General features: G+C 74.5%; 46 protein-coding genes and 1 tRNA gene (1 of these 47 running past the window's edge). 20 read left to right on the top strand and 27 right to left on the bottom strand.

The window, feature by feature from the left end; all coding sequences use genetic code 11:
• Positions 1–173: 173 nt before the first annotated feature.
• Together IE329_RS19640 and IE329_RS19645 are read right to left on the bottom strand one after the other, a co-directional pair.
• Positions 174–626 (bottom strand): GNAT family N-acetyltransferase, encoded by a 453-nt coding sequence (locus tag IE329_RS19640; RefSeq protein WP_190212242.1) that lies wholly within the window; start codon positions 624–626, stop codon positions 174–176.
• A 198-nt stretch (positions 627–824) separates the two neighbouring features.
• Positions 825–1,616, bottom strand: coding sequence for a VOC family protein (locus tag IE329_RS19645; protein WP_190212243.1), 792 nt, complete (start codon positions 1,614–1,616; stop codon positions 825–827).
• Positions 1,617–1,842: 226 nt separating this feature from the next.
• Here IE329_RS19645 and recD2 point away from each other — a divergent pair, with 226 nt between their 5' ends.
• From recD2 to IE329_RS19660, 3 genes are all read left to right on the top strand, one after another.
• The gene (gene recD2, locus IE329_RS19650; RefSeq protein WP_190212244.1) at positions 1,843–4,071 is read left to right on the top strand and encodes an SF1B family DNA helicase RecD2; all 2,229 of its coding nucleotides are present in this window, start codon (positions 1,843–1,845) and stop codon (positions 4,069–4,071) included.
• A gap of 214 nt (positions 4,072–4,285) precedes the next feature.
• Positions 4,286–5,596 carry a citrate synthase gene (locus IE329_RS19655; protein ID WP_370882252.1) on the top strand — a complete coding sequence of 437 codons (1,311 nt, stop codon included), beginning with the start codon at positions 4,286–4,288 and terminating at the stop codon, positions 5,594–5,596.
• Positions 5,597–6,117: 521 nt separating this feature from the next.
• A complete protein-coding gene (locus tag IE329_RS19660; protein WP_190212245.1) occupies positions 6,118–6,837 on the top strand; it encodes an SDR family NAD(P)-dependent oxidoreductase in 720 nt (239 codons plus the stop codon).
• A gap of 81 nt (positions 6,838–6,918) precedes the next feature.
• Here the strand turns inward: IE329_RS19660 and IE329_RS19665 are convergent, their stop codons facing one another.
• Positions 6,919–9,225, bottom strand: coding sequence for a heavy metal translocating P-type ATPase (locus IE329_RS19665; RefSeq protein WP_190212246.1), 2,307 nt, complete (start codon positions 9,223–9,225; stop codon positions 6,919–6,921).
• A gap of 65 nt (positions 9,226–9,290) precedes the next feature.
• Positions 9,291–9,509 carry a heavy-metal-associated domain-containing protein gene (locus tag IE329_RS19670; protein WP_190212247.1) on the bottom strand — a complete coding sequence of 73 codons (219 nt, stop codon included), beginning with the start codon at positions 9,507–9,509 and terminating at the stop codon, positions 9,291–9,293.
• A gap of 315 nt (positions 9,510–9,824) precedes the next feature.
• Here IE329_RS19670 and IE329_RS19675 point away from each other — a divergent pair, with 315 nt between their 5' ends.
• Positions 9,825–11,027 (top strand): PP2C family protein-serine/threonine phosphatase, encoded by a 1,203-nt coding sequence (locus IE329_RS19675; RefSeq protein ID WP_229927601.1) that lies wholly within the window; start codon positions 9,825–9,827, stop codon positions 11,025–11,027.
• Positions 11,028–11,107: 80 nt separating this feature from the next.
• On the opposite strand, the gene dhaL is transcribed toward IE329_RS19675, so the two are convergent.
• Complete coding sequence (gene dhaL, locus IE329_RS19680; RefSeq protein WP_190212249.1) at positions 11,108–11,794, bottom strand: dihydroxyacetone kinase subunit DhaL; 687 nt, start codon at positions 11,792–11,794, stop codon at positions 11,108–11,110.
• Between the two features lie 9 nt (positions 11,795–11,803).
• Positions 11,804–12,799 carry a dihydroxyacetone kinase subunit DhaK gene (gene dhaK / locus IE329_RS19685; RefSeq protein WP_190212250.1) on the bottom strand — a complete coding sequence of 332 codons (996 nt, stop codon included), beginning with the start codon at positions 12,797–12,799 and terminating at the stop codon, positions 11,804–11,806.
• 189 nt (positions 12,800–12,988) lie between these two features.
• Here dhaK and dhaM point away from each other — a divergent pair, with 189 nt between their 5' ends.
• Positions 12,989–13,381: a dihydroxyacetone kinase phosphoryl donor subunit DhaM gene (dhaM, locus tag IE329_RS19690; protein WP_190212251.1), complete on the top strand. Its 393-nt coding sequence runs from the start codon at positions 12,989–12,991 to the stop codon at positions 13,379–13,381.
• Positions 13,382–13,439: 58 nt separating this feature from the next.
• Here the strand turns inward: dhaM and IE329_RS19695 are convergent, their stop codons facing one another.
• Both IE329_RS19695 and IE329_RS19700 read right to left on the bottom strand, forming a co-directional pair.
• Positions 13,440–15,182, bottom strand: coding sequence for a bifunctional 3'-5' exonuclease/DNA polymerase (locus tag IE329_RS19695; protein ID WP_229927602.1), 1,743 nt, complete (start codon positions 15,180–15,182; stop codon positions 13,440–13,442).
• Positions 15,183–15,418: 236 nt separating this feature from the next.
• Entirely contained in the window at positions 15,419–15,787 is a 369-nt protein-coding gene (locus IE329_RS19700) for a hypothetical protein (protein ID WP_190212252.1), read from the bottom strand.
• A 330-nt stretch (positions 15,788–16,117) separates the two neighbouring features.
• Here IE329_RS19700 and IE329_RS19705 point away from each other — a divergent pair, with 330 nt between their 5' ends.
• A complete protein-coding gene (locus tag IE329_RS19705) occupies positions 16,118–18,142 on the top strand; it encodes a M3 family metallopeptidase (protein ID WP_190212253.1) in 2,025 nt (674 codons plus the stop codon).
• A 46-nt stretch (positions 18,143–18,188) separates the two neighbouring features.
• Here the strand turns inward: IE329_RS19705 and IE329_RS19710 are convergent, their stop codons facing one another.
• Complete coding sequence (locus IE329_RS19710) at positions 18,189–19,649, bottom strand: cellulase family glycosylhydrolase (protein ID WP_190212254.1); 1,461 nt, start codon at positions 19,647–19,649, stop codon at positions 18,189–18,191.
• A gap of 75 nt (positions 19,650–19,724) precedes the next feature.
• Positions 19,725–20,372 (bottom strand): TetR family transcriptional regulator, encoded by a 648-nt coding sequence (locus tag IE329_RS19715; RefSeq protein WP_190212255.1) that lies wholly within the window; start codon positions 20,370–20,372, stop codon positions 19,725–19,727.
• 294 nt (positions 20,373–20,666) lie between these two features.
• On the opposite strand from IE329_RS19715, the gene IE329_RS19720 reads away from it, so the two are divergent.
• Complete coding sequence (locus IE329_RS19720; RefSeq protein WP_190212256.1) at positions 20,667–21,926, top strand: acyl-CoA dehydrogenase family protein; 1,260 nt, start codon at positions 20,667–20,669, stop codon at positions 21,924–21,926.
• An 80-nt stretch (positions 21,927–22,006) separates the two neighbouring features.
• On the opposite strand, the gene IE329_RS19725 is transcribed toward IE329_RS19720, so the two are convergent.
• The 3 genes from IE329_RS19725 to IE329_RS19735 form a co-directional block, all read right to left on the bottom strand.
• Positions 22,007–22,582, bottom strand: a complete 576-nt coding sequence (locus tag IE329_RS19725) for a phosphatase PAP2 family protein (RefSeq protein WP_229927603.1) — start codon at positions 22,580–22,582, stop codon at positions 22,007–22,009.
• A gap of 138 nt (positions 22,583–22,720) precedes the next feature.
• Positions 22,721–23,530, bottom strand: a complete 810-nt coding sequence (locus tag IE329_RS19730) for an enoyl-CoA hydratase/isomerase family protein (protein WP_190212257.1) — start codon at positions 23,528–23,530, stop codon at positions 22,721–22,723.
• A 164-nt stretch (positions 23,531–23,694) separates the two neighbouring features.
• Positions 23,695–24,363, bottom strand: coding sequence for a TetR family transcriptional regulator (locus IE329_RS19735; RefSeq protein WP_190212258.1), 669 nt, complete (start codon positions 24,361–24,363; stop codon positions 23,695–23,697).
• 331 nt (positions 24,364–24,694) lie between these two features.
• Here IE329_RS19735 and IE329_RS19740 point away from each other — a divergent pair, with 331 nt between their 5' ends.
• Positions 24,695–26,110 carry an MFS transporter gene (locus tag IE329_RS19740; RefSeq protein WP_229927609.1) on the top strand — a complete coding sequence of 472 codons (1,416 nt, stop codon included), beginning with the start codon at positions 24,695–24,697 and terminating at the stop codon, positions 26,108–26,110.
• A gap of 235 nt (positions 26,111–26,345) precedes the next feature.
• Here IE329_RS19740 and IE329_RS19745 read toward each other — a convergent pair.
• Positions 26,346–26,418 (bottom strand) — tRNA-Arg (locus tag IE329_RS19745).
• Positions 26,419–27,159: 741 nt separating this feature from the next.
• On the opposite strand from IE329_RS19745, the gene IE329_RS19750 reads away from it, so the two are divergent.
• The 5 genes from IE329_RS19750 (at position 27,160) to IE329_RS19770 (ending at position 33,448) form a co-directional block, all read left to right on the top strand.
• A complete protein-coding gene (locus tag IE329_RS19750) occupies positions 27,160–27,801 on the top strand; it encodes a single-stranded DNA-binding protein (protein ID WP_190212260.1) in 642 nt (213 codons plus the stop codon).
• A gap of 346 nt (positions 27,802–28,147) precedes the next feature.
• Positions 28,148–29,572 carry a Cys-Gln thioester bond-forming surface protein gene (locus tag IE329_RS19755; RefSeq protein WP_190212261.1) on the top strand — a complete coding sequence of 475 codons (1,425 nt, stop codon included), beginning with the start codon at positions 28,148–28,150 and terminating at the stop codon, positions 29,570–29,572.
• Positions 29,573–30,015: 443 nt separating this feature from the next.
• Positions 30,016–31,680, top strand: coding sequence for an energy-dependent translational throttle protein EttA (ettA, locus tag IE329_RS19760; RefSeq protein ID WP_190212262.1), 1,665 nt, complete (start codon positions 30,016–30,018; stop codon positions 31,678–31,680).
• 123 nt (positions 31,681–31,803) lie between these two features.
• On the top strand, positions 31,804–32,253 hold the full coding sequence (locus tag IE329_RS19765) for an acyl-CoA thioesterase (RefSeq protein ID WP_073928979.1): 450 nt from the start codon (positions 31,804–31,806) through the stop codon (positions 32,251–32,253).
• Between the two features lie 385 nt (positions 32,254–32,638).
• Entirely contained in the window at positions 32,639–33,448 is an 810-nt protein-coding gene (locus IE329_RS19770) for a hypothetical protein (protein ID WP_190212263.1), read from the top strand.
• Positions 33,449–33,507: 59 nt separating this feature from the next.
• Here the strand turns inward: IE329_RS19770 and IE329_RS19775 are convergent, their stop codons facing one another.
• The 10 genes from IE329_RS19775 to IE329_RS19820 form a co-directional block, all read right to left on the bottom strand.
• Complete coding sequence (locus IE329_RS19775; RefSeq protein WP_190212264.1) at positions 33,508–33,909, bottom strand: globin; 402 nt, start codon at positions 33,907–33,909, stop codon at positions 33,508–33,510.
• A 145-nt stretch (positions 33,910–34,054) separates the two neighbouring features.
• Positions 34,055–35,254 (bottom strand): ABC transporter permease, encoded by a 1,200-nt coding sequence (locus tag IE329_RS19780; RefSeq protein ID WP_229927604.1) that lies wholly within the window; start codon positions 35,252–35,254, stop codon positions 34,055–34,057.
• Positions 35,251–36,168, bottom strand: a complete 918-nt coding sequence (locus IE329_RS19785) for an ABC transporter ATP-binding protein (protein WP_190212265.1) — start codon at positions 36,166–36,168, stop codon at positions 35,251–35,253. The genes IE329_RS19780 and IE329_RS19785 overlap by 4 nt, the downstream gene beginning before the upstream one ends.
• 163 nt (positions 36,169–36,331) lie before the next feature.
• Positions 36,332–37,600: an FHA domain-containing protein gene (locus tag IE329_RS19790; protein WP_190212266.1), complete on the bottom strand. Its 1,269-nt coding sequence runs from the start codon at positions 37,598–37,600 to the stop codon at positions 36,332–36,334.
• Between the two features lie 58 nt (positions 37,601–37,658).
• Positions 37,659–39,011 (bottom strand): VWA domain-containing protein, encoded by a 1,353-nt coding sequence (locus IE329_RS19795; protein ID WP_190212267.1) that lies wholly within the window; start codon positions 39,009–39,011, stop codon positions 37,659–37,661.
• Between the two features lie 114 nt (positions 39,012–39,125).
• Entirely contained in the window at positions 39,126–40,457 is a 1,332-nt protein-coding gene (locus tag IE329_RS19800; RefSeq protein ID WP_190212268.1) for a PP2C family serine/threonine-protein phosphatase, read from the bottom strand.
• A 3-nt stretch (positions 40,458–40,460) separates the two neighbouring features.
• Positions 40,461–43,085 carry a serine/threonine-protein kinase gene (locus IE329_RS19805; protein WP_190212269.1) on the bottom strand — a complete coding sequence of 875 codons (2,625 nt, stop codon included), beginning with the start codon at positions 43,083–43,085 and terminating at the stop codon, positions 40,461–40,463.
• A 5-nt stretch (positions 43,086–43,090) separates the two neighbouring features.
• Positions 43,091–44,476, bottom strand: coding sequence for a hypothetical protein (locus IE329_RS19810; RefSeq protein ID WP_190212338.1), 1,386 nt, complete (start codon positions 44,474–44,476; stop codon positions 43,091–43,093).
• 197 nt (positions 44,477–44,673) lie between these two features.
• A complete protein-coding gene (locus IE329_RS19815; protein WP_190212270.1) occupies positions 44,674–45,693 on the bottom strand; it encodes a glutamate ABC transporter substrate-binding protein in 1,020 nt (339 codons plus the stop codon).
• A 17-nt stretch (positions 45,694–45,710) separates the two neighbouring features.
• On the bottom strand, positions 45,711–47,171 hold the full coding sequence (locus IE329_RS19820; protein WP_190212271.1) for a hypothetical protein: 1,461 nt from the start codon (positions 47,169–47,171) through the stop codon (positions 45,711–45,713).
• 288 nt (positions 47,172–47,459) lie between these two features.
• On the opposite strand from IE329_RS19820, the gene IE329_RS19825 reads away from it, so the two are divergent.
• Positions 47,460–48,035: a nucleosidase gene (locus IE329_RS19825; protein WP_190212272.1), complete on the top strand. Its 576-nt coding sequence runs from the start codon at positions 47,460–47,462 to the stop codon at positions 48,033–48,035.
• A 135-nt stretch (positions 48,036–48,170) separates the two neighbouring features.
• On the opposite strand, the gene IE329_RS19830 is transcribed toward IE329_RS19825, so the two are convergent.
• From IE329_RS19830 to IE329_RS19840, 3 genes are all read right to left on the bottom strand, one after another.
• On the bottom strand, positions 48,171–48,593 hold the full coding sequence (locus tag IE329_RS19830) for a hypothetical protein (RefSeq protein WP_190212273.1): 423 nt from the start codon (positions 48,591–48,593) through the stop codon (positions 48,171–48,173).
• 179 nt (positions 48,594–48,772) lie between these two features.
• Positions 48,773–50,389 carry a tyrosine 2,3-aminomutase gene (gene cmdF / locus IE329_RS19835; protein WP_190212274.1) on the bottom strand — a complete coding sequence of 539 codons (1,617 nt, stop codon included), beginning with the start codon at positions 50,387–50,389 and terminating at the stop codon, positions 48,773–48,775.
• Between the two features lie 185 nt (positions 50,390–50,574).
• Positions 50,575–51,846, bottom strand: a complete 1,272-nt coding sequence (locus IE329_RS19840) for a GNAT family N-acetyltransferase (RefSeq protein ID WP_190212275.1) — start codon at positions 51,844–51,846, stop codon at positions 50,575–50,577.
• A gap of 300 nt (positions 51,847–52,146) precedes the next feature.
• Between IE329_RS19840 and IE329_RS19845 the strand changes: the two genes are divergently transcribed.
• The 6 genes from IE329_RS19845 to IE329_RS19870 form a co-directional block, all read left to right on the top strand.
• Entirely contained in the window at positions 52,147–53,403 is a 1,257-nt protein-coding gene (locus IE329_RS19845) for a phenylacetate--CoA ligase family protein (protein ID WP_190212276.1), read from the top strand.
• Between the two features lie 2 nt (positions 53,404–53,405).
• A complete protein-coding gene (locus IE329_RS19850) occupies positions 53,406–55,319 on the top strand; it encodes a prenyltransferase/squalene oxidase repeat-containing protein (protein ID WP_190212277.1) in 1,914 nt (637 codons plus the stop codon).
• 79 nt (positions 55,320–55,398) lie between these two features.
• Complete coding sequence (locus IE329_RS19855; RefSeq protein WP_190212278.1) at positions 55,399–55,839, top strand: hypothetical protein; 441 nt, start codon at positions 55,399–55,401, stop codon at positions 55,837–55,839.
• Positions 55,832–56,167, top strand: coding sequence for a phosphopantetheine-binding protein (locus tag IE329_RS19860; protein WP_190212279.1), 336 nt, complete (start codon positions 55,832–55,834; stop codon positions 56,165–56,167). Before IE329_RS19855 ends, IE329_RS19860 begins: the two co-directional genes overlap by 8 nt.
• Positions 56,167–57,300, top strand: coding sequence for an AMP-binding protein (locus IE329_RS19865; RefSeq protein ID WP_190212280.1), 1,134 nt, complete (start codon positions 56,167–56,169; stop codon positions 57,298–57,300). The genes IE329_RS19860 and IE329_RS19865 overlap by 1 nt, the downstream gene beginning before the upstream one ends.
• On the top strand, positions 57,297–57,671 hold the start of the coding sequence (locus IE329_RS19870) for an AMP-binding protein (RefSeq protein WP_190212281.1). 912 nt of this gene lie beyond the right edge of the window; the window shows 375 of its 1,287 coding nt (coding positions 1–375); it begins with the start codon at positions 57,297–57,299; its stop codon lies off the right edge, out of view. The genes IE329_RS19865 and IE329_RS19870 overlap by 4 nt, the downstream gene beginning before the upstream one ends.

Here is a 57,671-nt window from a genome sequence, read left to right on the forward strand (position 1 = left end):
GAGAAGCCCTGCCGGGTAACCGGCGGGGCTTTTCTGCGTTTCCGGACCGGTACGGGAAAGGCCCGGATCCGGAGGGACGTCCTGACTCCGACTCCGACTCTGGATCCGGGCCCGGGCCCGGGCCCGGGCCGACGCCGGCCCGGAGTCGGAGCGAAGGCCGGACGGACGCGGGATCAGAGCTGGAGCTTGAATCCCAGGTGCGAGGCGGTGAATCCGAGGCGCTCGTAGAAGCGGTGCGCGTCCGTGCGGCTGGCGTCCGAGGTCAGCTGCACCAGGTCCGCCCGCAGTTCGCGGGAGGTGCCGACGGCCCACTCGATCAGCTGGGTGCCCAGCCCGCTGCCCCGCTCGTCCGCGTGCACCCGGACGGCCTCGATGACGGCCCGGGTCGAGCCCTTCCGGGAGAGTCCGGGAATCAGCGTCAGCTGCAGGGTGCCGACCGTCCGGCCGTCCCGCACGGCGACCACCAGGTGCTGCTGCGGGTCCTCCTCGATCCGGCGGAACGCGGTGCGGTAGGGAGTCAGGTCGTCGGGCGACTCCCGGACGCTGCCCAGCGGGTCGTCCGCCAGCATGGCCACGATGGCGGGCAGGTCGTCGGCGGTGGCACGGCGGATCTGGAGATCGTTCATGGGCTCAGGGTAGGCGGAAGCCCGCACCGTCCCCCCGCCGATGGGCCGACAAGGGCCGGCAGGGGGCGGTAGCGGACGGCGCGGCCCGCCGCCGGTCCAGAACACCGCCGGCCGTCTCCGCGCGCCGTCCCGCCGCGCAGGGCGCGTTCCGTCGCGGCCTTGCGTGTCCCGCCGGTGCCGGCCGCTCGTGACGGGGCCTCACTGGCCGGGCTGTGCACTCCGGATGACGGCGAGCACCGCACCGTGCGGATCGACGATCTGGGCGAGCCGGCCCACGCCGTGGAAGTCCGTGGGCGGGATCCGGACGGTCGCGCCGAGCCGCTCGGCGGTGGCGGCGCGGGCGTCCGGGTCGAGCACCTCGAAGTAGGGCAGCCAGTGCGAGGTGGTGCCGGCCGCGGTCTGTTCCGGGCCCAGCTGCATGATGCCGCCCTGCCCGTCGTCGGTGCCGCCGCCGGCCGGGGTGAGCACGGTGTAGGTCACGTCGCCGAACGGCACGTCCTGCTCCTGCCAGTCGAAGACGGTCCGGTAGAAGGCCTTCCCGGCTTCGGCGTCGGTGCTGTAGCACTCCGTCCAGCACAGCGTCCCCGGGTCGGTGACGGCGTCCAGCCCGATGGTGTCCTGCGGCTGCCAGACGGCGAAGTCGGCGCCGGTCGGGTCGGTGTAGCCGGCCATCCGGCCGTTGGTGAAGACGTCGAAGGGCGCGAAGCGGACCTTGCCGCCGGCCCGCTCCACCAGGGCGGTGGTGCGGTCGGCGTCGGTGGTCCTGAAGTAGACCGTCCAGGCGGAGGTGGCGCCCTCCTCGGTGAGCGGGCCGAGGGCGGCGACCGTCCGGCCGTCCTGCTGGAAGAAGCCGTAGCCGCCGGCGGCCGGGCCGGCGGAGGCGAAGGTCCAGCCGAGCAGGGCGCCGTAGAAGGCGGCGGAGGCGCTGGTGTCGGGGCTGCCGAGGTCGAGCCAGTTGGGGGAGCCGGGCACGTAGTCGGTGGTGAGCATGGTCGGGACTGCTCCTTGCGCGGGCCCGCCGGGGACGGGGACGGATGGGTTCCCCCCTGCGCTCCCCAGCCTTCCACCGGTGCCGGGCGCCCGCAGTGCGGGCACCGCCGGGCGCCCCCGTCCGGTGGTGCCGGGGCCGGTGCCGGACGACGGGGAATGTCCGGGTTGTCGGAGCCGGACGGTACGGTGCGTGGCGGATGGTCACCCGAATCGGCAAGGGGGTCCCGTGGCCACGCAGCAGCAGCCCGTGGTGCCGCGCCAGCTCGCCCAGGTGGAGGGGGTGCTGGAGCGGATCACGTACGCCAACGAGGAGACCGGCTACACGGTCGCCCGGGTGGACACCGGCCGGGGCGGCAACGACCTGCTGACGGTGGTGGGCGCGCTGCTGGGGGCGCAGCCGGGGGAGTCCCTGCGGCTGCACGGGCGGTGGGCCTCGCACCCGCAGTACGGGAAGCAGTTCGTGGTGGAGAACTACACCACGGTGCTGCCGGCCACCGTCCAGGGCATCCAGCGCTATCTCGGGTCGGGGCTGATCAAGGGGATCGGGCCGCGGTTCGCGGAGCGGATCGTGGAGGCCTTCGGGGTGGACACCCTGGAGGTGATCGAGAACGCTCCGGCGCGGTTGATCGAGGTGCCGGGGCTGGGGCCGAAGCGGACCAAGAAGATCGCCGAGGCCTGGGAGGAGCAGAAGGCCATCAAGGAGGTGATGGTCTTCCTGCAGGGGGTGGGGGTCTCGACCTCGCTGGCGGTGCGGATCTTCAAGAAGTACGGGGACGCCTCGATCGGGGTGGTGAAGAACGAGCCGTACCGGCTGGCCTCGGACGTGTGGGGCATCGGCTTCCTGACGGCGGACCGGATCGCGCAGGCGGTGGGCATCCCGCACGACAGCCCGGAGCGGGTGAAGGCGGGGTTGCAGTACGCGCTCTCGCAGAGCAGTGACCAGGGGCACTGCTACCTGCCGGAGGAGCGGTTGATCGCCGACGGGGTGAAGCTGCTGCAGGTCGACGTGGGGCTGGTGATCGACTGTCTGGCCGAGCTGGTCGCGGAGGAGGGGGTGGTCCGGGAGGCGGTGCCGGGGGAGGGCGGGCAGCCGGTGACGGCGGTCTACCTGGTGCCGTTCCACCGGGCCGAGATCTCGCTGTCGAACCAGTTGCTGCGGCTGCTGCGGGCGGATTCCGACCGGATGCCGGGGTTCGCCGGCGTGGACTGGGCGGCGGCGCTGGGCTGGCTGGCGAAGCGGACGGGGGCGGAGCTGGCGCCGGAGCAGGAGCAGTCGGTCCGGCTCGCGCTGACCGAGAAGGTCGCGGTGCTGACCGGGGGGCCGGGCTGCGGGAAGTCCTTCACGGTGAAGTCGATCGTGACGCTGGCGCTGGCGAAGCGGGCGAAGGTGGTGCTGGCGGCGCCGACCGGCCGGGCGGCCAAGCGGTTGTCCGAGCTGACGGGGGTGGAGGCGTCGACCGTGCACCGGTTGCTGGAGCTGCGGCCGGGCGGTGACGCGGCGTACGACCGGGACCGGCCGCTGGAGGCCGACCTGGTGGTGGTGGACGAGGCCTCGATGCTGGATCTGATCCTGGCGAACAAGCTGGTCAAGGCGGTGGCGCCGGGTGCCCACCTGCTGTTCGTGGGGGATGTGGACCAGTTGCCCTCGGTGGGCGCGGGCGAGGTGCTGCGGGACATGCTGGCCGCCGGGAGCCCGGTGCCGTCGGTGCGGCTGACCAGGATCTTCCGGCAGGCGCAGGAGTCCGGGGTGGTGACCAACGCGCACCGGATCAACGAGGGCCTGCCGCCGCGCACGGAGGGGTTGGCGGACTTCTTCCTCTTCGTGGAGGACGACGCCGAGCGGGCGGCCGGGCTGACGGTGGACGTGGTGGCGCGCCGGATCCCGCAGAAGTTCGGGCTGGACCCGCGCCGGGACGTCCAGGTGCTGGCGCCGATGCACCGGGGGCCGGCCGGCGCGGGCAACCTGAACACGCTCCTCCAGGCAGCGGTCACGCCGGGGCGCGAGGGGCTGCCCGAGCGCCGTCTGGGTGGCCGCACGTTCCGGGTGGGCGACAAGGTCACCCAGATCCGGAACAACTACGAGAAGGGGCAGAACGGCGTCTTCAACGGCACGGTCGGGGTGGTGACCGCGATCGCGGTGGACGACCAGCGGCTGACCGTGCTGACGGACGAGGACGAGGAGATCGGGTACGACTTCGACGAGCTGGACGAGCTGGCGCACGCGTACGCGGTGACGATCCATCGTTCGCAGGGCAGCGAGTACCCGGCCGTGGTGATTCCGGTCACCACCTCGGCCTGGACGATGCTCCAGCGAAATCTGCTCTACACGGCGGTGACCAGGGCAAAACAACTCGTTGTACTGGTGGGGTCACGCAAGGCGATCGGACAGGCCGTCCGGACGGTCAGCGCAGGTCGCAGGCACTCCGCACTGGACCACCGGCTGGCCACTGGATGATTCTCCAACAGGATCCTTGCCTCTAGAGTTCTCTTGACGTGAAGAGATTTAGGGCAGAGCCTGGTGTGGTGCCGATCTTGTCCGGTTCATACCGGCTGCGGCGACGGGTTTTGTAGGGGACGGCCCTTTCGGGCCACCCCGGGTGCGCAACTGTCCGCCAGATGGGGGATGGTAGAGACAGTCAGGGCACCTTGGATGAGGATTCATTTCGTCGGTGAGGAAGAGCGTGAGCGAGAACAGTCCAGACGCTGTAGTACTGCGGTACCAGGGCGGCGAGTACGAGTACCCCGTCGTCGCGAGCACTGCGGGCAACGCCGGCTTCGACATCTCGAAGCTGCTCCCGCAGACCGGCCTGGTGACCCTGGACAACGGCTTCGGCAACACCGCCGCCTACAAGTCCGCGATCACCTTCGTGGACGGCGACAACGGCATCCTGCGCTACCGCGGCTACCCGATCGAGCAGCTGGCCGAGAAGGGCAGCTTCATCGAGACCGCGTACCTCCTGATCAACGGCGAGCTGCCGAACGCCGACCAGTTGGCGATCTTCAGCAACGAGATCACCCAGCACACCCTGCTGCACGAGGACGTCAAGCGCTTCTACCAGGGCTTCCCCCGGGACGCGCACCCGATGGCGATGCTCTCCTCGGTGGTCGGCGCCCTGTCGACGTTCTACCAGGACAGCCACAACCCGTTCGACGCCGGCCAGCGCCACCTGTCGACCGTCCGCCTGCTGGCGAAGCTGCCGACCATCGCGGCCTACGCCTACAAGAAGTCGGTCGGCCAGCCGTTCGTCTACCCGCGCAACGACCTCGGCTACGTCGAAAACTTCCTGCGGATGACCTTCGCCGTCCCGGCCGAGGACTACGAGCTCAACCCGGTCGTGGTCAACGCGCTGGACAAGCTGCTGATCCTGCACGCGGACCACGAGCAGAACTGCTCGACCTCCACCGTGCGCCTGGTGGGCTCCAGCCACGCGAACCAGTTCGCCTCGATCTCGGCCGGCATCTCGGCGCTCTGGGGCCCGCTGCACGGCGGCGCCAACCAGGCCGTCCTGGAGATGCTGGAGCAGATCCAGAAGGACGGCGGCGACGTCGACTCCTTCATCCGCAAGGTGAAGAACCGCGAGGACGGCGTGAAGCTCATGGGCTTCGGTCACCGCGTGTACAAGGCCTTCGACCCGCGCGCCGCGCAGGTCAAGATCCTGGCCCACGAGGTGCTCGCCCAGCTCGGGAAGTCCGACGAGCTGCTGGAGATCGCCCTCAAGCTGGAGGAGCACGCGCTCAACGACGACTTCTTCGTCTCGCGCAAGCTCTACCCGAACGTGGACTTCTACACCGGCCTGATCTACCGCGCCATGGGCTTCCCGACCAGCATGTTCACCGTGCTGTTCGCGCTCGGCCGGCTGCCCGGCTGGATCGCCCACTGGCACGAGATGATCAACGACCCGACGAGCCGCATCGGCCGTCCGCGTCAGATCTACACCGGCACCGCGATCCGCGACTACGTCGGTCTCGACGCTCGCTGACCCGCCCGCGGGCAGTCGCAAGGGCCCGGTCGCACCACTCGGAGGAGTGGTGCGACCGGGCCCTCGCGTTGTCCGGTCCTGGGTACGGCGCACGACGTCCGGGGGCGGCCGCGGTCAGGGGCGGCCGCTCAAAGCGCCCCTGGCCCACCGCACCCCGGCGTCGTGCGCGATGACCGCCGAGCAGTCGACGGCCGTCCCGGGGCCCGCCGGAGCCCCGCCGGCGACAGCCCCGGCCGTGCGGGGGCATGGCGGAAGTCCGCCCTGTCGCCGCGCGCCGAAAAACTGCCGCACTACAAAGCTAAGACGTATCAGGGCGCTCAAAGTTACGCCCGGGGGGTGTGAGCTGTCTCTCGCCACGCTCCGTGTGTGCCCGACCGCGGGCTCATACCACATCATCCAGTACGGCCGACGTCACCCTCCCCGCAGTCACGGCGACCCAGCGTGATAGGAATCGTGGCATTCCGGTACGGACCGCCCGCACATCGGCAGCGGAGTGGCCGGGCCGGGGAGGGAGTGCGCAGATGGCCAGGAACGTCGTCGTCACCGGGGGTGGCACGGGCATCGGGTACGAGGTCGCGCGGAGATTCGCCGAGGCGGGCGAACAGGTCATGATCGTCGGACGCCGGCGCGACGTGCTGGAGAAGGCCGCGACCGACCTCGGCCCCCGGGTGACCCCGCTGGTCTGCGACCTCGCCGACCCCGACGCCGTCGAGCACGCGCTCGCCGGACTGCCGGCCCGGATCGACGTCCTGGTCAACAACGCGGGCAGCCGCGAGACCGTGATCGGCGCCGGGCCGCACGCCCTGCTGGCCCGCTGGCGGGGCGACTTCGAGCGCAACGTGCTGACGGTGGTGCTGCTGACCGAGTCCGTCCGGGACCGGCTCACCCAGGGCGCCGGCCGGGTCGTCACGGTCAGCTCGATCGCGGCGCTGCGCGGGGCCGGCTCGTACGGCGCGGCCAAGGCCTCGCTGCACGCCTGGAACAACTTCCTCGCCGCCCAGCTGGGGCCGTCCGGGATCACCGCCAACATCGTCGCGCCCGGGACGGTGGCCGGCACCGAGTTCTTCGGGCCGCGGCTGGACGAGGCCGAGGTGTCGCGCCGGGCCTCCCGCACCCTGCTCGGCCGGATCGGCGAGACCGGCGAGGTGGCGGCCGCCGTCTACTTCCTGGCCTCGCCCGAGGCCGGCTTCATCACCGGCGAGATCCTGCACTGCAACGGCGGGGAACTGCTCGGGCGCTGAGCGCGCCACGGGCCCGTACCGGTCGCCGGTACGGGCCCGCGGGGGGGGGGGGGGCGTCGTGACCGCCGCCCGGGCGCCGGCTCAGGCGGCCTTGAAGCGCCGCAGCCGCAGGCTGTTGCTGACCACGAAGACCGAGGAGAAGGCCATCGCGGCGCCCGCCACCACCGGGTTCAGCAGGCCGGCGGCGGCCAGCGGGATCGCCGCCACGTTGTAGGCGAAGGCCCAGAACAGGTTGCCCTTGATGGTGGCCAGCGTCCGGCGGGAGAGCCGGATCGCGTCCCCGGCGGAGCGCAGGTCGCCCCGGACCAGGGTCAGGTCGGCCGCCTCGATCGCGGCGTCGGTCCCGGTGCCCATCGCCAGGCCCAGGTCCGCCTGGGCCAGCGCGGCCGCGTCGTTGACGCCGTCCCCGATCATCGCCACCGAACGGCCCTCGGCCTGCAGCGCGCGGACGGTGGCGACCTTGTCCTCCGGGAGCACCTCGGCGACCACGTCCGCCGGGTCGATGCCGACCTCGGCCGCGACCGCCTGCGCCACCGCCCGGTTGTCCCCGGTCAGCAGCACCGGGCGCAGGCCCAGCGCGCGCAGCTCGGCGATCGCCTTGGCGCTGGTGGGCTTCACCGTGTCGGCGATCTCCAGCACCGCCCTGGCCTCGCCGTCCCAGCCGACCGCGACCGTCGTCCGGCCGGCCGCCTCGGCCGCCGCCTTGGCCTCGGCCAGGACGGGCGGCAGGTGCTGGGCGGCGTCCGCCAGCAGCGCCTCGCGGCCGGCCAGCACCGCACGGCCCTCGACCACGCCCCTGACTCCCAGGCCGGGCACGTTCTCGAAGTCCCCGACCGGCGGCAGGTCACCCACCCGTTCGGCGGCGGCCGCGGCGACGGCTGCCGCCACCGGGTGCTCGGAGGCGTGCTCCAGCGCGCCGGCCAGCCGCAGGGCCTCCTCCACGGTGACCCCGGGGACGGTGTGGACGGCGACGAGGGCCATCCGGCCGGTGGTCACGGTGCCGGTCTTGTCGAGCACCACGGTGTCCACCCGGCGGGTGGTCTCCAGCACCTCGGGGCCCTTGATCAGGATGCCCAGCTGGGCGCCGCGGCCGGTGCCGACCATCAGCGCGGTGGGCGTGGCCAGCCCGAGGGCGCAGGGGCAGGCGATGATCAGGACGGCCACGGCCGCGGTGAAGGCCTCGGTGGGGCTGTTGCTGACCAGCAGCCAGCCGACCAGGGTTCCGAGCGCGATCAGGATGACGACGGGCACGAAGACCGCCGAGATCCGGTCGGCCAGGCGCTGGGCGGCGGCCTTGCCGTTCTGCGCCTCCTCGACGAGCTTGGCCATCCGGGCCAGCTGGGTGTCGGCGCCGACCCGGGTGGCCTCGACCACCAGACGGCCGCCGGCGTTGACGGTGGCGCCGGTCACCGGGTCGCCGACCGCGACCTCGACCGGGACGGACTCCCCGGTGAGCATCGAGGCGTCCACGGCGGAGGCGCCCTCGGTCACCACGCCGTCGGTGGCGATCTTCTCGCCGGGCCGGACCACGAACCGGGTGCCCACGGTCAGCCGGGCCACCGGCAGCCGCACCTCGCGGCCGCCCTCCAGCACGGCGACCTCCTTGGCGCCCAGGTCGAGCAGCGCGTGCAGGGCGGCGCCGGCACGGCGCTTGGAGCGGGCCTCCAGCCAGCGGCCGAGCAGGATCAGCACGGTGACGGCGGCGGCGGTCTCCAGGTAGAGCGAGGAGGAGGCGTCGCCGCGGGCCACCGTGAGGGAGAACTCGTGCTTCATGCCGGTCATCCCGGCGTGCCCGAGGAAGAGCGCCCAGAGCGACCAGCCGAAGGCGGCCAGGGTGCCGAGCGAGACCAGGGTGTCCATGGTGGCGGCGCCGTGCCGCAGGTTGGTCCAGGCGGCGCGGTGGAACGGCAGCCCGCCGTACACGACGACGGGGCCGGTCAGGGCGAGGGCCAGCCACTGCCAGTTGTCGAACTGCAGGGCCGGGACCATCGAGAGCAGCACCACGGGGACGGTGAGCACGGTGCTGATCAGCAGCCGGTCGCGGGCGGAGGCCCGGTCCGGGTCCGGGGCGGCGGCGCCGGCACCGTCCGGGTCCGCTTCGGCGGCCGGCGGCGGGGCGGGCAGCTCTGCCGTGTAGCCGGTCCGTTCCACGGTGGCGATCAGGTCGGCCACGCTGACCCCGGTGCCGAAGTCGATCCGGGCCCGTTCGGTGGCGAAGTTCACGACGGCTTCGACGCCGTCCATCCGGTTGAGCTTCTTCTCGATCCGGGCCGCGCAGGAGGCGCAGGTCATCCCGCCGATCGAGAGTTCGACGCGCTCGCCCGCGGCCGCCGGGGCGGTGGGGCCGGAGGACCCGGTGCGCGGGGTCCCGGGGGTGGTGGTGCTCATGTCGTCTCCTCCATCTCGGAGAGCGTACGGCGGGGGCGGGCGCCCCGCCCCCGCCGTACCGGGCCTCAGGCCGAGCGGCCGACGAGCTCGTAGCCCGCCTCGTCGACGGCGGCGCGCACCTGGCTGTCCTCCAGCGGGGCCGCCGAGTGGACCGTCACGGTGCCGGCCTTGGCGTCGGCGGCCACCTGCGTCACGCCGGGGAGGGCGGAGACCTCGGAGCTGACCGACTTCTCGCAGTGGCCGCAGCTCATGCCGGTGACGGTGTACGTGATGGTGCTGGACATCGGGACCTCCGAGGGGTGGCTGCCACGGGCTCCTGCCCGTGCTGCTGTCTGCTCACAACACCATACCCCCACCGGGTATTCCGGAAGAGGGGGACTCCTGTGTCGTGGGTCGCATCGGACGAGCGACTCGATTGCCGAGCGTATGCGTCCGGATGCGCTCCGTCCGAATTGCCGCCACGTCCCGGCCCGCCCGGCGTGTCCCGCCCGTGCCGCCCGCCCGGCGGCCCCTGCCGCCCATGGGTCCGGCCGCCGTCGCGTGCGCTCGCCGGGGCGGGCGCGGGGCGCAGGCCTGGATCGTCCGATATGTTCGGATATGTGTTCCGGAATCGTCGAGCTCGGTCGACCGTGGACCTGACGGCCGCCGCGCTCCCGCCGGCCCGACGGCGCAGCGCGCTGCTGGCCGTCGACCTCCTGGACATCCCCTGGTACAAACGCGCGGCGCCGGCCCTGGTGGCGATGGCGCTGGTCGCGCTGGCCGACTTCCTCTCCGGCAAGGACCGCTACCTGGCGCCGCTGATGACGGTCGTGCCCTCGATCGCGGCCCTCACCCTCAGACCGAGGGAGCTGCTGCTGGTCTGTTCCCTCGGACTGCTGATCGTGTTCGGCCTGAGCCACTACGACCAGGTCGACAACGTCAACGACGAGCGCTTCCTGCTCGGCGCGATGGTCAGCTACCTCGTGCTGACCCTGTTCAGCGCCTGGGTGGCCAGGATCAGGATGCGCCGGGCCGCCGCGTACGCCGCCGTGAGCTCGGTCGCCGAGGCGGCCCAGCGCGCCCTGCTGCGACTGCCCGGGCCGACCGTCGGCCCGCTGCGGCTGGCCGTGCGGTACGCCTCCGCCGCCGATGACGCCCGGATCGGTGGCGACCTGTACTCGGTACTGGAGACCCCGCACGGGACCAGGGTGCTGGTCGGCGACGTCCGGGGCAAGGGCCTCGGCGCGGTGCAGACCGCCGCCGTGGTGCTGGGAGCCTTCCGGGAGGCCGCGTACGACGAGAGCCGGCTGCGCGGCGTCGCGGCCCGGATCGAGGCGAGCGTGGAGCGGCACGTGCCGGACGGCGAGTTCACCACCGCGCTGTTCGCCGAGTTCCGAAGACCCGGGGCGGTCGAGCTGCTGCACTTCGGCCACGTCCCGCCCGTCCAGGTGCTGGCGGACGGGACCGTCCGGGTGCTGGAGCACCCCGACCCGTGGGTGCCGCTGGGCCTGGGCCGGCTCGTCCCCGGCGAACCGGACAGCTGGGACCTGCCGTTCGGGCGGGACGACGTGCTGGTGCTCTGCACCGACGGCGTGGTCGAGGCCCGGCGCGACGGCTCGGGGGACTTCTACCCGCTCGCGGAGCGGGCCGGGCCGCTGGTGCACGGTGCGGCGCGCTCGCCGGCCGAGCTGGAGGCGGCGGTCGGGCGGCTGTACGCGGACCTGCTCGCGCACACCGGTGGCGTGCTCGGCGACGACGCGCTGCTGCTGCTGATCAGCCGTGTCGACCCGGCCCCGGGGGCGCTCGCCGGCGAGCCCGCCTGAGCGCGGCCGGCCCCGGGCGGGCCGCTGCCTCGGCGGCCGCCGGCCGGCCGGCGTACGGCGGGCCGGCGGCGGCGCGGGAGTCACCCGGTGACGTCGGCGAGCGTCCGGAACAGCAGCGCGGTGGAGGTGGCGCCCGGGTCCTGGTGGCCGATGCTGCGCGGGCCGAGGTAGGAGGCCCGGCCCTTGCGGGCCTGCAACGGGGTGGTCGCGCGCATCCCCCGTTCGGCCGCCTCGGCCGCGGCCGAGGCGGCGCCCGCCAGGCCCGCGCCGCCGGCGACCGCCCGTTCGAAGGCGGCCAGCGCCGGGGTGTACGCGTCGACCAGGGTCTTGTCGCCCGGTGCGGCGCCGCCGAGCCGGCGTACCGCCGCCAGCCCGGCCGCCAGCGCCCCGGCGAACTCGGCGGGCGTGGCCGGGGAGGGCGGCAGGGCCGCGCCCATCGCCCGGAAGGCACTGCCGTACAGCGGGCCGGAGGCGCCGCCCACCTTGGAGATCAGGGTGCTGCCGGTCCGCCCGAGGACGGCGCCGGCGTCGGCGGGCTGCAGGGCGTCCAGGACGGCGAGCACGGCGGTGAAGCCGCGGTGCAGGTTGCTGCCGTGGTCGCCGTCGCCGATCGCGGAGTCCAGGTCGGTCAGCTCCCGCTGGTGGACGTCGACGGCGGCCGCCAGGGCGCGGATCCAGGCCTCGGCGAGCGGGGCGTCCAGGGCGCGGGCCTCCGGGGTGCTCGGGCCGGTGCCGGCGCCGGCGTGGTCCGGGGTGTCGTGGTCCATCGGTGCCCCTCAGGAACGGTGCAGGGCCGGGGTCGCCACGGGGGCGTCCCAGAGCTCCAGCAGTCCGGCGTCCGCCTTGGTCAGGGTGAGCGAGAAGCCCGCCATGTCCAGGCTGGTGACGAAGTTGCCGACCAGGCTGCGGGCGATGGTCACCCCGTGCTCGGCCAGCCGGGCGGCGACCTCCCCGAAGACGATGTACAGCTCCAGCAGCGGCGTCCCGCCGAGGCCGTTGACCAGCGCGATGACCTCGTCGCCGGCCGCCAGGTCGTGATCGGCGAGCACCGTGTCCACCACCTCCGCGGCCAGCTCACGGGCCGGGCGGAGCTTCTCCCGGCGCCGGCCCGGCTCGCCGTGGATGCCGACGCCCACCTCGATCTCGTCCTCGGGCAGGTCGAAGCCCGGCTTGCCCGCCGCCGGGACGGTCGCGGCGGTGAGCGCCACCGCGAAGGACCGGGAGGCCGCGTTGACCCGCTCGCCGACGGCGGCGACCTCCGCCAGCGGTGCGCCGCGCTCGGCCAGCGCACCGGCGATCTTCTCCACCAGGACGGTGGCACCGGTGCCCCGGCGGCCGGCCGTCCAGGTCGAGTCCCGCACCGCCACGTCGTCGTCCACCAGCACCGTGCGGACCTCGATGCCCTCCTCGGCCGCCAGTTCGGCGGCGAGGCGGAAGTTCATCACGTCGCCGGTGTAGTTCTTCACCACCAGCAGCACGCCCGCACCGCTGTCCACGGCCCGCGCGGCGGTCAGCACCTGGTCCGGCACGGGGGAGGTGAACACCTCGCCGGGGCAGGCCGCGTCGAGCATCCCCGGTCCGACGAAACCGCCGTGCAGCGGCTCGTGCCCGGACCCGCCGCCGGAGACCAGCGCGACCTTGGGCGCGGCCGGGCGGACCGCCCGGGTGATCACCCGGTTCGGAACGTCCACCGCCAGCTCCGGGTGCGCCGCGGCCACCCCGGCCAGCGCGTCCGCCAGGACGCTCTCCGGGCTGTTGATCAGCTTCTTCACGACGCGCTCCCTCGGCCACGGATGCTCCTGCGGCCGACGCTACGCGAGCGCGGCGCGGATGGCCGGGATTGCGGCAGGCGCCGTCGAACTGGCGGCCCGGGTGCGGTCGGTGAGGCGGGAGCGGCCCCGCCGGACCGACCCCGCGTGGCGGCCCCGGCGGGATCCGGCCCGCGGGCCTAGGCTCGGGACATGACCGGACCCGTAGGTGTCGTCCTCGTCTCGCACAGCCCCGCCATGGCCGCCGGCCTGCGCGAACTGCTGGGTGAACTCGGCTCGGGCAGCGTCCCGGTGCAACTCGCGGCGGGCACCGAGGACGGCTCGCTCGGCACCAGCTACGACCTGGTGCTGAGGGCCGTCGCGGCGGCCGACCACGGCTCCGGCGTCGTCGTGCTGCCGGACCTGGGCAGCTCGGTGCTGACCGCCGCCACCGCGCTGGCGGACCACCCCCGGCCGGACGTGGTGCTGGTGGACGCGCCGTTCGTGGAGGGCGCGGTGGCCGCCGTGGTGACCGCCTCCGCCGGGGCGGCGCTGGCCGAGGTGGTCACGGCTGCCCAGGACGCCCGCGGCTTCCGGAAGTTCTGACCCCCGGGGTGCGGGTCGGCCCGTGCAGCCGCGCGCCGGCCCCGCCGGCCGGCGCCCGTCACTTCGCGTCGGCGTAGCAGTCGACCACGGCGGTGGTGAGCGGGAACCGTACCGGGGTGTCGCCGAAGACCAGGGCCCGGGCCTCCTCCGCCGCCTCGGTCACGGCGGCGGCCACCTGGTCGGCGAGATCAGCCGGGGTGTGCACCACCACCTCGTCGTGCTGGAAGAACACCAGGTGGGGACGGTCGCCGGGGGTCGCCGCCAACCCGGCCAGCCGGCGGCGCAGCGCCGCCAGCAGGGCCAGCGCCCAGTCGGCGGCGCTCGCCTGGATGACGAAGTTGCGGGTGAACCGGCCCCGGGCCCGGGCCGAGCGGGCCCCGGCGTCGGCCGCGCCGTCGGCCTCCTCCGCGGCGTCCTGCCAGTCGGCGGAGGGCGGCGGGCAGACCCGGCCCAGCCGGGAGCTGACCACGCCCCCGTCCTCGCCCGTCCGGGCGGCCGCCTCCACGTAGCCCATCGCGGTGGGGAAGCGGCGGCGCAGGGTGGCGAGCAGCGGGCCGATGTCGCCGCTGGTCTGCCCGTACATCGCGCCGAGCAGGCCGAGTTTGGCCTTGTCCCGGTCGCCCTGGAAGGCGGTGGCGGCGAGGGCGGCGTACAGGTCGCCCTCGGCGGCGGAGCGGGCCATGCCGGTGTCCTGGGACAGTGCGGCCAGCACCCGGGGCTCCAGCTGGGCGGCGTCCGCGACGACCAGCAGCCAGCCCGGGTCGGCGACCACCGCGCCGCGCAGGATCCGCGGGATCTGCAGCGCGCCGCCGCCCCGGCTGGCCCAGCGGCCCGACACCACGCCGCCGACCACGTACTCGGGGCGGAACCGGCCGCCCCGGGCCCAGGCGTCCTGCCAGGCCCAGCCGTGCGCGGCGTGGATCCGGGACAGCTCCTTGTACCGGATCAGCAGGGCGGCCGCCGGATGGTCGATCCCGCGCAGCTCCCAGGACCGGGTGGAGCCGAGGTGCACGCCCTGGTCGGCGAAGGCGCGCAGCACCTGGGTGTGCGAGTCGGGGTTGAAGGGGCGGCCGCCGAGGGCCTGCTGCAGTTCGGTGGCGAGGTCGGCGAGCCGCTTGGGCTGGGTGCCGGGGATCTGCGGTCGGGGGCCGAGCAGGTCGGTCAGCAGCCGGTCGTGGACGTCGGAGCGCCAGGGCAGGCCGTCGTGCGCCATCTCGGCGGCGGCCAGCGCGCCGGCCGACTCGGCGGCGACCAGCAGGCGGAAGCGGGCCCGGGCGCCGGCGCCGGTGGTACCGGTCGGCCGGCCCGCGGCGGGAGCCGGGTCGGTGACGGCCTGGATCCGGCGCTGCTGGTCGGCGTGGACGGCGACGACGGCCGCCAGCGGGTCGGTGGCGGGCGGCAGCTGGAGGCGGTCGGGGGCGAACAGGCTGTCCTGGTCGTCGGGGCCGGCGGAGTCGGGCAGGTCGGCCGGGACGGGCAGCCGGTGGAGCCGGGCCCAGGCGGCGCCGAGCGAACGGGGCTGCCCGTAGCGCCCTTCGTGGGACAGCAGCAGCGCCTCGACCAGGCGCAGGTCGTGGCAGCGGGCCAGCCGGTCGGGCAGGTCGGGCAGCAGCGGGGCGTAGGCACTGTCGGCGGTGGCCCAGACCCAGCGCGGGTGCGAGGCCGCCTCGTACCCGGCGACGGCGGCGGCGAGGTCGGCGGCGTGCACGGGGGCGCCGAGGGGGGTGCCGGCGTCGTCCAGCGGCTGGAGGCGGCCGCCGGGGCCGTGCGGGTCGGGGGCCAGGGCGATCCGGGGTGGCACGCGGTCTTCTCTCGGGTGTTCGGGTGGTGTGTTCGACGGTAGCGGTGAGGTCCGACAGCGTGGGGGAGGCGGCACCCGCGGGAGGGGCGTGGCCGGGTCGGGCGCCGGTGGCCGCGAAGGGCTCCGGGGCCTGGACGGACGGACCTGCCCGGCGCCGCCGGCCGCCCCGCGGCGTACGCACCACGCAGGGCCCGCACCGGGGTGCGGGCCCTGCGTGGTGGTGGGGCGGCCGCCGGTCAGCGGTGCTTGCCGGCGAGGAGTTCGTCCAGCGGGACGAGCGTGTCGTCGTCGGCGCCGGTCCGCCGCCACAGCTGGACGCCGTCGGACGGACGCGTCAGGCGGGAGTCCTCCCAGCCGGTGACGATCAGCTCGGCGAGGTGCTGGGCGTTGACGCGGTTGCGGCCCAGGGCGCCGCCGGTGGGGTCGGCGAGGGGCTCGCCCTGGCCGTCGTCGGCGTGCAGGTACCAGCGCTGGTAGGGGCTGTAGCGGCCCTGCTCGTCCGGCGGGCTGAGGTGCTTCGACAGGTGCCAGGTGCGGCCCTCGTGGACGGTGGTGGCGTTCCCGGCGGTGTGGCCGGTCCAGGTCAGGCGGGACTTCCAGGGCACTGCGGGTCTCCTTCGGGGGTGCCGGCCGCGCCGTGGGCCGGGCGGCGCGCGGCGGGCGGCGAGGGGCGGCGGGACGGGGCGGGCGTTCGCCGAACATCCGGGTGGTGGGCCGCCGCTCACGCCCGCGCACCCCCGCTGTCCTGCCCTTCTGCTGCCACGCATCGTAGTCGGCGGCGCATCCGGGGGCCGGTGGCCGACCACCCGCCGGGGAGCGGCCGGGGCGGATCCCCGGCCTCGCCGGACGGGGACCGGCCTCCGCCGGCCGGCTCCGACGAGCCGTCCGCCGGCCGACCGTAGGCAGCGCGAATGCCACCGCGTAGGGTCGGCGAAATGAGCGACAATCCCTTCTTCGAGCCCAGCACCCTGGTCTACGAACTGCCGCCCTTCACCGCGATCCGGGAAGAGCACTACCTGCCCGCCTTCGAACGCGGCATGGCCGACCAGCTCGCCGAGATCGCGGCGATCACGGCCGACCCGCAGGCACCGACCTTCGACAACACCCTGGTCGCGCTTGAGCGTTCCGGCGCCCTGCTGCGCCGGGTGAGCGCGGTCTTCCTCAACCAGAGCTCCTCCGACACCAACGACCTGGTGGACGCCGTGGACGCCGAGATCAGCCCCCGGCTGGCGGCCCACCAGGACGCGATCCACCTGGACGCCGCCCTGTTCGCCCGGATCGAGGCCCTCCACGAGCGTCGCCACGACCTGGGCCTGGACGCCCAGTCGCTGCGGCTGCTGGAGCGTCACCACACCCGCTTCGTCCGGGCCGGCGCCCGCCTCGGCGCGGCCGAGCAGGCCAGGCTGCGCGAGCTGAACTCCGAACTGGCCTCCGCCGCCACCGCGTTCCAGCAGAACGTGGCGGCCGCCACCCGGGCCGGGGCGCTCGTCCTGGACAGCGCCGAGCAGCTCGACGGCCTCTCCGCCGACGCCGTCGCGGCCGCCGCCGAGAACGGCCGGGCGCTCGGCCACGACGGCACGTACGTGCTCAGCCTGAAGAACTTCTCCAACCAGTCCGAACTGGCCCAGCTCACCGACCGATCGGTGCGCGAGCGGCTGCTGGCGGCCTCGCTCGGCCGGGCCGCCGCGACCAACGGCCCGCTGGCGATCCGGATGGCCGGACTGCGCGCGGAGCGGGCCGCCCTGCTCGGCCACCCGAGCCACGCGGCGTACGTGGTCGAGGACGAGACGGCGGGCACCGTCGCGGCCGTCGACGCCCTGCTGGCCCGGCTGGTGCCGCCGGCGGTGGCCAACGCCGAGCGGGAGGCCGCCGAGCTGGCCAAGCTGGCGGCGGCCGACGGGATCGACGAGATCGCCGCGCACGACTGGGCGTTCTACTCGGAGCGGGTGCGCCGGTCCTCGTACCAGGTGGACGCTGCTGTGCTGCGCCCCTACTTCGAGCTGGAGCGGGTGCTGCACGACGGCGTCTTCTTCGCCGCGAACCTGGCCTACGGCCTGACCTTCACCGAGCGGCCGGACCTGGTCGGCCACCACCCCGACGCGCGGGTCTTCGAGGTGTTCGAGGAGGACGGCGGCCCGCTCGGCCTCTTCGTCGGCGACTTCCACGCCCGTGCGTCCAAGCGCGGCGGTGCGTGGATGGACGAACTCGTCTCGCAGTCCACCCTGCTGGGCAAGCGGCCGGTGGTGCTGAACAACCTCAACATCGCCCGCCCGGCCCCGGGCGAGCCGGTCCTGCTGACCTGGGACGAGGTGCGGACGCTCTTCCACGAGTTCGGGCACGCGCTGCACGGGCTCTTCTCGGCCGTCCGGTTCCCGCTCTTCGCGGGCACCGAAGTCCCCCGGGACTTCGTGGAGTTCCCCTCGCAGGTCAACGAGATGTGGATGACCTGGCCGGCCGTGCTGGCGAACTACGCCAAGCACCACGTCACGGGCGAGCCGCTGCCCGCCGACCTGGTGGAGCGGATGACCGCCGCCGAGGGCTTCGGCCAGGGTTTCCGGACGGTCGAGTACCTGGCGGCCGCGCTGCTGGACTGGGCCTGGCACACCGTGCCGGTGGGCCTGGAGATCGCGGACGCCCAGGAGTTCGAGGCGCGGGCGCTGGCCGGAGCCGGCCTGGCGGTGGCCGCCATCCCGCCGCGCTACCGCAGCACCTACTTCAACCACATCTTCGCGAGCGGCTACAGCGCGGGCTACTACGCCTACATCTGGTCCGAGGTGCTGGACGCCGAGACCGTCGAGTGGTTCCGGGGCAACGGCCGCACCGTCCGGGAGAGCGGCGAGGTGTTCCGCGCCGAACTCCTCTCGCGCGGTGGCAGTGTGGACGCGCTGGAGTGCTTCCGCGCGGTGGTCGGGCGCGACCCGCGGACCGAGCCGCTGCTGGTCCGGCGCGGACTGGCCTGAGGCCCCGGCCGAGGTCCGGCCCCGGCCCCGGTGCCGGGGCCGGACCTCAGCGCGGGGTGACGGTGACGGTGACCGGCGTGCCGGGCCGGGCCAGCGGCAGCCGGATCCGCGCGCTGCCGGCCCGGCCCGGACCGGGCTGGTCGATGTCCACCAGGGCGGCGGGCGTGCCGGCCACGGTGACCCGGGCGCCGGCCGGGTAGGCCTCGGCGGGCAGGCTCAGTTCGGTGGGGCCGCCGGTGCGGCCGGTGGTCCAGCCGAGCCGGTAGGTGGCGGTGGCGGCGGTCCAGTCCGAGCTGAGCGGATGCCCGTCGAGCGCGGTCGGCCAGGGCGCGAAGACCGGCTCGTCGCCGGGGGCCGGCCGACCGTCCGGGCCGAGCGCGCAGTAGCCGCCGGCACCCCGGCACCAGTACCACATCGTCCAGCCGGAGGAGATCGTCTCCATCGCGGCGACCTGCCGGCGGACCAGCTCGGCGTTGCCCGGCCGGCGGGCGTCCGGCGGGCCCCATTCGCCGATCAGCACCGGCAGCCGGTGGGCGGCCGGGTAGGCGGTGACGGCGGCGACGTACGCCTCGACGAAGCCGCCGGACGGGTCCCAGTCGGCGCCGGACTCGACGGCGGTGTCGTAGAAGTGCGGGGCGTAGCCGAGCCGCGGCGGGCCCGGCCGGGGGTCGGCGAAGCCGGGCAGTCGGGTGGGGACGCCCTGGCCGACCAGGACGGTGGGTTCGACGAACAGCCAGGCGCGGTCGTCGGCCGCCCGGACGGCCCGGATCAGCCGGCGGTACATCCCGGCCAGCCGGCCGGCTTCGAGCGCGGCGGCGCCGGCCGCCTGGTCGGCGGGATCGGTGGGGTCGCCGGGGATCGGGCCGAACGGCTCGTTGAACAGGTCGTAGCCCAGCAGCGAGCGGTGGCCGCGCAGTTCGCGGGCGATCCGGGTGTAGAAGTCGCTCTGGGCGCGGCGCAGGTCCGGGTCGTCGTAGAGGTGGCGGAAGGCGGCCTGGACGGCGGGCTGGAAGTACCCGGCGAACCAGTCGTCCGGGTCGGGGACGAAGGGCAGGCCGTCGTCCCGGGTGGCCCAGACCGGGATGCCGCGGTCCCCGCCGCCGAACCTGGGCCCGTAGACGTCCTGGTGGAAGTCGATCAGGGCCAGCAGCCCGTACCGGTCGGCCCAGCCGAGGAGTTGGTGCAGCCGGTCGAGCTCGGCCCGGTCGTACCGGCCCGGTCCGGGCTCCAGCCTGGTCCAGGAGACCGCCACCCGCAGCAGGGTGAAGCCGTGCGCGGCCACCGAGCGGACGTCGGCCTCGGTGGTCTCGGCGTACTTGTCGAGGTTGAAGCCGCGCAGCCGCAGTTCGCGCCCCCGGGAGTCGGTGAGGGCGGTGCGGCCGTCCGGCGAGGTGCTGGTGCCGGTGGGGAACTCCGGGCGGTGGCCCCGGGGTTCGGCCGCCGCGGCCGGGGAGCCGGCCAGGGCGGTGGCGAGCAGGAGTGCGGCGGCGGTACGGAGCAGGCGCATGGGGCTACCTCGCTGGGCCGGCGGCGGTTCGGGTGGGGCCCGATGATGCCGGACTGGCATGCACCGCACAAGAGTTCAGTCGGCCGGCGCCGCCGCGGCGGGGGCCGGCGGTGTGGCGGAGGGCAGTTCCGCGGCGGCGGCGAGCCGGCCCCAGAGCAGGTCGGCCAGGGCCTGCACCATCCGGGCCCGGGGGCAGGGTTTGGTCTCCAGCCACCAGTCCCCGGCGGCCAGCACCATGCCGGTGATGCCCCGGCCCCAGGCCTCGGAGAGCAGCGGTGCCTCCGGCCCCAGGTCGACCTGGACGGCCACCGCGTTGGTGATCTCGTCGGCGATCTGCTTGAGGGCGGGCGCCAGGGCGTTGCCGGCGCCGGTCGGGTCGCCCGCCTCCGGATGGGTCAGCAGCCGGTAGACCTGCGGGCGCGACTCGATGCCGGCCAGGTAGGTGTCCAGGACGTGCTCGACCCGGTCGCGCCGCTCCAGCGGCTCGTTCAGCGCGGCCCGGACGGCGGCGATCAGCCCGCCGGTGTGCCGTTCGGTGAGGGCACGGATGAGGCCGGTGCGGTCGCCGAAGTGCCGGTAGAGGATCGGCTTGGTGATCCCGGCCTCGGCGGCGATGGCGTTCATGCTGGCGCCGGGGCCCTCCCGCTGGATGACCCGGTCGGCGGCGTTGAGCAGTTGTTCCCTGCGGGGCTCGCCGGAGGTGGCGGGGTCGGCGGGCGGCACGGGCGGCTCCTGGCTCGGGTGCTGACGCCCGGTCGGGCGGCGCTGGGCTGGGCGCCGGTGGTGGCGCGGGGCGTCGGCGGGCTGGCGGGCGGGGTCGGGGGAGGGGCCGGGGTGCGGGGCCGCCGGGGCCGGGTGCGGCCTCGGGGGTGCGTTCCGGGCGTTGACATTTCCTACGTATCAGTAGCAGACTCCCAGCGATGTTACCGGCGGTAACACCGGTACGACACCCCCTCCTCGCGACACCTCCCCACGCGGCGGCCCGCCGCCCGCCAGATCCCTTCCACCGGAGGCACCATGAGCACCTTCTCGCTGGACCCGGGCCCCGACCAGATCGCCGTCCGCGACTGGCTGCACGGCTTCGCCGCCGACGTGATGCGCCCGGCCGCGGCCGAGTGGGACGAACGCGAGGAGACCCCCTGGCCGGTCATCCAGGAGGCGGCCAAACTCGGCATCTACTCCCTGGACTTCTACGCCCAGCAGTACTTCGACCCGTCCGGCGTCGGCATCCCGATCGCCATGGAGGAGCTCTTCTGGGGCGACGCCGGCATCGGCCTGTCCATCGTCGGCACCACGCTGGCCGCCGTCGCCGTGCTCGCCAACGGGACCGAGGAGCAGATCGGCACCTGGGCGCCGCAGATGTTCGGCACCCCCGACGACGTGAAGGTCGCCGCCTTCTGCTCCTCCGAGCCGGACGCCGGCTCCGACGTCTCGGCGCTGCGCACCCGCGCCGTCTACGACGAGGCCAAGGACGAGTGGGTGCTGAACGGCACCAAGACCTGGGCGACCAACGGCGGGATCGCCGCCGTGCACGTGGTGGTGGCCACCGTGGACCCGGCGCTCGGCGCCCGTGGCCAGGCCTCCTTCGTGGTCCCGCCGGGCACGCCCGGCCTCTCCCAGGGCCAGAAGTTCAAGAAGCACGGCATCCGCGCCTCGCACACCGCCGAGGTCGTGCTCGACGGTGTCCGGGTGCCCGGCCACTGCCTGCTGGGCGGCAAGGAGAAGCTGGACGAGCGGCTCGCCCGGGCCCGCGAGCGGGCGGCAGCCGCGGCGAACGGTGGCGCCAAGGGTGCTTCCGGCAAGGGCGGTTCGGGGAAGAACGCCGCGATGGCCACCTTCGAGGCCTCCCGGCCGGCCGTCGGGGCGCAGGCCATCGGCATCGCGCGGGCCGCCTACGAGGTGGCTCTCGACTACGCCCGGACCCGGGTGCAGTTCGGGCGGCCGATCATCGACAACCAGGGCGTCGCCTTCACCCTGGCCGACATGAAGACCCGGATCGACGCCTCCCGGCTGCTGGTCTGGCGGGCCTCCTGGATGGCGGCCAACCAGCAGCCGTTCACCTCGGCCGAGGGCTCCATGTCCAAGCTGTACGCGGGCGAGACGGCGAAGTGGGTGACCGCGCAGGCGATGCAGATCCTCGGCGGGAACGGCTTCACCCGGGAGTACCCGGTGGAGCGGATGCACCGGGACAGCGCCATCTACTCGATCTTCGAGGGGACGAGCGAGATCCAGCGGCTGGTGATCGCCCGGACCATCTCCGGGATGCCCATCCGGTAGGCCGGGCGAGGCGGGTGGGGCGGCCGGCCCGGGTGCGCCCGGCCGGACCGAGCCGGACCGGGCGGCGGGCCGGCGCCCGGTCAGCGGGCGTACCAGAAGGTCAGGCCGGCGCTCACCGCACCGACCAGGGCGCCGGCCACGGTCTGCGCCCTGGTGTGGTCCCGGAGCACCACCCGGGACCACCCGATCACCACGACCAGCGGGTAGAGCAGCAGCCACCAGGCGCCCAGCGCGATGGCCAGGCAGACCACGGCGCCGCTCGCCACGGCGGTGTGGATGGAGACCTTCCACCAGACGGTGATCACCATGATCGGCACCAGGGCGGCGAACATCGCCAGCACCATCGCGGTCATGTCGTCCGGCGCGTCGGCCCAGAGCATCACGGCGAAGCTGGTGAGCACCGACAGCATGATGAACGGGATCACCACCAGCCGGCGCTGCCGCCGGCCGACGTGCCGGTCCTCCCACTGGCCCTTGCGCATGCCGCGCCGGATGAACCAGGTGGGGATCACGGCGGCGAACAGCGCCGCGAACAGGGCCCAGCCGAGGCCCGTCCAGCCGTAGCGCAGCGCGCCGACCAGCGGCAGCACCGCGATGATGACGTTCTTCGGCTCCACGCCGTCGGTGACCCGCCGGGCCCAGGTGGTCGCGGTCATCGGGTTCTCCAGAGGGCGTACGGGCGGATGTCCGATGATCTTATCGTCGACGGCTCACCGCTCAGACCCCGGTCCACGGCGGCTCGTTGGACGACGTACGGCTTCGTGCGCGTTCGCTCCCGGCCCCCCGGGGGCCGGTCAGAAGCGCGGCTCGCGCCGCTCCAGGAAGGCGGCCAGTCCCTCCCGCACGTCGGGGGCCTCGCGGGAGCGGCGGGCCCACGGCTCGATCGCGGCCGCGGCCTCCTCCGGCGGGCCGGCCAGGGCCGCCTTGACGGCGCCGATGGTCTGCGGCGAGCGCTTGCCGAGCAGGACGGCGAACTCCAGCGCGCGGGAGTCGAGTTCGTCGCCGGCGACGACCTCGTCCAGCAGGCCGATCTCGGCCGCCCGGGCGGCCGGCACCAACTCGCCTGAGAACAGCAGGTACTTGGCCCTGGCCGGCCCCAGCAGCCGGGCCAGCCGGAGGGTCGGGACGGCCGGGTAGACCACGCCGAGCTTGGCCGGGGTGATCCCGAGCCGGGCGTCCCGGGCGCCGAACCGGAGATCGCAGGCGACCGCCAGCTGGCAGCCGCCACCGACGCAGGCCCCGTGCACCACCGCCAGGGTCGGGTGCGGGAAGGCCGCGAGCGCCTCCTCGGCGGCCACGTTCTCCTCGTGGTAGGCGTCGGCCCGGCGCGCGTCGCCGTACACCTCGGAGAGTTCGGCGATGTCGGCGCCCGCGCTGAAGGTGCCGCCGGCGCCGGTGACCAGCAGCGCGCGTACGCCGGGCTGTTCTGCGATCAGCTCCAGGGTCCCGGGCAGCGCCCGCCAGATCGCCAGGGTCAGGGCGTTGCGCTTGTGCGGGCGGTCCAGCACCAGCACCGCCACGCCGTCCGGGCCGGTGTACGCCCGTAGGCCGTCGACGCCGGCGGGGAGGGCGGTGCGCCCGTGGAGCAGCGGTGATCCGGTCATGGGTGCCTCCGCGGGGAGTGGGTCTGCGTGCACCGGACACACTCTCGCAGGGCGGCCGGCGGGGCCGGGCGGGAGGGCGGGTCCGAGGACGCGCCGGGGTGCCGGCCGCCCGCCCCTCGGTCCGGGCGGAGGGCCGCCCGCAGCCCGGCCGCGGGGTGCGGCGGTCAGCCGCCGCAGTAGTCGCCCAGGCCGTGCTCGACCAGCGCGAAGGCGCGCAGGGCATCCGCCCGGGCCTCGGGCAGGACGCTCCCGGCCGGTTCGCCCGCGACCATCCGGCGCTGGTTCGCCATCACCAGGGTCCTCCTGGTGGCCAGCAGTTGGGCGGCCGCGAGCCGGGCGGTGAGGTCGTCCCCGTCGCCGCTCGCGGTGCGCAGCTCGGCCGCCAGCAGCTCCTCGGCGCGGACGGAGGCGGCCCGGGCCCGCAGGGCCAGCGCCGGCGTGTCGCGGATCAGCCGCAGCACGTCGAGCACCGCCTGCTGGTCGCAGAGGCCGGAGGCCGGGTCCTGCGCGTCCAGGGCGGCCAGGTACTGGTCGCGGACGGCGGCCACCGCGGAGCAGCCGGCCGGGCGGTCGCGCACCGTCTCGGCGACCTCCCCGGTGTGCTTCTCCATCGGCAGCAGGACCAGGTCCTCCTTGGTCGGGAAGTAGTTGAAGACGGTCATCTTGGAGACCTCGGCGGCGGCCGCGATCTCGGCGACGGACACCTGGTCGAAGCCGCGCTCCACGAAGAGGCCGATGGCGACGGTCCAGAGCTTGCGGCCGGTCTGCAGCTTCTTGCGCTCGCGCAGGCCCAGCTCCTCCGGCGGGTGGGTGGCGGCGGGTGTCTTCGGCATGGCGTCACTGTACCAGGATCAAAGATTTATCGAGTCGAAGAATTGACTGACTACAAAAATATCTGCCATGGTGGCGTCGTCGCCCGGACCGCCCGGCCCCGGCGGCAACCACACGCCCATCGCACCGGGGGGACTTCCCATGCCTGTCGCCGTACCACCGACACCCGCCGCGGCCTCGGCCGTCGCATCCGCATCCGCATCCGCCGCGGTGCCGGCCGGCTCCGCCCTGCCGTCCTCCGGCTCCGCGTCGGCGGGGCCCCCGGCGCCGGCCGCCCGGCGCGGGCTCGCGAAGCTCATCTGCCTGGTCACCATCCTGCTGGCGGTGCTCGACATGAACATCGTGTCGGCGGCCACCGTGCCGATCGTCCGCGACCTCGACCCGGTCCACGGCGTCGACCGACTGCCCTGGCTGGTCAGCGCGTTCGCGCTGGCGGCCACCGCGCTGCTCCCGCTCTACGGCAAGCTCTGCGACCTGTACGGCGCCAAGCGGGTCTTCCTCGGCGCGGTGGCCACCTTCCTGGCCGGCTCGGCGCTCTGCGGGGCGGCCGGGTCGATGGAGCAGCTGATCGCCTTCCGGGCGGTCCAGGGCATCGGCGGCGGTGGGCTGATGAGCGTCACCATGGTGGTGATGGCCCAGCTGCGCGAGCCCGGGGACGAGGGCGGCGGGGGCAGCATCGGCGGGATCATCGGCGGTGCGGGCATGGCGGTGGGGCCGCTGATCGGGGCGTTGCTCGCGGACCACCTCGGCTGGCGCTGGATCTTCTACGTCAACCTGCCGGTGGGGCTGTTCGTCCTGGCGGGGGCCGCGTTCGCGCTCGACCTGCCGCACCGGGCCGGCCGCGGCCGCCTCGACCTCCTCGGGGCCACCCTCGCCGCGGCCTTCGCCACCGGCCTGCTGCTGGTGACCGAATGGGGCGGCAAGGAGTACGGCTGGACCTCCGCGCCGGTCCTCTCGCTCGGCGCCGGCACAGTGGCGGCGCTCGGGCTCTTCCTCCGGCGGCAGGCCACTGCGGCGGAGCCGGTGCTGCCCCTGTCGCTTTTCCGGATCCCCGCCCTGCGGACCGGCTTCGCGGTGCAGGGCCTGGTCGGGATGGGCCTGACGGGCTCCGTCGTGTACGTGATGCTGTACCTGCAGGTCGCCCGGGGCGTGGCCGCCACCTCGGCCAGCCTCTTCCTGATCCCGATGGCGGCCGGGATGACCTCCGTCGGCCTCCTGGTCAACCGGCTCTCCCGACGGGGCCGGGCACCGCGGACCTTCCTGGTGGCCGGCGCCGGCTGCTCCGCCCTGGCGCTGCTGCTGCTCGGCCTGAGCGGGCCGGACACCGGGCTGTGGATCGTGCGGGCCGAGCTCGCCCTGCTGGGCGTGGGCTTCGGCCAGTTGGTGGGCCAGCTCGTCGGAGTGGTCCAGAGGGCCGCCCCGGCGCACCAGCTGGGGGTGGCCACCACCGGTGTCCGGTTCTTCCAGACCCTGGGCGGCGCGCTCGGCGCCGCGCTGTTCGGCACGATGCTGGCCCGGGTCTTCGGGAACGCCGAACCCGGTACCCCGCTCGGCGCGGTGGCCACGCTGACCGGCGCGGAGCATGCGCACGCGGTGCGGTCCTTCGTGCACGCGGCCGACGTGGTGTTCGTCTCGGCGGGTGCGCTGATGGTGCTCGCGCTGCTGCTGGCGCTCCGCCTGCGGCCGGCGGCGGACCGGGCGAGCGGGTCAAATGCCGCAGGCGGCAAGGGAGTCGGACAAACCGGGTGACAGCCGGACGAGACCGGGCCGGACACGGGCCGGTCTCCGGGCGGGCGCGGGGTGGTGCGGGTGGCCGCCCCGCGCCGCCGGGCGTTCCGGGCGGGGCCTGACGGGCCGTCCCTGGCGGCTGCTCCCTGGCCGGTGGTTCCTGACGGCCGGGGCCCCGGTGGGTGGTCCCGGGCGGTGCCGCCGTCGGCCGGACGCCGCCGTCGGGGGCATGAAGTCCCAGGCCGGACACTGTGAGTGCCCCCAGCAGGATTCGAACCTGCGACCTACCGCTTAGAAGGCGGGTGCTCTATCCGCTGAGCTATGGGGGCGTGACGGGCCGACCCGGACAGGGCGTGACCGTCGCCGGGATCGGATGTCGAGTGCCCTTCGGCGCCCGGCGCCCGGCCCCGTCGTGGGGGTGCGGTTGGGGTTGGCGGAACCCTTGCCCTGTTGGGGACAGGATAAGGGTGCCCGGTTCCTCCACCGGGCCTGACAACACCGTCGCGGGTGTGTCGGCTTCGGTGGGGCGGTCCGATAATCGCAGGTGGAGACCGTGCGTGCAGCGGTCTGGGAGGCTCTGGCGCCGGACGTTGTGCAGTCGTTACGGGGCTGTCGCCCCACCCGTTATGGATTCGGCGCGAAGAAAGTGCCGCCATCGACGCGGGTGGGGGGCGGCATTCGGGTTCCTTCGGTCGGATGACGTGGGTGGATAGCCTTCCCGGCCACCCGATCGGGGCTCCCGCGGGTCGCGGGAGTGTACGGACGGTTGTCATGACCGCGCAGGTGGGAGCGGGGTGGCGGCGTGGGTATGCCACTGGCGTGGGCCCCGGGCCCCGCGGCGCGGACCGTCCGGGGACGGGCGCCGGGCCGGTTCGGGGAGGGACCGGCGGAGAGTTCCCGCCGGGGTGCGCCGGCCGGGAATTTCACTCCGCCGGGGGACGGCGGTTTTCCACAACCGCGAGTTGTCCACAGGATTTCGGATCGGTCTTGTGAGGATTTTCGGTGAAGGGCACTCTCGTCTCGCGCCGGTCGATTCCGTACGGTGCATCACTGCGAACGGAGTGTGTTCCATGAACGAGACCCTGGTGACAATGGTCGGCAATGTCGCGTCGGTGGTGAGCTACGCGCAGACGACGGGCGGCGTGCCGGTGGCCAACTTCCGCCTGGTGGCCACCGAGCGGCGCTACGACCGGGTGAAGGGCGAGTGGGTGGACGGGGACACCCACTGGGTCACCGTGGTCGCCTGGCGCTGGCTGGCCGCCAACCTGGTGAGTTCGCTGAGCAAGGGAGACCCGGTGGTGGTCAGCGGCCGGCTGCGGGTCCGGGAGTGGGAGGAGGGCGAGCGCCGGCGCAGCGGGGTCGAGATCGACGCCCGTTCGGTGGGGCACGACCTCAGCCGGGGGACGTCGGCCTTCCGGTGGGCGGTGCGGGGCAAGTCCGAGCAGCAGTGGGCCGGTTCGGGGGGCCTGCCGGTGCCCGGCGGGCCGGCCGGGCCGATCGTCGGCGGTCCCGGTGGCGGTCTCGGGGCGGGTGCTGGGGCGGGGGCCGGAGCCGGCGCCGACGGCGGTCCGGGGTCGATCGCGGAGGCCCTGGCGGAGCCCGCCGTGCCGGACTGGATCGTCGCCGCGGTGCATGCCAGGCGGGCGTCGGTGGCGGCGGCCGAGGTGTCCGCGGGCGGTCCCGTGACCGAAGGGGAGGTTGCTGCGGTGTGACCGTTCGGTGCCCCCCACTGCGTCCAAGTGTGGCGATCGGGATACTTCTTGACCTAACGAAGGCGCAATCCTGAGCATCGGTCGAATCATGACGACTTTCTGGCGGGGCGTCAGCCGGCGCTGGTGATCGCCGGGCTGATAACGATACAGATACGGTATCGTCCGGATTCAGCACGTTGGTTTACGGCCCGGTAGGGCTCAATAGGATGCGTCTGGTTCACACAAGTGCAGTCGCGTCTCAGGGGATGCGGCAATGCAAGGCGGGCTGTGATCGGCACGGCCCGGCCCGGAGGGATCACACATGTTCCACAGGCAGGGGCGGATTCTCCCCCGCATAGCTACTGTCATGCTCACGTCGACCCTGGTGGCCGGCGGAAGCCTCCTCGGGGCCGGTGCGGCGTCCGCGGCGGACGGGCCCGGGGCGGGGGTCAGCGCGACCCTGCAGGAGAAGATGGTCAGCGGCCAGATCACCATCCAGGGCGAGGGCAAGGTGGCCGGCGGCCTCTTCACCCTCAAGACCGCCGACGGCGAGCTCCTCCAGACGTACTGCATCGACTTCGGTCACGGCGTCGACACCAGCGCGAAGGTGCAGTACCAGGAGGCCGACTGGAAGTCGAGCTCGCTCGGCGCCAAGGGCAAGACGGACGCGGCGGCGAAGATCCGCTGGATCCTGGAGAACTCCTACCCGCACGTCAAGGACCTCGGCGCGCTGGCCAAGACGGCCGGCATCAGCGGCGAGTTCACCGAGCAGGACGCCGCCGCCGGCACCCAGGCCGCCATCTGGCACTTCTCCGACGGGAAGAAGGCCACCCCGGACGACCCGCAGGGTGCCGCGCTCACCGCGTACCTGCTGAGCGACAAGAACAAGGGGATCGCCGCCGAGCCGAAGCCCTCGCTCAGCCTCACCCCCGAGAGCGTGGCCGGGAAGAGCGGCGGCAAGCTCGGCCCGTTCACCGTCAACAGCAGCGCCGACGAGGTCAAGCTCTCGGTGACCGGCGGGCCCGCCACCGTCGCCGTGGTGGACAAGGACGGCAAGCCGCTCGCCTCGCTCAAGGGCCCGATCGCCAAGGACACCCAGTTCTTCCTGGACGTCCCGGCCGGCACGGCCGACGGCTCCGCCTCGGTGACGGCCGCCGTCTCCACGGTGGTGCCGAGCGGCCGCGTCTTCCTGAGCAAGGGCTACACCGCCGACAAGCACAGCCAGACGATGATCCTGGCGGGCTCGGAGAAGGTCAACGTCTCCGACACGGCCAAGGCCAAGTGGACCCAGGAGAAGGGCCCGCTGCTCGCGGCCACCTCCAAGGTGGACTGCGTCGAGAACGGCGTCGAGGTGACCGTCACCAACACCGGTGACCAGCCGGCCGCCGTCACCGTCCAGCCGGGCAAGGCCCTCACCGTGCAGCCGGGCAAGGCCGAGAAGATCACCGTCCCGGTCGCCGAGGACACCGCGTACGACATCAAGGTCACCGGCCCGAACGGCTTCGCCCAGCAGTTCCAGGGCGTCCTGGACTGCAAGGTCGCCGTCCCGACCCCGTCGGCCTCGCCGTCCCCGGCCACCAGCGGCTCGGCCACCCCGAGCACCGGCACCACCCCGAGCACCGGCACCTCCACCGGCCCGGCGGCCACCACCACCGGTGGCGGTCTCGCCGCCACGGGTGGCAGCAGCGCCACCCCGGTGCTGGCCGGCGTCGCGGGCGCCCTCGTCCTCGCCGGTGGCGCGGCCGTCTTCGTCCTGCGCCGCCGTGGCCGCCACAGCGGCACCGCCGCCTGAGGCCCACGCCAGGCAACAGCGGCCGCCTGCGGGCAGCCGTGAGCAGACCGGTGGCCCGGTCCTCCACGAACAGGTGGAGGGCCGGGCCACCGGCCGTTGCGGGCCCGTCCCGGAACCCCCGGGCCGGAGCCCGCCACGGCGCCCGGGTCGGCCGGCGCCCGGCCCGCGCCGTGGCCCTGCCGGAGCCCGGGCCGATGCCCCTGCTGACGTCCGTGCCGACCTCCGTGCCGAGGCCGTGCCGAAGTCCGGGCCGGCAACGCCGGGGCCGTGTCCGGGGCTCCGCTTCCCGTCGCACCGCTGCGGGGGGATCCGCTCCCGGAGGGCGTCGGTCCGGTTGCGGGCGGGGGAGGGCGGTCACGACGGGCGTTCGGGAGGTCCGGCCCGGTGCGGCACAATGGAAGGCTGCAAGCCGAATACTCCCGACGACGCCGGAGCGATCTCACGTGGCGGAATTCATCTACACCATGCGCAAGCTGCGCAAGGCCCACGGCGACAAGGTCATCCTTGACGACGTGACGCTCAACTTCCTCCCCGGGGCGAAGATCGGTGTCGTTGGCCCCAACGGCGCCGGTAAGTCCACGGTGCTGAAGATGATGGCCGGCCTGGAGCAGCCCTCCAACGGTGAGGCGTACCTCTCGCCCGGCTACTCCGTCGGCATGCTCCTCCAGGAGCCCCCGCTCGACGAGACCAAGACCGTCCTGGAGAACGTCCAGGACGGCGTGCGCGAGGTCAAGGGCCAGCTCGACCGCTTCAACGAGATCGCCGAACTGATGGCGACCGACTACTCCGACGAGCTCCTCGACGAGATGGGCAAGCTCCAGGAGAAGCTGGACCACTCCAACGCCTGGGACCTCGACGCCCAGCTGGAGCAGGCGATGGACGCGCTGGGCTGCCCGCCCGGCGACTGGCCGGTCACCAAGCTCTCCGGCGGTGAGCGCCGCCGCGTGGCGCTCTGCAAGCTGCTGCTGGAGGCCCCCGACCTGCTGCTCCTCGACGAGCCCACCAACCACCTCGACGCCGAGTCGGTGAACTGGTTGGAGCAGCACCTGGCCAAGTACGCCGGCACCGTTGTCGCCGTCACCCACGACCGGTACTTCCTGGACAACGTGGCCGGCTGGATCCTGGAGCTCGACCGCGGCCGCGCCATCGGCTACGAGGGCAACTACTCCACGTACCTGGAGAGCAAGCAGTCCCGCCTCAAGGTCGAGGGCCAGAAGGACGCCAAGCGCGCCAAGCGGCTCAAGGAAGAGCTTGAGTGGGTCCGCTCCAACGCCAAGGGCCGCCAGGTCAAGTCCAAGGCCCGCCTCGCGCGGTACGAGGAGATGGCGGCCGAGGCCGACAAGATGCGGAAGCTGGACTTCGAGGAGATCCAGATCCCGCCGGGCCCGCGCCTGGGCAACATCGTGGTCGAGGTCAACAACCTCTCCAAGGGCTTCGGCGACAAGGTCCTGATCGACGACCTGAGCTTCACCCTGCCGCGCAACGGCATCGTGGGCGTCATCGGCCCGAACGGCGCCGGCAAGACCACCCTGTTCAAGATGCTGCTCGGCGAGGAGCAGCCGGACAGCGGCTCGATCAAGGTCGGCGAGACGGTCAAGGTCAGCTACGTCGACCAGGGCCGCGCCAACATCGACCCGAAGAAGACCCTGTGGGCCGTCGTCTCCGACGAGCTGGACTGGATCAACGTCGGCCAGGTCGAGATGCCGTCCCGCGCGTACGTCTCGGCGTTCGGCTTCAAGGGCCCGGACCAGCAGAAGCCGGCCGGCATCCTGTCCGGTGGTGAGCGCAACCGCCTGAACCTGGCGCTCACCCTCAAGCAGGGCGGCAACCTGCTGCTCCTCGACGAGCCGACCAACGACCTCGACGTCGAGACGCTCTCCTCGCTGGAGAACGCCCTGCTGGAGTTCCCCGGCTGCGCCGTGGTCATCTCTCACGACCGGTGGTTCCTGGACCGGGTCGCGACCCACATCCTCGCCTACGAGGGTGACAGCAACTGGTTCTGGTTCGAGGGCAACTTCGACTCGTACGAGAAGAACAAGATCGAGCGGCTGGGCGCCGACGCCGCCCGCCCGCACCGGGCCACCTACAAGAAGCTGACCCGGGGCTGATCGCCACGCGGCAACGCTGCCGCAACAACGGCCCGGCAGGCTGACCTCAGGGCGGTCTGCCGGGCCGCTGCCCGTAGTCTCGGAAGGGACCGGCGGGGCAACGGAAGTTTGAGGAGAACACTTGTGGCACGCCACATCTACGCCTGCCCACTGAGGTGGTCCGACATGGACGCCTTCGGACACGTGAACAACGTGGTCTTCCTGCGCTACCTGGAGGAGGCCCGGATCGACTTCATGTTCACCCAGGCCGCCGAGGCCGGCGCCGGGGAGTTCGCGGGCGGTTCGGTGGTGGCCCGCCACGAGATCGACTACAAGCGTCCGCTGGTGCACCGCCCGACGCCGGTGACCATCGAGACCTGGGTCACCAAGATCGGCGGCGCTTCGCTGACCGTGTCCTACGAGGTCAAGGACACCGCCGAGGACGGCACCGAAACGGTGTACGTGCGGGCGTCCACCGTGGTCGTGCCCTACGACCTGGCGGCGGCCCGGCCGCGCCGGATCAGCCCGGTGGAGCGCGAGTTCCTCAGCCGTTTCATGGACGTCGAGGAGCCGGTGGCCGCCGTCGCGGCCTGATCTGCCCTCGCGCCCTGACCTGCCCTCGTGCCCGCACGGCGGGCACCCGGCGGGCCCCGGTCGCGGTCCGGTGACACCGGGCCGGCCGGTGACCCGCTCGCGGGCCCGGCCCGCAGGCTGCCTGCGCGCTCCGCCTGCCCGCGCGCTCCGGCCGCCTGCGCGGACCGGCCGTCCATGGACGCCGGCCCTCCCGGACGGTCGGTGCGCCCCGAGGGGCCGGCCGCCGGACCGGTCCGCCCGGCGGGCCGGACCGCCGTGACCGACCGGGCCGCCGACCGCCGTGACCGTCCGACCACCGGGATCGTCCGACCGCGTCCGGTGCCGGCGCCCTGCGGCGCGCGGCGCCGGGGGCGCGGACGCCCCGCCGACCTTGAGTGAGCCTCTCGTGACCAGCACCACCCGTCTTGTCCTCGCCGACGCGGGGGAGGCCGCGGACCTCGCCGCCTTCCTGGTGCGCCTGCTGCGCTTCGACCGGGCGGCGGCGGTCCGCCTCCAGGTGGTCGGGACGGGAGCGGAGGACCGAGGCCGGGGCACGGCGCACCCCGAGGGCGCGGCCGCCCCGGAGGGCGCCCCCGTGGTCGTCACCCGTGCCGGCGCCGAGACCGGCGCCGAGACCGTCACCGAGGGTGCTGCGGGGGTCCTCGCGGTCTTCGGGCGGCTGCCGCTGGGCGGTTCGGGCGCGCTCGCCGTCCGTACCGCCCGGCTGGCCGGGTCCCACGCGCCGGTGGACCGGACCGTCTCGGCCGGCCGGCTGCTGGACGACATCGACGAGGGCGCCGGTGCCGTCGGCCTCCCCGCGCCGGTGACCGGCCCGGCCTGGGCCGGTCTGCTGCCGCCCCGGACGGGCTGGCGGCTGCTCGCCGAGCCGCCCGCCGTGGCGGTGGTCCCCGAGCTGATGGCGGGTGTCCGGGAGTTCAAGCAGCGCAGCGAGGCGGTGCCCGCGCACCACCGGACCCGCGCGGTGCTGGACGCCCTGGCGGACGAGATCTGGTCCCGCCCGCTCTCCGCCGTGCCGGAGCTGCCGCTGCGCGCCGCGCACGCCTCGTACGTGATCGGGTTCCTGAAGCCGGACTCGCGGCTCACCGTGCACCGGGCCGGCAGCTGGCTGCGGCTGAGCGCGCCGGCCGGGTCGGTCGCGGTGCGGACGGCGGCGGCGCCGGGCGCGGGCCTCGGGCTGAGCCCGCTGCGGGGCTGACGAAGCCGCCCCCTGGCCGGCCGGGGCCGGAGGGGGCGGTGGAAGTCCGGGCGAGCCGGTCAGCCGGCGCTGTTGATCATCGAGGCGGCCGCGTAGGTGAGGTAGTCCCACAGCTGGCGCTCGGCGTCGGCGGGCAGGGCGAGTTCGTCCACCGCCGTCCGCATGTGCCGCAGCCAGGCGTCGTGCGCCGCGCGGTCGACCTTGAACGGCACGTGCCGCATCCGCAGCCGGGGGTGGCCGCGCTCCTCGCTGTACGTGCGGGGGCCGCCCCAGTACTGGATCAGGAAGAGGGCGAACCGCTCCTCGGCCGGGCCGAGGTCCTCCGGGTACATCGGCCGCAGCAACTCGTCCTCGGCGACGCCCTGGTAGAACCGGTGCACCAGCCGCCGGAAGGTCGACTCCCCGCCGACCGAGTCGAAAAAGGTCTCCTCGCTGAGTGTTTCACGCCCGATTTCAGTCACCTGACCATGGTCGCAGACCGCGCGTGGGTCGTACACCAGGACTTTCGGCGTACGACCCACGACACTTCGTGACGTCCGGTACGGGCCCGTCGGGGCCGGCGGCCGCGCCGAGCGGGTGCTCAGCGGGCGCCGGCGGGCCGCATGGTCAGGCGTCCTCCCAGCGGAAGAAGCGGGAGGCGATCGCGGTCAGGGCGGCGGCGAACAGCAGCAGCCCGCCCATCGTCGGCAGGGCGTCCGACAGGCCGCCGCCGCGGGTCAGCACCGACTGGGAGGCGCTGACCAGGTGCTTGAGCGGCAGCGCGTCCGAGATGGTCCGGAGCCAGGCCGGTGCGTCGTCCATCGGGAAGAACGAGCCGGACAGGAAGGACATCGGCAGCACGATGATCTGCGAGATGCCGTTCGCCGCCTCCTCGGTCTTCGCCAGCGAGCCGGCCAGCAGGCCGATCGACATGAAGGCGATGGTGGCGCAGACCACCAGCGGCACGATCAGCCACCAGTCCCCGGTGAGCTTCAGCCCGAAGTAGGGCGTGGTCGCGACCAGCAGGAAGACGGTGGTCTGGGCGAGCGCGGTGAGGATGCTGACCGAGACCCGGGAGAGGATGATCGAGCCCGCGCTGACCGGGGCCAGCCGCAGCCGGCGGAGCACCTTCTTCTGCCGCCAGGAGACCAGGGTGAGCGAGGCCCCGAAGACGGCGCCGGTGGCCACCGCCCAGCCGAGCAGGCCGGGGGTGAGGAACTGGATCGGCTTGAGCGAGTTGTCCTCGACCTGGACGGCTTCCAGGGTGAAGGCGGGGGGCCGGCCGGTGGCGGCCTGGTTGGCCTGCTGCACGACCGAGTTGACGATGCCCTGCACACTGCCGGCCCGGACCTGGTCGGCGGCGCTGAAACGCAGCTCGACCTTGCCGTCCGGTCCCTGCTGGACGACGGCGTCCAGGTCGCCCTTGCGGACCTTGGCCAGGGCGTCGGCGGCGTCGTCGGTCCTGGTGATGGTGAGGACCTTCTCCAGCTCCGCCCGGCCCTCGCCCTGGACGGCGTCCAGCACCTGCACCGCCCCGACCTGGGCGACCTTGGCGTGCGGGCTGCCGGCGCCCTTCAGCAGGGTGCCGAAGAGCAGCAGGAACATCAGCGGGAAGACGAGGACGAAGAACACCGCCGTCCGGTCCCGGAGGAACGACACGATCATCACCCTGGACAGGCTGAGGAACGCGCTGGCCCGCTCCTTGGGGGCGGCCCCGCCCGTCCCGGCCGGTCCGCCGGTGGTCCGCTGGGCGGGGACGGCCGGTGCCTCGGCGGCCTGCGCCCCGGTGCCCGGCTCGCTCACGGCGTCGCTGCGTTCGGCGCTCATGCGCGGTACTCCCGTCCGGTGAGCTGGAGGAAGACGTCCTCCAGGGTGGCGCCGCGTACTTCCAGGCCGCGCAGGGCTCCCTGCTCGGCGAGCACGGAGAGCACCGGGGCGGGGGCGCGGGTGGCGATGGCGAGCGTGGCGCCGTCGTCCTCGACCGAGGCGGTCTCGGCGCCGGCCGCGGCGAGCAGCTCCCGGACGCTGCCGAGGCCGATCTGGCCGGACTCGACGCTGACCCGGACGGTGTCGTCGATCTCGCGCACCAGCGCGGCGGGGGTGCCGGTCTTCAGCACCTTGCCGTGGTCCATCACCGAGACGCGGTCGCAGAGGATCTCGGCCTCGTCCAGGTAGTGGGTGGTGAGGACGACGGTGCGGCCCTCGCCGTTGATGTCGCGCAGCAGGTCCCAGAGGTTGCGGCGGGCCTGCGGGTCGAGACCGGTGGTGGGCTCGTCGAGGAAGACCAGCTCCGGGTCGTGGGCCAGCGCGCAGGCGATGGAGAGGCGCTGGGCCTGGCCGCCGGACATCTTGTCGGTCATCACGGAGGCGGAGTCGGTCAGGCCGACCCGCTCCAGCATGGCGTCGGCCCGCTTGGGCCCGACGCCGTAGAACGAGGCGAACGTGCGGATGGTCTCCCGCGCGGTCAGCTTGTTGAAGAACGCCGAGGCCTGGAACTGCACGCCGATGCGCGGCAGCAGGTCGCGGTTGCGCGGCCAGGGTGCCATCCCCAGCAGCTCGATCCGGCCCTCGTCGGGCTTCCGGATCCCCTCCAGGATCTCCAGAGTGGTGGTCTTGCCGGCCCCGTTGGGCCCAAGAATTCCGTAGAACTCGCCAGTCTCGACGGTGAGTGACACCCCGTCGACAGCCTGGACATCCCCGTACCGCTGACGTATGCCGTCGGCGGTGATAGCTGCAGTCATGTGCCCTGACCTTAGAGGAAGGTCCAGTCGGCGGACGGCTGCCGTTCGATTATTTTGAAGATCATTTTACTTGAACGGGGAACGATCACGGGGGCGACGGGAACTGATGCCCCGTCGCCCCGTGCGGGGCGCCCCGACCGCGTACCGCCGTCCGCTCCGGACGTCAGGCCCGGTGCAGGGTGATCGTGGTCCACGCCCCGACGTGGATGCGGTCACCGTCGTTCAGCGGCACCGCGGTGTGCGGCGCGATCGACTCCGCGCCGCCGTTGACCGTGGTGCCGTTGGTCGAGTCCTGGTCCACCAGCACCCAGCTGCCGTCCTCCTGCTCGGCGAGCAGCGCGTGCTGGTGCGAGGCGCCCGGGTCCTCCGGCGGCACCGACAGGTCGATCTCCGGCACGGTGCCGCGGTGCTGGCTGCGCCGGCCGATCCGCAGCTGGCCGCGCCCGGTCAGCGGGATCCGCCGCTCGGGGCAGTACGGCGGGAAGAACAGGCCGGCCGCCTCCGGGCCGCTGCGCGCCATCATGTCGGTGAAGTAGTCGCGGTCGGCCGAGACCACCGCCAGCCAGGTGGTGCGCTGGGGCTCCTGCGGCGCCGCGCCGTCCGGCCCGGGGCCGGCCAGCGGCGGGGCCAGCTGGAACGAGGTGCCGAACTCCTCGCCCTGCGCGGTCGGCCCCTGCTGGGCGTAGACCGGGCCGGTGCCCTGGCGGCCGTCCGGCTGCTCGTACGGCTGCTCGAACTGCTGGGGCTGCTCGTACCGCTGCTGCTCGTACGGGGCCTGCTCGTAGCCGCCGGGCGCGGGCTGCTGCGGGGCCTGCCGGGGCGCCTGCTCGTACCCGCCGGGGGCCGGCTGGGGGTAGCCGTAACCGCCCTGGCCACCGCCCTGGCCGCCGCTGTGCGACGGCTGCTGCGGGGCCTGCTGCTCGTAGGGGCCCGGCGCCTGCGGCGGGTAGCCGTAACCGCCCTGGCCGCCGCCCTGGCCGCCGGGCGCGGGCTGGGGGTAGCCGTAGCCGCCCTGGCCGCCGCCCTGCGCGGGCTGCTGCGGCGGCTGCGGGCCGCCGTACGCGGCGGGGATGTTCAGCGGCGCGGCCGGCGGCGGGGGCGCGAGGTGCCCGGAGGCCGGCGCGGGCGGCTGGCGGCGCGAGGGGGAGGAGAGGTCGTAGTCGTACCCGCACTCCTCGCAGTACCGGCCGGTCTGCGGGCTGCGGCAGATCGGGCAGACCACCAGCCCCTCGGTGACGTCCGGGAAGCCCTGGGCCTGCGGCGGCGCGGCCGGGCCGGGCGGCACCTGGCCGGGCGCGGGGTGGCCGGGCGCGAGGTGCCCGGCCGCGGGCGCGCCGGGCACCGGCACCCCCGGTGGTGGTGTCATCGGGAAGCCGCAGAAGTCGCACCAGTCCTCGGCCTGCGACTCGTGGCCCCTCGGGCAGATCGGCATCAGGTCCCCCCTCGTTTCCAGCCTGTTGGGGCCGCTTCCGTCCGGGTGTCGGCCCGGGTCACTTCTTGACGCGCACGGTCTTCGTGGACCGGGTCTCCAGGGTCTTGGAGTCGGCCTCGCTCACGTCCTTACGGAACCGAACCGTACCCTCCTTGGGATCCACCACGTCCACCACCTTCTGCAGCAGCTTGAACGTGCCGTCGTTGCCGGTCGCGTGTGCGATCCGGACGGCCGCGCCGAGCTTCGCGGTGGCCCTGGTGAAGTCGCCCGCGCGCTGGGCCTCCAGGCCCTCCTGGATGGACGAGGCGAGCTCCGCCTGGCCGGTGTAGTGGGCGACCTGCGGGCTGATCCGGGTGGAGGAGGCCAGGTCGTCCGTCCAGACGGCCTTGACCAGGCCCTGCGAGAGGACCTCGGGCGAGGCTTCGCCGGGCTGCGGCAGCACCAGGCTGATCCGGGCGGCGAGCATCACGTTGCCGACGCCGGCGGCCGGGACCTCGATGCAGACGTGGTAGTCGCGGCTCTCGTCCCCCCAGGAGCCGGTCGGGTAGTCGCCGGCCCGCGGTCCGGCCTCGGTGCGGCGCCCGCTGAGGTCCTCCATGCTGGGCGCGACCTGCTTGACGAACTTCACCACCGCGTTGGCCGGCGTCCAGACCCGCAGGGCGACGTCCGCGACCTGCTTGCCCATCGCGTTCTCCATCATCGAGCGGAAGTCGTCCACCAGGCCGGAGGGCTCCGCGACGATGTCCACCGAGCCGAGCAGGGCGGAGGAGATCTTCCGCAGCTCGTCCACCCGCCAGTCGGTGCCCACGCCCCGGCAGTCGGCGGTGAAGTGGCCGGTGACCTGGGCTATCGCCCGGTCGAGGTCGGCGGCGGACTCGTGCTCGTTCTTGCCGTCGGTTAGCAGGATCGCGTGTCGGAGCGCGATGTCGCGCCGGCTGAGGAAGAGCCGGTCGGCCTTGGCCAGCCAGGTGCCCATGGCCGTGCCGCCGCCGGAGGTGAGGCGGCGCAGCGACTCCTTGGCGGCGGCCCGGGTGGCCGGCCCGGCGACGGCGAGGCCGCCGTCGCCCGGGTAGACCTCCTTGGCCTCGTGGGTGCCGGCCACCACCGCGAAGGCGACGCCGTCCCGGACGGTGTCGACAGCGGCGGCGGTGGCCTCCCGGGCGCCGCGCATCTTGGTGGCGGGGTACTCCATCGAGCCCGAGCAGTCGACCAGGATGACCACGGCCGAGGACTGCGCCGGCGCGCCGGGCGCGGTGGCGTCGGTCGGCAGCGGGCGGCCGCCGGAGGTGCCGCCGCCGGTCGCGGTCACCGTGACGATCGCGTTCACCTCGCGGGCGCCGTCCGCGAGGTACTCGTTCTGGAAGATGTCCACGTCGAACCTGGGCAGATTCGACTTCGCCAGACTTGCCATGGCCGTGGGCTCCTGTCGGATGGTCAGGATGGGCAGGGACGGTCGGGGGTGCGGCGGCGGACCACCGGCGGGTGGTCCGGCGGCGCGGGTACGGCGGGCCGGCCGGCTCCGGCGTCAGCGGGCCGGCGGGTGGTCCGGCGGCGCGGGTACGGCGGCCGGGGCGGGCGGCGCGGCCGGGGGGTGCGGCGGCAGCGGCGGCAACGGCGCCCGGGGCGAGCCGATCACCGGCAGGTCCGGCAGGGTCTCGTCGTGCGGGTCGTACTCCGGCCCGCCGGCCGCCGCCGGCCCGGCGCCGATCACCGGCAGGTCGAGCAGGGTGGCGGTGCGTTCGTCCGGCCGGGCGGTGCCCGCCAGGTCGGTGGCGGGCAGCACCGGCAGCACGGCGACGGTGATGTTGTCGTGGCCGCCGGCCTGGATCGCGAACTGCACCAGGGTCCGGGCGGCGGCCAGCGGCTCCGTCCGGGCGTCGGTGCGGACGACGTGGGCGAGGTCGGTGGCCGCCTCGGCGTAGTTCCACAGCCCGTCGGTGCAGATCAGCAGCACGCCGGGGACGTGCGGGGTGAAGTCGAGGGTGTGCGGGACCACCTCCTCGGCGTCGGCGCCGAGCCAGCCGGTGATCGCGTGCGCCCGCGGGTCGGCGTACGCCTCGGCCTCGCCCATCAGTCCGGCCTCGACCATCCGGGCGGCCCAGGAGTCGTCCTGGGTGAGCCGGAACGGTTCGGCGGACACCCGGTCGTCCGGGATCCAGTAGGCCCGGGTGTCGCCGACCCAGCCGATGGTGATCCGGCCGTTGGCGGCGATCGCGCTGACGTAGGTGCAGGCGGGCGCGTTGATGTCGGGACGGGCGGGGGAGGCGCCGTCCTCGGCCAGCGCGGCCACCGCGCGGGCGGCGTCGGCGATCGCCGCGCGCATCGCGGCGCCCGGGTCCACGCCGCGCTCCAGTGCGGTCAGCAGCGATTCGGAGGCGCTGTCGACGGCGGTCTCCGAGGCCTCGTCGGGCCGGTCGGAGGAGGAGACGCCGTCGCAGACCACGGCCACCACGGCGGGCGCGCCGCCGGGCAGCGAGGTGGCGGCGACGGTGAAGGAGTCCTCGTTGCGGTGGTGGCGCACGCCGCGGTCACTGACCCCGGCCACGCCCGCGAGCACCTTCTCCATGTGGTCGCGCGGACGCGGCTGGGCACCGCCGCAGTCCTCGCAGTAGCCGTCGGTGGCGACCTGGGCGGCGCCGCAGTGCGTGCAGACGAGGCCGTGGGCGATGCCGGGCCCGCCGCTGCGGGGCGCGGGCGGTGCGGTCGGGGCGGTGCCCGCCCGGTCGTCGGCCACCCAGCTGCCGGGCAGGGAGGCGGCCACCGGCACGGGTTCGTCGCGGCCGGCGCCGCAGCTCCCGCAGAAGGCGTCCTCCGGGTCAAGCGGTTCGGAACAGCTCGGGCAGTCGGTCTGCTGCATTGCTTACACCCACGTCCTGGGGCGGGTCCGGTTGGCCCGTTCCACCATCTCGATCCTGGTCTGCGCCCGGTCGGCCAACCGGGCGAGTACCCGGTAGGAGTGTTCCAGGGCGAAGCGCAGTTCCCGCTCGGAGACGGGTTGTCCCAGCACCGTGGGCGTGCCGGAGGCTCCGGGCCGTCCGGCGAGCGCCCAGCCGAGGGCGGCGTCGAGCACCTCGACGGCCAGCTCCTCGTGGCGGCGGTCGTCCAGGCCGAGCCGGCCGAGCTGTTCGGAGCAGGCGTCGAGGTCCGGGCCGAGCGGGTCGGTGGCGGGCCGCTCGCGCAGCCGGGCCCGGACGGCGCCGACCCGGGCGGCGGTGAAGTGGCTGGAGGTGGCGGGCACGGACTCCAGGGCCCGGACCGCGCCGGGCCGGTCGCCGGCCGCGAGCCGGACCCGGGCCAGGCCGAAGGCGGCGCTGACGTAGGCGTGGTCGGTGCTCCACACCAGGCGGTGGAACTCGGCGGCGTCGTCCCCGTTGCCGAGGAGTTCGGCGCAGACGGCCAGGCCCAGCTTGGGCGCCGCCTCGCCGGGGAAGGCGTCGTACAGCGCGTCGAAGGCCTCGGCCGCAGCCTCCAGCTGTTCGGTGCGGGCCTTCCGGCCGTCGGCGCCGGCCGCTCCGGTGTCCGCCGCGGAGGCGGCGGTGAGGGCGGTCAGGCCGCGGTACCAGAGCACCCGCCAGTCGCCCTGGTGGTCGTTCTCCAGGGCGGTGAGGGTCGCCCGCGCGCCGTGCGGCTGCCCGAGTTCGAGGTGGGCGCGCAGCTCGCGCAGGGTGCGTTCGAGGGATTCGGCGGGGGCGCCGTCCAGCGCGGCGAGCGCCTCGTCGGGGGCGGTGCCGACCAGGGCGGCGAGGAAGCCGGCGTTGGGGTCGCCCGGGTCGACCCGGGGCACCGGCAGGGCGAGGGCGGCGGCTGCCGGGTCGAGGACGGCGACCCGCGGCCCGCCGGTGGTCGGGGCCGGGACGGTGGCCGGGCCGGGGGTGGGCACCGCCGCCGGGGCGGCGGCCGGACCGTTCGCGGCGGGGGCGCCGGCCACGGCGCTGCCGGTCACCAGCTGGGTGTCGACCACCCGGAGTTCGGGACCGAAGAGGGTGGACAGCGCGGGCCGGGGCCGGCCGTCCTTGAGGGCGAGGATCTCGCGCAGGACGCCGGTCAGCTGGTCGGCCATCTCCTCGGCGGAGGAGAACCGGCGGGCCGGGTCGGGGTCGGTGGCGCGGACCAGGAAGCGGTAGTAGGACTCGTACTCGGCGAAGAGCGGGACGTCCTCGGGGCCGGGCAGTTCCTCCCGGTAGGTGGTGCTGTAGCCCTGGAAGTCGAAGCTCAGCACGGCCAGGGTGCGGGCCACGGTGTAGAGGTCGGAGGCGGGGGTGGGCCCGTCGGTGGCGATCTCGGGGGCCTGGTAGCCGATGGTGCCGTAGATCGGCCCGTCGTCGTCGAGGCGGCGGACGGCGCCCATGTCGATGATCTTGAGCGAGTCCTCGCTCTGGATCACGTTGTCGATCTTGAAGTCGCAGTACACCAGGCCCCGGCTGTGCAGGTAGCCCAGCGCGGGCAGCGCCTCCAGCGCGTACGCGATCGCCTGCTCCACCGGCAGCGGGTCGCGCCGCCCGTCGGGGGTGCGGCGCTCGTTCGCGATGTCCTTGAGCGACTTGCCGCCGATGTACTCCATGACGATGTAGCCGTCGGTGGAGCCCGTCCGCAGGTCCGGGTGCTCGGCGAAGTTGATGATCCGGACGATGTTCGGGTGGTCCACCTCGGCCAGGAACCGGCGCTCGGCGACGGCGACCGCCAGCGCGTCCTCGTCGCCGGTGTCCAGCAGGCCCTTGAGGACCACCCACTTGTCGTTCACCCGGCGGTCCACGGCCAGGTAGATCCAGCCGAGCCCGCCGTGCGCCAGGCAGCCCACCACCTCGTACTGGCCGCCGACCAGGTCGCCCCGGGCCAGCTTGGGCGTGAACGAGTACGGCGTGCCGCACTTGGTGCAGAACCCCTCCGGACGGCCCGGGCGGCCGTTCTTCTCCCGGCCCACCGGCGCCTCGCACTTGCTGCAGTACCGCTTGCGCTCCGGCACCTCGGGGTTGGCCAGCACGGCCGCGGCCGGGTCCGGCGGGGGCACCGTCGGGACGGTCACCAGCCCGGCGCCGAGCCGGCCGCGGCTGACGGTGCCGGTGCTGCCCCGGCCGCTGCGCACCGACAGGGACCGGCCGCTGCCGGTGCGGGTGGAGCGGTGCGAGCGCGAGCGGCCGGACATCGAGCGGGCCGAGCCGGTGCGGGTGGAGCGGAGCGAGCGCGAGGAGTCCGGGGCGAGCCGGGCGGAGGGCAGGTGCGGCTGGGTCAGGCCGGTGCCGGCCTCGGCCGCGAGCCCGCACTCGTCGCAGTAGCCGTCCGGGTCGACCGTCCCCGGGCAGTCGTGCGCGCACGGGGAGCCCGGTCCGCCGCCGCCCGTCCGGGCACCGGCGGTGCCGCCCGTCGTGGTGCCGGTGGCCGGCGCGACGACGGTGCCGGCCGGGGCCAGCCCGCACTCGGTGCAGTAGCCGTCCTCGTCGATGGTCCCGTCGCCGGTGCAGTCCGGTCGTGCACACGCCTCGCTCATGAAACTCAGGCCCCCTGACCGTTGCTCTGGACGCTGTCCTGCACGTTGTTCCCGCCGCCGGGCCGGGCGTCGGCCGGGCCGGCCGTCCCCTCGGCCGGCGCGGCGCCGCCCGCCGCCGCCTCGGCGACCGGCCGCAGCGACTGCTGGAACCGGGCCACCGCGCCCGCGGCCGCCCGCAGGTCGCAGGGCGCGCTCCAGAGCAGCCAGCGGGCCTTCTCGTAGCGCTCGACGACCTCCGGGTCCTCGGCGACCCGCAGCCGGGCGGCCATCGCCTTGTACGCGTCGAGGCGGCCGCGCAGTTCGGCGCGGACGGCGAGCGGCTGGGTCACCTCGGTGAGGGCCTGCCGGGCGCGGCCGAGCTCCTTGGCGGCGGCGTCCTCCAGCTGGTCCAGCAGCGGGGCGAGCCGGTGCCACTGGCCGCTCTGGCGCAGCTCCAGGGCCAGCACGACGCGTTCGCGCAGCGCGGAGGCCGGGCCCGGGACGGCGGGTACTTCGGTGGCGGCGATCTTCGCCAGCACCTCGCCGCGGGCCCGGCGGGCCTCGCCGAGGGTGGCGTCGGCCCGCTGCAGCAGGTCGCCGACCTGCTGCAGGCGCTCCTCGGCGTCGTCCCGCAGCCGCAGCAGGCCCTCCAGCTCCAGCCGGATGCCGTCCAGGGCGCGGCCGGCCCGGTCGAAGCGCTCGGTGTCGACCACCCCGGAGGGGCCGGCCAGCGCGGTGCCGTCGGGCACCGTGCCGCGCTGGGCCGGCACCCGGGAGGGGCGCCAGAGGGCCAGCGGGTCGGCCACCACCTCGGCCCGCAGGGCCGTCAGATCCGTGTCCAGGCCGAGCAGGTCGTCGCCGAGCGGGTGGGCGCCGGCCCGGACGCCGAGGGAGCCGGCCAGGCTCTGCACCCGGCGCAGTTCGGCGAGCAGCAGGTCGATCCGGGCCGGCAGCGCGGACCAGACGGCGTCGGCGGCGTTCACCACCTCCAGCACGGTGGCGTACCAGGCGTTCATCCGGTCCATCAGCTCGGCCAGGCTGACCTGTTCGACCAGCCGGGCCGGTGCGCCGGGCCGCTGCCCGCCGTCCGGCAGGGCGCCGCCGGGCACGGTGACGGCGGTGCCGCTGAGCAGTTCGCTCAGCTCGGCCAGCTCCGGGCCGCCTGGCCTGGCCTTGCGGGCGCGGACGGCGCGGGCCGAGGCGAGCGCCTCGGAGTAGCGGTCGAAGAGTGCCCAGAGCAGCGGCAGGCCCTGCCCGGCGACGGACCAGCGCTCCTCCGTCCGGCCGGTCAGCGAGGCCCCCTCCAGCAGTCGGCGGCCGGGGTGGTCCTGCAACGAGAGCAGGGCCGCCTCGACGGCGTCGCGCTCCGCGCCCAGGCGTGCCAGTGCGCGGTCCACCTCCTCCCGGCTCATCACCGGGCCAGCAGATCCTGCCAACGCGAGGTCCTCCCTCTCCACTCCTGCGGCCGGCACCCTCGGTACCGTCCCACCGCTCTGTCGTTCACCTGTTCAAGGCCCAAGGCTCCAGGCTCCAGGCCCAAGGCTCCAGGCCCAAGGCCCGGGCCCGGTCGCCCGCCCGTGCTCGCCGGACCGGCGCGCCCGCCGTCCGCTCAGGGCCGGAAGCGCTCGGCGTCGTCGTGCATGGTGGGCTTGAGCCACTTGTCGTAGCTGTCCCGCCAGGCGCCGCTCGCCTGGTAGTCGGCCAGCACCTGGTTGACCCGGGCGACCAGGTCGGTGTTGCCCAGCTTCATCGCCACACCCATCACGCCCGGCCGGACCTGCTCGTCGAGCAGGGTCACGGTGGTGTCCTGGGCGGCCTGTCCGGCGGCCAGGCCGTCGTCGGTCATGGTGGCGTCGACCTTGCCGAGCTGCATGAGGACCAGGCAGTCCAGCTGGTTCTCCACCGTGACGAGCTTGGAGCCGTGCGGGTTCTTCGTGAGTTCGTCCTCGGCGGAGGAGCTGCGGGCGGCGCACGCCGTCCGGCCGTTCAGCGCCTCGTCGAAGGTCTTCACGCCCCTGGCCTTCGGCACCAGCAGCCGGTTGGCGGTCTTGAAGTAGGGCTTGGAGAAGGCGACCTGGTCCATCCGCTCGCAGGTGATCGTCATGGTGCGGACGATCATGTCGACCTTGCCGTCCTGGATGAACTTGATCCGTTCGGCGGTGGGCACCGCCTTGAAGGTGACCTTGTTCGGGTCGCCCAGCAGGGCGGTGCCGATCGCCTTGGCGAGGTCTATGTCGAAGCCCTCGATCTCGCCGGTGGCGGGGTTGCGCGCGCCCCAGCGGTAGCTGTTCTGGTCGACCCCGATGACCAGGGTCTTGTTGTCCTTGATCGCCTTCACGGCGGGGCCGTCCACCGTGCTGGGCGGCACGCTGCGGCTGGTGTCGCAGTTGGGGTCGGCCGCCGGTGCGGCCTGCGGGGCCGCCTGCCGGGGCCCGCCGCCGGCGGCGGGCAGCCCGGCGCCCTGCGGGCTGCCCGCGCCGAGCAGGGTGGCCCCGGCCGCGAGCAGCGCGACCACGGCCGCGGCCCGGGCCCGGCGGGCCCGGCCGGCGTGGTTCGTGCCCGTGCCGTCCGTGCCGTCCCCGCCCGTGCCGGCCGCGCCGTCCGTGGTCCGCGATGGTGCTGTGCGCATCGTCATCTCCCGCCCCTCTACCGGTACTCGGCCAGGCGGCGGCCGAGGCCGCGCACCGCGCTGACGGCGGCCACCAGGGCGAGCAGGCCGGCGCCGAGGGCCAGCGCGTCCAGCAGCCCGCCGGTGCCGCCCGCCGCGGCCCTGAACCTCGCCAGTTCGATGCCCGCCGCTCGTTCCAACTGCTGGTCGGTGGCGCCGAAGGCGGCGTCCGAGGTGTTCGGGACGTCGGCCTCCTTCACCGTGACGGTCGAGTCCAGGGCGCCCTGGTAGTCGCCGTCCACGGTCTCCTTGGTGATCGCCGCGCTGTGCCGGGCGGTCCAGGTCGAGTACTCCTTGCGGGCCTGGTCGACGGCCTCCGCGGCGTCCCGGGGCGCGAGCCGCCGGGCCTCGCCGAGCGCGCCGCCGGTGCCGGGCGCGGCGTCGCCGCCCGCCACGCCGGTCAGGTCCTTGGTGGTCGCCGCCCAGAGGTCGGCGTACTGGGTGCTCGATCCCCGGGCGACCAGGTGCAGGTTCTCGGCCAGCCGGGCGGTCAGCACGTCGACCCGGGCGGCGTTCAGCGCGCGCAGCGGCGCGGCGCCGTCCCGTTCGCTCTCGGCGAGCCGGGCGCCGGTGATCCAGCTGCCGGCCAGCAGCCACAGGACGGCGGCGAGCACCGCGGCGGTGGAGCCGACCAGCCCGATGTTGAAGACCCGGTTGGTCCGCCGGAACAGCACCTGCTGCACCCGGACCAGCGCCGCCAGCGCCAGCAGCCCGAGCACGAAGGCGGCCCACGGCACCGCGCGGGCCTCGGCGTAGTCCCGCGCCAGGGCCTCGTTCTCGGCGTCGGCGAGCTTCGCGGCGTCCGGCAGCAGGGTGTCGCGCATCTGCTGGGAGGCGTAGCGCAGGTAGGCGCCGCCGAGCGGGAAGCCCAGCCGGTTGTCGGCCCGGGCGGTCTCCACCAGGCCCGCGTAGACCGGGAGCTGCTGGTTGAGCGAGGAGAGCCACTGCTGGGCGGGGGAGGAGGCGGTGGTGCGGGCGGCCGCCTCGGCGATCAGCCGGGAGGCGGTCGCGAGGTCCTGCTCGTAGCGCTCGCGGACGGCCCTGGGCTCGGCGCCCGCGAGCAGGAACCCGGTGGCGGCGGTGGTGTCCGCGTCGGCCAGCGAGCGGTGGATGTCGGCGGCGGCCTGGCTGAGCGGCTGGCTGTAGGAGACCACCCGGTCCGCCGCCTGGGCGCGCGAGTTGACCTGCCAGCCGGTCAGCAGGCCGAAGGCGACCAGCAGGACGGCGAGCAGGGCGCCGGCCAGCCGCAGCCGGCCCGGCGCGGTGTGCCGGGCGTCGGCGATCCGGCGGATCCGCCCGGCCAGGTCGAGCCGCCCCGGTGTCCTGGCCGGCCGGCCGGCGACCGGCGTCGTCGCAGGCCCGGCCGCCGGACGCGGGGTCGTGGCACCGCTCGTGCCCGGTGCCGGGCCCTGCTCCTCCGTGCGTACTGGTGTCGCCACCGCCCCACCCTCCCCAGTGACCCGACCCGCCGACGGGGCCCGGTCGTTGCCAGCAGTATGGCCGCCGGTCGTGACAGCCACACCCGACTTGCGCCGATCTTGAGCTTCGACCTGCCTGCCGGGCCGGGCCGCCCGTGTCCGGGCCGTCCCTCCGGGGCCGGCCGTGCGGTGCCCGGCCGTCTCCAGTGCGACGCGGGTTGCACCCTATGCGGTTGCGCCGGGCGCGGGACGGGCCGGGGCGCGGTCCCGGCCTTCCGGGCGGCCGGACGCGCTCCGTACCATGGCGCCATGCGCCTGCTCGGAACGATCTCCCCCGACCGCCCGCTGATCGTCGTCGCCGTCCAGGAGGAGGCGGCGTACCTCGGCGAGCGCCTTCCCGTGCTGTTCACCGGCATAGGGAAGGTCAACGCGGCGGCGGCCCTGGCGACCGTCCTGGCCCGTGGCGAGCGGCCGTCGGAGATCGTCAACCTGGGTACGGCGGGTGCGCTGCGCCCGGGCTGGGAGGGGACCCACGAGGTGGTCGAGGTGCTCCAGCACGACATCGACACCCCGGTGCTGCGGGAGCTGACCGGCCGTACGTACGGCGCCGCGATCACCCTCAGCGACCGGAAGGGCCCGACGCTGGCCACCGGGGACCTCTTCGTCTCCGACCCGGCGGCCCGCGACCGGCTGGCGCTGAGCGCGGACCTGGTCGACATGGAGGGCTACGCCCTGGCGACGGTCGCCCGGCAGGCCGGGGTGCCGGTCCGGCTGGTCAAGCACGTCAGCGACGAGGCCGGCACCGGTGCCGCCCGTACCTGGCGCGAGTCGGTGGACGCCTGCGCCCGCGAACTCGCCGACTGGGCCCGCGAGCAGGTCCGCTGACCGTCCCGGAGGGGCCACCGGCCGGCGGCCGCCACGGCCCGGCGGCCGCCGCTGCCCGCCCGTGACCTGCACCGCCGGGGCGGCGCGGGCCACGGGCCGGGCCGGCGGTGCAGGCCGGCGGTTCGGGTCAGCCGCTCAGGAGGCGATCGGCTGGCCGGTCAGGCCGGGCACGAAGGTGTCCAGCTCGGCCCGCCAGTAGCGGTGCACGTTCAGCCGGGTGGCCTTCTCCTCGCCGGGGAAGTGGAACTGCAGCGAGCTCCAGAGCGGGTTGCGCCGGATGTCGCCCACCAGCGTCCGGGCCTGCTCCAGCGGCACCACGTAGACGATCTCCTGCGGGCGGTTGGAGAGCCGCGAGGCGCGGTGCACCACGACGACCCGCTCGGTCAGCGTGACGTAGTAGTACTTGACCAGCAACTGGCCGATCAGGCCGAGGGAGCTCATCAGCCAGGGGCTCGGCCCGGTGATGCTCTGGAAGGTGGCGACCGGGCGGTCGTTGGGCTCGATGGACGCGATCGCCTGTGCGACCTGCTCCTGAATGGTGGACTTACGGATCGCCATCCGGCGCGCTCCTCGGGGATCGGATGCCGTCCACGACCTGGGGACGGAACGGGCGAGCGTAGTGAGCCGGGAATCCGGCGGCAACGGCCAAAAGCGGCAAACCGGCCGTGCGGCCGAATGTTCATCAGTTCGATACGCCGGGGCAGCGGCCGGCCCGGTCCGCCGCGCCCCGGCCGGGGTCAGCGCAGGGTCACCCCGGCCGCGCCGACCGCCGCCAGCAGGTCGCCGCGTTCCAGCCCCGCCGCCACCCGCGCGATGTCCTCGCTCATCGGGCGGTCCCGGTCCAGCCGGGGGACGAGCGAGCGGATCGTCCGGTAGGTGGCCCGCCCGGCCGGGCCGAGCGCGCGGGCCCGGCCGGAGACGTCCACCGCCTGGGCGGTGGCGAGCAGTTCCACCGCCAGGATGCTGTTGTTGTTGCGCAGCACCCGGCGCGCGTTGCGGGCCGAGACCAGCCCCATGCTGACCACGTCCTGGTTGTCGGCGTTGGACGGGATGCTCTGGGTGCTGGCCGGGCCGATCGTCCGGTTCTCCGCGACCAGCGCCGTCGCGGGGTACTGCGCCCCGGCGAAACCGCTGTGCAGCCCGGGTGCCCCGGGGACCAGGAATTCCGGGAGCCCGTCGCTCAGCCGGTGGTTCAGCAGCCGGTTGGTCCGCCGTTCGGACAGGACGCCCAGCTGGGTGAGCGCGATCGTGGCGTAGTCCATCGCGAACGCGACCGGCTGGCCGTGGAAGTTGGCGCCGTGGAAGATCTCCGCGTCCTCGACGAGCAGCGGGTTGTCGTTGGCCGAGTTCAGCTCGGTGTCCAGCTGCTCCTCCGCGTGCCGGAGCGCGTCGCGGACGGCGCCGAGGATCTGCGGGACGGCCCGCAGCGAGTAGGCGTCCTGGAGGCTGGTGTCCGCGCGCTGCACGCCGGGCCCGCCCGGCTGTCCGGCCGCCGACTCCCGCGCCAGCCTGGCGAGTTCGCCGTGTTCGCGGAGCAGACCGCTGCCGGCGGTCAGCGCGCGCAGGTTGGCCGCCGAGTCGATCTGGCCCCGGTGCGGACGGGCGAGTTCGTGCCCGGCGGCGAGCAGCGGGCTGCTGGAGCCACGGAGCACCTCCAGGGCCAGTGCGGCGGCTGTCTCGGCCTGCCGCACCTGGTCACCGGCCCGGTTCACCACCAGCGCCCCGAGGCCGGTCATCGCCGAGGTGCCGTTGATCAGGGCGAGTCCCTCCTTGAACCGCAGGGCGAGCGGCTTGATCCCGAACCCGCGCAGGACCGGCCCGGTCTCCACCGCCCGGCCGTCGCGCAGCACCTGCCCTTCGCCGATCACGGTGGCGGCCAGGTGGGCCAGCGGGACCAGGTCGCCGCTGGCCCCGAGCGAGCCGATCTCCGGTACGGCCGGTGTGATTCCCGCGTTGAGGTAGAGCGCGAGCCGCTCCAGCAGGGCCGGCCGGACCGCCGAGTATCCCCGGGCCAGCGCGTTCAGCCGGGCGGCCAGGATGGCCCGTGACTCCTGCTCGTCGAAGAGCGGCCCGACCCCGGCGCTGTGACTGCGGACCAGGTTGGTCTGGAGTTCGGTCTCCAGGGCCGGGTCCACCAGCATGTTCACCATCGGTCCGAAGCCGGTGGTGACCCCGTAGACGGGCAGGCCGCGCGCGACGATCTCCTCCAGCCGGGCCCGGTTGCGGGCGGCGCGGTCGAGCACCTCCGCGGGGACGGTGCAGGTCGCTCCCCGTTCGGCGACCCTGCGCACGTCGGCCGTCCGGAGCGACTGTCCGTCGAAGACCACGGGTGCTCCGGGTTCGTTGGCCGCCATCGTGTCACCTCTCCTTGTGGTTGCCTGCCCGCTGTCGTCGGCGGGGTGGTGGTCGTGCGTGGGTGGTGTCGTTCGCGGGCTCTGCGTGTACGGGCTTTGCGCGTACGGGCGTTGCCGTTCGCGGGTTGCTGCCCGTGCGGGCGCGGGCCCGGCGCGGTCGGGCCGGCCGGGCGGTGTGCCGTGGATCAGACGCCGTCGGTGCACCAGGGGCGGGTGGCCGTGTGCAGCAGCAGCTCGGCCGCCAGGACGGCGCCGGGCCGCAGTTCGGCGACCAGCCCGGCGGCGTGCAGCCGGGCCGGCGTCTGCTCGCCGAGGTAGAGCGAGCCGAGCGCCCCGACGCCGAGCGCCAGGTCGGCGGACTCGTGCGGGGCGGGGGAGCAGTGGGCGGTGCCGTCCGGCGCGCTGTCCAGCGCGAACCGGCCGTGCGCGTACCCGGCGGGGTCGTCGACCTCCAGGACCAGCCGGCCGGGGCCGGAGTAGCGCCGGGCCGCGAGCGCGGCCGGCGGGTCGAGGACGCGGAGCCAGGCGAAGTCGCTGTCCAGGCCGCCGGGGCGGGCGGCGCGGGGGTTGCCGAGCAGCAGGGGCAGGGGGTCGTCGGGCGCCAGGTTCTCGGCCAGGACGGTCGTCACCCAGTCCACCGACAGGCAGTAGTCCCAGAGCGCCGCGGCGGCGTCGGGGTGGGTGGTGATCAGGTCCAGCACGGTGAGTTCGGCGGCCGGGAGGTTGCCGTCCCAGCGCGGGTCGACCCGGTAGGTCAGCAGCCCCTGGAGGCGGCCCGCGGCGTCGTGGTAGCCGACGTGGAGCGGGTCGGGGCCGTCGCGCAGGGGGTGCCAGAGGGTGCCGGTGTCGTCCGTCCACCACTGCGGCGGTCGGGCCGGCGCGCCGGGGCGTCCGCGCCGGAACCGCTCGTAGAGTCCGGGGCCGACGGCGGCCGCCCGGGGCCGCGGGAGCAGCTGCAGCCGGCCGGTCGCGGCCGCCGCGGGGAGCCGTACCCCGCCGGCGCGCAGGACGTCGACCCGGTACCCGGTGAGCCGGGTGGCCGGGCCGAAGCCGAACCGGCCGTAGACGGTGGGCTCGGCCGCGATCAGCAGGGCGAGCGGCTCCCCGCGCCCGGCGGCGGCGCGCAGCTCGCGGTCCATCATCCGGGTCAGCAGGCCGCGCCGGCGGTGGGTGGGCAGCACGGCCACGTCGGCGATCACGTCGGCCGCGACGAGACCGCCGCCGGGGACGGCGAGTTCGGTGCGGGCGCTGCGGAACGCGCCCACGCACTCGTCCCCGTCGAACGCGCCCTGGAAGCGCCCCGGGACGAACGGGAGGCGGTTCAGCCTGCTGCGCCCCCGGCCGGGCGGGCGATGTGTTCCGGTGCGTACGGTGTCGGCCCACACCTGGAATTCATCTGCTGTTATCCAGCGGACTTCTGCATTCCCTGAGGGGGTTCCGGTGCTGCTGGAGGACATGGCCGGATCGTAGGTCGGTGCGGGTGCGTATGGCAAGGTCCGCCGGAGGCTCCCGGCCGGCCCGCTCCGGGGGCCGAATGAAGGTGGACGCCTCGTTGCAGTCATGTGTCCGGTCGTTACATCGATCGGCCCGTGCTTGCCGGTGCCGGATCACTGATGCACTATCAAATCGCAAGGAGCACAACAGCAACAACCGCACTAGCACCAGCGAAATGACGGCAACTGCTGTGGAGGTAGCGGCCCGTGTGGTCACTTGAACCGGATGCGAACCAGGCACTCAGGGACGCGCACCAGGAGAGATTGAATCTCGTTTCCTCCGGATTCGATCCCGACGTCCTCGGGAGGGGCCGGAACAGAAAGCTCGACGACCTCTGGGGGAGACTCCTCGAGGTTCCCTATTTCGCGGACCGCCCGGGTGTCGCGGAGCGCCGTCTCGAATCCGTTCCGATAACTCCCAAATCTGCTCTCAAGGAAAATCCGTCCGCATTCCTCAGGAATACGACGGACCATTATCACAAGTACTACGAGACCTCCGGGACGACCGGCGTACCCACCCCGACCCCGCGGCTGGTCACCGACACCCTGTGGAACACCGTCTCGGTCGCCACGGTGTGGGAGCGCACCCTGCGGCCCGGGGACCGGGTGGCCTCGCTGCTGCCCTCGGACGTCGCCCCCGTGTCCGACCTCATCGCCAACGTCGCCGAGTACCTGGGCTGCACGATGCTGCGCAGCTATCCCTTCGCCCAGGGCATCTCGGACTGGGAGCGGCTGGACGCGCTCTTCACCGGGTACCGGCCGCAGCACGTCTTCGCGGCGCCCGGCGTGGTCCTGCAGTGGACGCGGCTGCTGAAGGAGCGCGGCCGGCTGGCCGAGGTCAGCCGGAGCGTGCGGAGCCTGATGCTGCTGGGGGAGGTGAGCACCCCGCCGCTGCGCGCCCGGATCGGCGAGCAGTGGCAGGCCACCGTGCTGGACGCCTCCTACGGGAGCACCGAGACCGGGACCATCGCGGCCGGCTGCGAGCACGACCGCCAGCACCTGCTGCTGCAGAGCCACCTGGTGGAGATCCTGGACGGTGACGTCCTGCGCCCCGCCGCACCCGGCCTGACCGGCGAACTGGTGGTCACCACCCTCAACAACTTCGCCCGCCCGCTGGTGCGTTACAACACCGGGGACTTGGTGACCGTCGGCGCGGACTGCCCGTGCGGGCTCGCCCTGCCGGTGGTCAAGGTGCACGGCCGGGCCACCGAGAGCATCGGGGTCGGCGGGGTCCGGCTGACCGCCGAGGCGATCGAGAGCATCATCTACGGCGCACCCGGGATCACCGGCTACCTGGTCCAGTTGAAGCGGCCGGACGGGCAGGCCGGCCGGCTGGTCCTGGAGCGGGACGTGGACGCCACCGGGCCGGACGAGGACCTGCGGGAGGGGCTCCGCTCGCGGTTCGCGGAGATCGGCGTGCAGTGGTCCCAGATCGTCTCGGTCGCCCAGCTGCCCAAGCTGAGCAAGGCGGGCGGCAGCCAGAAGAACTGGAAGCGGACCAACCTGCAGTGGGTGGACTGACCATGGCCGCGACCACGTCCGCAAGCACGCCGGCGACCGTACCGGCGGCCACGCCCGCGACCGTACCCGGAGCCGGCGGGGCCGCTCCCCGCCCCGACGGCCGGGACCACCTCACCACCGACGGAGGAGCCCGCCAGGGCGGCGCCGACCTCTGGTGCACGTACGCGGCGGTGCGCACCCTCAACTGGCTCGGCGGCGCACCGGCGCGGCCGGCGGCGACGGCGGAGTCCCTGCTCTCCCGGCAGAACCGGGACGGCGGCTTCGCCTGGCAGAAGGGCCTGCCGTCCGACGTCTGGGCCACCTACTACAGCACCCAGGCCCTGCTGGACCTCGGCCGGGGGATCCCGCACCGGGAGGCCCTGCTCGCCTGGGTCACCGGGATCCAGCACCGCTCCGGCGGCTTCGCCATGACGGCCGGCCAGGAGCCCGACATCTGGGCGACCTACTACGCCACCCGGGTGCTGGCCGAAGTCCTGCGGGCCGCCGTGCCGCGGGCCGAGGCGCTGGCCGAGTGGCTGACCGCGACCCAGCGCGCGGACGGCGGCCTCGGCTGGTACCCCGGCGCCGGGGAGTCCGACGTGCGGGCCTGCTACTACGGCGCGACGGCCTGGCGGGCCGCCTTCGGCAGCAGGGCCCCGGGCTGGCGCACCGGTGCCCTGGTCGGCTGGCTCAACGCGCGGCAGACCGCCGCCGGCGGGTTCGTCTTCGACGAGGGTTCCACCGCGACCTGCCTGTGGGCGACCTTCCGGGCCGTCCGCGCGCTGGACGCGCTCGGTGCCCGGCCCGCCCGGGAGCAGGACTGCCTCGCCTGGATCGACGGGCGGCAGGGCCCGGGGGCCGCGTTCACCCGCTGGGAGGGGTACCCGGACGCCGACGTCTGGGCCTCCTTCAGCGCCGTCGGCGCCCTGCAGACGCTGGGGCGCGAGCCCCGCGACCGGGCCGCCGTCCTGGAGTTCCTCGGCCGGTGCGAGCTGCCGGAGGGGGGCTTCAGCTACCGGGAGGGCTCGGCCGCCGGTGACAGCCTGGCGACCGCCGCACTGCTGCTGACCGGCGCGGCCGGCCGGCCCGACGCGGTTCCGGACGAGGAGCGCCGGGACGACCGGCGCCGGGACGACGAGCACCGGGACGCCCGGCGCCCGCCCGGCCCCGGGGCCGACGGCCTCGCCCGCTGGTTGCGTGCCGCCCACCTGCCGTACGAGGGCGGGGTGATGTACATGCCCGGCCGGGGTGCGGAGATCCGTTGCACGCTGTGGGCGGTCTCCGCGCTCGCCTTCGCCGGGCTCCCGGGGCTCGACGCCGGCCGCCTGACCGGCTGGCTGCGCCGGCTGCAGAACAGCGACGGCGGCTTCGGGTACTGGCACGGCCGGGCCTCGGACATGGTCTCCACGGTGTCGGCGCTGGAGATCCTGCACCAGCTGGGCCGGCCCCCGGAGGTGCTCGACACCGACGCCCTGCGGGCCTTCCTCGACTCCTGCGCGGCGGACGGGGGCGACGGCGACGAGGGCGGCAGCGGCACCGAGGGGGACGGCACCGCCGGCCACCGGTACACGCCGGGCTCCCCCGTCACCTGCGCCGCCACCGCGCAGGCCGCCCGGGCGCTGCACCTGCTCGGTGACCCGGTGGCCGCCCGGGCCGCCGCCGGCCGGCTCCAGCGGTACGCCTCCCGGATCGGCGGCTACGCGTCCGCCCCGCGCGGCGTGCCCGACCTCGCCAGCACCTACCAGGCCGTCCGGACCAGGCAGGTGCTCGGCCTGCCGGTGGACGGCGCCGAGCTGCGCCGGTTCACCGCGAAGCTCCGCGGCCCGGCGGGCCACTACTCCTGGAGCCCGCTCACCCGGGAGGCCGCGGGCCCGCTCGCCGACGCCCTCGGCACCCTGCTCGACCGGGCGGAGCGGCTCCCGCCGCTCAACCTCTGACTTCCCGACGACTTCCCGACCAACGGCCCGGGGCACAGCACCCGTTCCCCGGCCCAGGACCGATCAGCGAGGAGGACTCGTGCCGACCATCCTGGTGGAGAGCACCGTCGACGATCCACTGGTGCACCGACGGTTCGCCAAGAACATCAGCCGCTGGCTGCGCGGCCAGGGCGTGGACATCAACCACGTCATCACCAAGTTCGTCAGCGCCGACCCGGAGCGGTACTTCAGCGGGCCGTTCCCGCTCGCCCGGCCGGGTTCGGTGCTGTCCGGCGAGGCGCCCGCCGGCGCCGAAGGTCCGGCCGCCGGCCGGGCCGGCGCCGCCGGGGGCTTCGCGTTCGTCCAGTGCACCGTCGACCTGGCCCGGCCCGCCGGGTTCCGCACCGGGCTCGCCGAGCGGATCGTCGAGGAGCTGCGCGGCAGCGTCGACGCCGGGCGCACGTTCATCCAGTTCCACGAGGTGCGCCCGGAGCTGCACCTCGTCGGCTCCGAGCTCCTCGCGGCGGTGTCCGGTGAGTGAGCTCGCACCCGGCCCCGACGTCCGCCCCGTCCCCGAGGCCGGACCGGTCCCGGAGCCCGACCTCCGGCCCCGGATCCGGGCCGCCCTGGGCGGGTTGCTCGGCACCGAACTCGACCCGGCGGCCGACGCCCTCCCGCTCGGCGGCGTGCACGCCGGCTACGACAGCCTCGCCGTGATCGACAGCGTCGGCGAGATCGAGCGGGCCTTCGACGTCTCGATCGACCTGGTGGACGACGACCTCCGGACCACCTTCGCGAGCGTGGCCGCCATCGAGACGCTCGTCCGGCGCAAGCTCGCCGACCAGGCCGTCCTCGGGACCGGTTTCTGATGACGCGGACCGCCCTGATCCGGCCCGAGAGCGCCCTGGAGGGCGCGCTGACCCGGCGCGAGACCCCCACCGGGGTGGCGGACTGGGGAGCCCTCGGCGTCCGGTCCGCCGCCGGGCTCGCCGCACTGCTGCCCGCCGAGGTGCCGTTCGAGACCTCGGGGTCGACCGGCCGGCCGGTCACCTGGTGGCGGACCGGCGAACAGCTGGCCGCGGAGGCCGAGTTGCTCGCCGCCCGGCTGTCCGGCGCCGAGCCCGACGCGGTGTTCGTGCACGCGCCGCTCGGCCATCTCTACGGGCTGCTGCTCGGCTGTCTGGTGCCCGCGCTGCTCGGGGTCCCCGCCCACTACCTGCGGGCCACCGACGCGCCGCCGTCCGGGCCGGACAGCCCGGTGGTGGCCGCCGTCCCGTCGACCTGGTGGCAGTTGGAAAGGTCGGTGGCCCGGCTGCGCGCGCGGGCCCGGCTCACCGTGGTGCACAGCACCGCGCGGCTGCCCGACGACGCCGTCACCCGGGTCGGGCAGGCGCTGCCGGAGCTGCGGCTGCTCGAACTGCACGGCTCCACCGAGACCGGCCTGGTCGCCACCCGCTCCTCGGCCGGCGCGGACTGGACGCTCGCCGAGGACGTCCGGTTCACCGCCCCCGCGGCCCTGGACGGACCCGAACTCCTGGCCGTGACCAGCCCCCGGGTGGCCAGGGCCGCCTTCGGCCCCTACCTCGGCGAGCACCTGCTCGACGACGAGGTGCTGCGCACCGGCCCGCGCAGCTACCGGCTGACCGGGCTGCGCCGGCGCCTGGTGAAGGTGAACGGGCGCAGGGTCGACCTGCGGGCCGTCGAGGAGCGCCTGCGCGCGGCGCTCCCCGCGGTCGAGGTCAGCAGCAGGACGTTCGCCGACCCGGTCCGGGGCGAGTGGTACGACCTGCTGGCCGTGGGCGGCGAGCCGGAGCGGCGGGCGGTGCAGAACGCCGCGGCCCGGCTGATCCCGGTCGGCACGGGCCCGCGCGCGGTGCGCGTCGTCCCCGCCGTGCTCCCGGGGGCGGGCGCGGCACCGGCGGCCCCCGGGTCCGCCGCTCTCCCCCGGGCCGCCGCGGCCGGCCACCGTGTCCACGACGTGCAGGAAGGACCCACCCGATGACCCTGATCCACGATCCGCAGACCGAGCCGGACCGGACCGAGCCGGACCGGACCGGACCGGGCGGGCGGGCGGAGGTCCGCCGGCTGCCCGCCGAGGCCTGGCACGCCGTGCTCGACGCGGCCGCCCGGCTCCCCTCGCTGCGCGCCAAGTACGAGGGCTTCGCCGGCCGGGCCGGGGAGCTGGAGCTGTCGGACCTCCCGGTGCTCACCAAGGAGGAACTGGCCGGCACCCTCGACGACCTGGTGGCCACCGCCAGGGGCAGGGCGCACGGCGCGTACGTCTACGGCAGCGGCGGGACCACCTCGGCGCCCAAGCTGAGCCTGGTGCCGACGGGCATGTTCGTCGCCGACATCCTGGACAGCTGGCGGCCG

It is taken from the genome of Kitasatospora indigofera (assembly GCF_014655955.1).
GTDB lineage: Bacteria > Actinomycetota > Actinomycetes > Streptomycetales > Streptomycetaceae > Kitasatospora > Kitasatospora indigofera.

Coding starts and splice junctions, on each gene's coding strand:
- IE329_RS19780 (WP_229927604.1), bottom strand. CDS start 35,254: ATGAGCGCCGAACGCAGCGACGCCGTGAGCGAGCCGGGCACCGGGGCG.
- IE329_RS19785 (WP_190212265.1), bottom strand. CDS start 36,168: ATGACTGCAGCTATCACCGCCGACGGCATACGTCAGCGGTACGGGGAT.
- IE329_RS19840 (WP_190212275.1), bottom strand. CDS start 51,846: ATGTCCTCCAGCAGCACCGGAACCCCCTCAGGGAATGCAGAAGTCCGC.
- IE329_RS19825 (WP_190212272.1), top strand. CDS start 47,460: ATGCGCCTGCTCGGAACGATCTCCCCCGACCGCCCGCTGATCGTCGTC.
- IE329_RS19830 (WP_190212273.1), bottom strand. CDS start 48,593: ATGGCGATCCGTAAGTCCACCATTCAGGAGCAGGTCGCACAGGCGATC.
- IE329_RS19815 (WP_190212270.1), bottom strand. CDS start 45,693: ATGCGCACAGCACCATCGCGGACCACGGACGGCGCGGCCGGCACGGGC.
- dhaL (WP_190212249.1), bottom strand. CDS start 11,794: ATGGACCACGACACCCCGGACCACGCCGGCGCCGGCACCGGCCCGAGC.
- IE329_RS19660 (WP_190212245.1), top strand. CDS start 6,118: ATGGCCAGGAACGTCGTCGTCACCGGGGGTGGCACGGGCATCGGGTAC.
- IE329_RS19795 (WP_190212267.1), bottom strand. CDS start 39,011: ATGGCAAGTCTGGCGAAGTCGAATCTGCCCAGGTTCGACGTGGACATC.
- IE329_RS19710 (WP_190212254.1), bottom strand. CDS start 19,649: ATGCGCCTGCTCCGTACCGCCGCCGCACTCCTGCTCGCCACCGCCCTG.
- IE329_RS19755 (WP_190212261.1), top strand. CDS start 28,148: ATGCTCACGTCGACCCTGGTGGCCGGCGGAAGCCTCCTCGGGGCCGGT.
- IE329_RS19790 (WP_190212266.1), bottom strand. CDS start 37,600: ATGCCGATCTGCCCGAGGGGCCACGAGTCGCAGGCCGAGGACTGGTGC.
- IE329_RS19665 (WP_190212246.1), bottom strand. CDS start 9,225: ATGAGCACCACCACCCCCGGGACCCCGCGCACCGGGTCCTCCGGCCCC.
- IE329_RS19725 (WP_229927603.1), bottom strand. CDS start 22,582: ATGACCGCGACCACCTGGGCCCGGCGGGTCACCGACGGCGTGGAGCCG.
- IE329_RS19735 (WP_190212258.1), bottom strand. CDS start 24,363: ATGCCGAAGACACCCGCCGCCACCCACCCGCCGGAGGAGCTGGGCCTG.
- IE329_RS19750 (WP_190212260.1), top strand. CDS start 27,160: ATGAACGAGACCCTGGTGACAATGGTCGGCAATGTCGCGTCGGTGGTG.
- IE329_RS19800 (WP_190212268.1), bottom strand. CDS start 40,457: ATGCAGCAGACCGACTGCCCGAGCTGTTCCGAACCGCTTGACCCGGAG.
- dhaM (WP_190212251.1), top strand. CDS start 12,989: ATGACCGGACCCGTAGGTGTCGTCCTCGTCTCGCACAGCCCCGCCATG.
- IE329_RS19705 (WP_190212253.1), top strand. CDS start 16,118: ATGAGCGACAATCCCTTCTTCGAGCCCAGCACCCTGGTCTACGAACTG.
- IE329_RS19730 (WP_190212257.1), bottom strand. CDS start 23,530: ATGACCGGATCACCGCTGCTCCACGGGCGCACCGCCCTCCCCGCCGGC.
- IE329_RS19810 (WP_190212338.1), bottom strand. CDS start 44,476: ATGAGCCGGGAGGAGGTGGACCGCGCACTGGCACGCCTGGGCGCGGAG.
- IE329_RS19740 (WP_229927609.1), top strand. CDS start 24,695: ATGAACATCGTGTCGGCGGCCACCGTGCCGATCGTCCGCGACCTCGAC.
- IE329_RS19640 (WP_190212242.1), bottom strand. CDS start 626: ATGAACGATCTCCAGATCCGCCGTGCCACCGCCGACGACCTGCCCGCC.
- IE329_RS19670 (WP_190212247.1), bottom strand. CDS start 9,509: ATGTCCAGCACCATCACGTACACCGTCACCGGCATGAGCTGCGGCCAC.
- IE329_RS19805 (WP_190212269.1), bottom strand. CDS start 43,085: ATGAGCGAGGCGTGTGCACGACCGGACTGCACCGGCGACGGGACCATC.
- IE329_RS19645 (WP_190212243.1), bottom strand. CDS start 1,616: ATGCTCACCACCGACTACGTGCCCGGCTCCCCCAACTGGCTCGACCTC.
- IE329_RS19865 (WP_190212280.1), top strand. CDS start 56,167: ATGACGCGGACCGCCCTGATCCGGCCCGAGAGCGCCCTGGAGGGCGCG.
- IE329_RS19720 (WP_190212256.1), top strand. CDS start 20,667: ATGAGCACCTTCTCGCTGGACCCGGGCCCCGACCAGATCGCCGTCCGC.
- IE329_RS19850 (WP_190212277.1), top strand. CDS start 53,406: ATGGCCGCGACCACGTCCGCAAGCACGCCGGCGACCGTACCGGCGGCC.
- cmdF (WP_190212274.1), bottom strand. CDS start 50,389: ATGGCGGCCAACGAACCCGGAGCACCCGTGGTCTTCGACGGACAGTCG.